The organism is Streptomyces sp. NPDC104096 (genome assembly GCF_055584385.1).
The window spans coordinates 57,672-114,017 of record NZ_JBVJMD010000023.1 but is presented as its reverse complement, the minus strand read 5'-3'; the positions used below and the strand labels follow the sequence as shown (position 1 = coordinate 114,017).

General features: G+C 71.6%; 50 protein-coding genes (1 of these 50 cut by a window edge). 12 read left to right on the top strand and 38 right to left on the bottom strand.

Annotated features, from left to right (window positions below; translation table 11 throughout):
• Positions 1-2 precede the first annotated feature (2 nt).
• Positions 3-1,253 (top strand): PucR family transcriptional regulator, encoded by a 1,251-nt coding sequence (locus ACZ60B_RS23470; RefSeq protein WP_469389957.1) that lies wholly within the window; start codon positions 3-5, stop codon positions 1,251-1,253.
• A 31-nt stretch (positions 1,254-1,284) separates the two neighbouring features.
• On the opposite strand, the gene ACZ60B_RS23465 is transcribed toward ACZ60B_RS23470, so the two are convergent.
• Positions 1,285-1,857, bottom strand: coding sequence for a TetR/AcrR family transcriptional regulator (locus ACZ60B_RS23465; RefSeq protein ID WP_469389955.1), 573 nt, complete (start codon positions 1,855-1,857; stop codon positions 1,285-1,287).
• 97 nt (positions 1,858-1,954) lie between these two features.
• Between ACZ60B_RS23465 and ACZ60B_RS23460 the strand changes: the two genes are divergently transcribed.
• A complete protein-coding gene (locus ACZ60B_RS23460; RefSeq protein WP_469389953.1) occupies positions 1,955-3,517 on the top strand; it encodes an MFS transporter in 1,563 nt (520 codons plus the stop codon).
• Positions 3,518-3,658: 141 nt separating this feature from the next.
• On the opposite strand, the gene serA is transcribed toward ACZ60B_RS23460, so the two are convergent.
• From serA to ACZ60B_RS23430, 6 genes are all read right to left on the bottom strand, one after another.
• Positions 3,659-5,248 carry a phosphoglycerate dehydrogenase gene (gene serA, locus ACZ60B_RS23455; RefSeq protein WP_469389951.1) on the bottom strand — a complete coding sequence of 530 codons (1,590 nt, stop codon included), beginning with the start codon at positions 5,246-5,248 and terminating at the stop codon, positions 3,659-3,661.
• A 301-nt stretch (positions 5,249-5,549) separates the two neighbouring features.
• Positions 5,550-6,548, bottom strand: a complete 999-nt coding sequence (gene ilvC, locus ACZ60B_RS23450) for a ketol-acid reductoisomerase (protein WP_450661820.1) — start codon at positions 6,546-6,548, stop codon at positions 5,550-5,552.
• 119 nt (positions 6,549-6,667) lie between these two features.
• Positions 6,668-7,192 (bottom strand): acetolactate synthase small subunit, encoded by a 525-nt coding sequence (gene ilvN, locus ACZ60B_RS23445; RefSeq protein ID WP_450661819.1) that lies wholly within the window; start codon positions 7,190-7,192, stop codon positions 6,668-6,670.
• 20 nt (positions 7,193-7,212) lie between these two features.
• Positions 7,213-9,069, bottom strand: a complete 1,857-nt coding sequence (locus tag ACZ60B_RS23440; protein ID WP_469389948.1) for an acetolactate synthase large subunit — start codon at positions 9,067-9,069, stop codon at positions 7,213-7,215.
• A 235-nt stretch (positions 9,070-9,304) separates the two neighbouring features.
• Complete coding sequence (locus ACZ60B_RS23435) at positions 9,305-12,574, bottom strand: putative bifunctional diguanylate cyclase/phosphodiesterase (RefSeq protein ID WP_469389946.1); 3,270 nt, start codon at positions 12,572-12,574, stop codon at positions 9,305-9,307.
• A gap of 198 nt (positions 12,575-12,772) precedes the next feature.
• Positions 12,773-13,723: a 2-hydroxyacid dehydrogenase gene (locus ACZ60B_RS23430; protein WP_469389944.1), complete on the bottom strand. Its 951-nt coding sequence runs from the start codon at positions 13,721-13,723 to the stop codon at positions 12,773-12,775.
• A gap of 74 nt (positions 13,724-13,797) precedes the next feature.
• On the opposite strand from ACZ60B_RS23430, the gene ACZ60B_RS23425 reads away from it, so the two are divergent.
• Both ACZ60B_RS23425 and ACZ60B_RS23420 read left to right on the top strand, forming a co-directional pair.
• A complete protein-coding gene (locus ACZ60B_RS23425) occupies positions 13,798-14,796 on the top strand; it encodes an aldo/keto reductase (protein ID WP_469389942.1) in 999 nt (332 codons plus the stop codon).
• A gap of 154 nt (positions 14,797-14,950) precedes the next feature.
• The gene (locus ACZ60B_RS23420; RefSeq protein WP_469389940.1) at positions 14,951-16,120 is read left to right on the top strand and encodes a PQQ-dependent sugar dehydrogenase; all 1,170 of its coding nucleotides are present in this window, start codon (positions 14,951-14,953) and stop codon (positions 16,118-16,120) included.
• 49 nt (positions 16,121-16,169) lie between these two features.
• Here the strand turns inward: ACZ60B_RS23420 and ACZ60B_RS23415 are convergent, their stop codons facing one another.
• The 6 genes from ACZ60B_RS23415 to ACZ60B_RS23390 form a co-directional block, all read right to left on the bottom strand.
• Positions 16,170-16,376 (bottom strand): DUF6191 domain-containing protein, encoded by a 207-nt coding sequence (locus tag ACZ60B_RS23415; protein ID WP_469389938.1) that lies wholly within the window; start codon positions 16,374-16,376, stop codon positions 16,170-16,172.
• Between the two features lie 36 nt (positions 16,377-16,412).
• Positions 16,413-19,484, bottom strand: coding sequence for a helix-turn-helix transcriptional regulator (locus tag ACZ60B_RS23410; protein WP_469389984.1), 3,072 nt, complete (start codon positions 19,482-19,484; stop codon positions 16,413-16,415).
• 86 nt (positions 19,485-19,570) lie between these two features.
• On the bottom strand, positions 19,571-19,756 hold the full coding sequence (locus tag ACZ60B_RS23405) for a hypothetical protein (RefSeq protein WP_469389936.1): 186 nt from the start codon (positions 19,754-19,756) through the stop codon (positions 19,571-19,573).
• Positions 19,757-19,973: 217 nt separating this feature from the next.
• Positions 19,974-20,558 carry a hypothetical protein gene (locus ACZ60B_RS23400; RefSeq protein WP_469389934.1) on the bottom strand — a complete coding sequence of 195 codons (585 nt, stop codon included), beginning with the start codon at positions 20,556-20,558 and terminating at the stop codon, positions 19,974-19,976.
• Positions 20,559-20,629: 71 nt separating this feature from the next.
• Positions 20,630-22,876 carry an MMPL family transporter gene (locus ACZ60B_RS23395; RefSeq protein WP_469389932.1) on the bottom strand — a complete coding sequence of 749 codons (2,247 nt, stop codon included), beginning with the start codon at positions 22,874-22,876 and terminating at the stop codon, positions 20,630-20,632.
• Positions 22,877-23,067: 191 nt separating this feature from the next.
• The gene (locus ACZ60B_RS23390) at positions 23,068-23,682 is read right to left on the bottom strand and encodes a hypothetical protein (protein WP_469389930.1); all 615 of its coding nucleotides are present in this window, start codon (positions 23,680-23,682) and stop codon (positions 23,068-23,070) included.
• A 186-nt stretch (positions 23,683-23,868) separates the two neighbouring features.
• Between ACZ60B_RS23390 and ACZ60B_RS23385 the strand changes: the two genes are divergently transcribed.
• On the top strand, positions 23,869-24,696 hold the full coding sequence (locus ACZ60B_RS23385) for an SAM-dependent methyltransferase (RefSeq protein WP_469389928.1): 828 nt from the start codon (positions 23,869-23,871) through the stop codon (positions 24,694-24,696).
• 58 nt (positions 24,697-24,754) lie between these two features.
• Here the strand turns inward: ACZ60B_RS23385 and gatB are convergent, their stop codons facing one another.
• The 6 genes from gatB to ACZ60B_RS23355 form a co-directional block, all read right to left on the bottom strand.
• Positions 24,755-26,269: an Asp-tRNA(Asn)/Glu-tRNA(Gln) amidotransferase subunit GatB gene (gatB, locus tag ACZ60B_RS23380; RefSeq protein WP_469389926.1), complete on the bottom strand. Its 1,515-nt coding sequence runs from the start codon at positions 26,267-26,269 to the stop codon at positions 24,755-24,757.
• Between the two features lie 15 nt (positions 26,270-26,284).
• Entirely contained in the window at positions 26,285-26,527 is a 243-nt protein-coding gene (locus ACZ60B_RS23375; RefSeq protein ID WP_162468499.1) for a hypothetical protein, read from the bottom strand.
• The gene (gatA, locus tag ACZ60B_RS23370) at positions 26,524-28,017 is read right to left on the bottom strand and encodes an Asp-tRNA(Asn)/Glu-tRNA(Gln) amidotransferase subunit GatA (protein WP_469389924.1); all 1,494 of its coding nucleotides are present in this window, start codon (positions 28,015-28,017) and stop codon (positions 26,524-26,526) included. Before gatA ends, ACZ60B_RS23375 begins: the two co-directional genes overlap by 4 nt.
• A gap of 7 nt (positions 28,018-28,024) precedes the next feature.
• The gene (gatC, locus tag ACZ60B_RS23365; protein WP_015036350.1) at positions 28,025-28,321 is read right to left on the bottom strand and encodes an Asp-tRNA(Asn)/Glu-tRNA(Gln) amidotransferase subunit GatC; all 297 of its coding nucleotides are present in this window, start codon (positions 28,319-28,321) and stop codon (positions 28,025-28,027) included.
• Between the two features lie 102 nt (positions 28,322-28,423).
• Positions 28,424-28,915, bottom strand: coding sequence for a cupin domain-containing protein (locus ACZ60B_RS23360; protein WP_469389921.1), 492 nt, complete (start codon positions 28,913-28,915; stop codon positions 28,424-28,426).
• Between the two features lie 53 nt (positions 28,916-28,968).
• Positions 28,969-29,340: a DUF4267 domain-containing protein gene (locus ACZ60B_RS23355; RefSeq protein WP_469389919.1), complete on the bottom strand. Its 372-nt coding sequence runs from the start codon at positions 29,338-29,340 to the stop codon at positions 28,969-28,971.
• Positions 29,341-29,427: 87 nt separating this feature from the next.
• Between ACZ60B_RS23355 and ACZ60B_RS23350 the strand changes: the two genes are divergently transcribed.
• Positions 29,428-30,009: a TetR/AcrR family transcriptional regulator gene (locus tag ACZ60B_RS23350; protein WP_469389917.1), complete on the top strand. Its 582-nt coding sequence runs from the start codon at positions 29,428-29,430 to the stop codon at positions 30,007-30,009.
• Positions 30,010-30,358: 349 nt separating this feature from the next.
• Here the strand turns inward: ACZ60B_RS23350 and ACZ60B_RS23345 are convergent, their stop codons facing one another.
• The 5 genes from ACZ60B_RS23345 to ACZ60B_RS23325 form a co-directional block, all read right to left on the bottom strand.
• A complete protein-coding gene (locus tag ACZ60B_RS23345) occupies positions 30,359-32,641 on the bottom strand; it encodes a putative bifunctional diguanylate cyclase/phosphodiesterase (protein WP_469389915.1) in 2,283 nt (760 codons plus the stop codon).
• Between the two features lie 259 nt (positions 32,642-32,900).
• Positions 32,901-35,096 carry an NAD-dependent DNA ligase LigA gene (gene ligA, locus ACZ60B_RS23340; protein WP_469389913.1) on the bottom strand — a complete coding sequence of 732 codons (2,196 nt, stop codon included), beginning with the start codon at positions 35,094-35,096 and terminating at the stop codon, positions 32,901-32,903.
• Between the two features lie 15 nt (positions 35,097-35,111).
• Entirely contained in the window at positions 35,112-36,068 is a 957-nt protein-coding gene (locus tag ACZ60B_RS23335) for a methionine synthase (RefSeq protein WP_469389982.1), read from the bottom strand.
• A 154-nt stretch (positions 36,069-36,222) separates the two neighbouring features.
• Positions 36,223-36,912, bottom strand: coding sequence for an SDR family oxidoreductase (locus tag ACZ60B_RS23330; protein WP_469389911.1), 690 nt, complete (start codon positions 36,910-36,912; stop codon positions 36,223-36,225).
• Positions 36,913-36,927: 15 nt separating this feature from the next.
• Positions 36,928-37,491 carry an LOG family protein gene (locus tag ACZ60B_RS23325; protein ID WP_469389980.1) on the bottom strand — a complete coding sequence of 188 codons (564 nt, stop codon included), beginning with the start codon at positions 37,489-37,491 and terminating at the stop codon, positions 36,928-36,930.
• A gap of 52 nt (positions 37,492-37,543) precedes the next feature.
• Between ACZ60B_RS23325 and ACZ60B_RS23320 the strand changes: the two genes are divergently transcribed.
• The gene (locus ACZ60B_RS23320) at positions 37,544-37,867 is read left to right on the top strand and encodes a DUF427 domain-containing protein (protein ID WP_469389909.1); all 324 of its coding nucleotides are present in this window, start codon (positions 37,544-37,546) and stop codon (positions 37,865-37,867) included.
• A 37-nt stretch (positions 37,868-37,904) separates the two neighbouring features.
• Positions 37,905-38,687 (top strand): alpha/beta fold hydrolase, encoded by a 783-nt coding sequence (locus ACZ60B_RS23315; RefSeq protein WP_469389907.1) that lies wholly within the window; start codon positions 37,905-37,907, stop codon positions 38,685-38,687.
• 106 nt (positions 38,688-38,793) lie between these two features.
• Here the strand turns inward: ACZ60B_RS23315 and mnmA are convergent, their stop codons facing one another.
• Entirely contained in the window at positions 38,794-39,921 is a 1,128-nt protein-coding gene (mnmA, locus tag ACZ60B_RS23310; protein WP_469389905.1) for a tRNA 2-thiouridine(34) synthase MnmA, read from the bottom strand.
• A gap of 60 nt (positions 39,922-39,981) precedes the next feature.
• Between mnmA and ACZ60B_RS23305 the strand changes: the two genes are divergently transcribed.
• Complete coding sequence (locus ACZ60B_RS23305) at positions 39,982-40,674, top strand: N-acetylmuramoyl-L-alanine amidase (RefSeq protein ID WP_469389903.1); 693 nt, start codon at positions 39,982-39,984, stop codon at positions 40,672-40,674.
• 113 nt (positions 40,675-40,787) lie between these two features.
• Here the strand turns inward: ACZ60B_RS23305 and ACZ60B_RS23300 are convergent, their stop codons facing one another.
• The 3 genes from ACZ60B_RS23300 to ACZ60B_RS23290 all read right to left on the bottom strand — a co-directional run bounded on the left by ACZ60B_RS23300 (position 40,788) and on the right by ACZ60B_RS23290 (position 42,516).
• Positions 40,788-41,957, bottom strand: coding sequence for a cysteine desulfurase family protein (locus ACZ60B_RS23300; protein ID WP_469389901.1), 1,170 nt, complete (start codon positions 41,955-41,957; stop codon positions 40,788-40,790).
• Positions 41,958-42,046: 89 nt separating this feature from the next.
• Positions 42,047-42,313, bottom strand: coding sequence for a DUF4190 domain-containing protein (locus ACZ60B_RS23295; RefSeq protein ID WP_469389899.1), 267 nt, complete (start codon positions 42,311-42,313; stop codon positions 42,047-42,049).
• A 5-nt stretch (positions 42,314-42,318) separates the two neighbouring features.
• Entirely contained in the window at positions 42,319-42,516 is a 198-nt protein-coding gene (locus tag ACZ60B_RS23290) for a hypothetical protein (RefSeq protein ID WP_469389897.1), read from the bottom strand.
• Between the two features lie 167 nt (positions 42,517-42,683).
• Between ACZ60B_RS23290 and ACZ60B_RS23285 the strand changes: the two genes are divergently transcribed.
• Positions 42,684-43,310 carry a TetR family transcriptional regulator gene (locus ACZ60B_RS23285; RefSeq protein WP_469389895.1) on the top strand — a complete coding sequence of 209 codons (627 nt, stop codon included), beginning with the start codon at positions 42,684-42,686 and terminating at the stop codon, positions 43,308-43,310.
• Between the two features lie 82 nt (positions 43,311-43,392).
• On the opposite strand, the gene ACZ60B_RS23280 is transcribed toward ACZ60B_RS23285, so the two are convergent.
• Both ACZ60B_RS23280 and ACZ60B_RS23275 read right to left on the bottom strand, forming a co-directional pair.
• Entirely contained in the window at positions 43,393-43,734 is a 342-nt protein-coding gene (locus tag ACZ60B_RS23280) for a hypothetical protein (protein ID WP_469389893.1), read from the bottom strand.
• 198 nt (positions 43,735-43,932) lie between these two features.
• Positions 43,933-44,829 carry a thioesterase family protein gene (locus ACZ60B_RS23275; RefSeq protein ID WP_469389891.1) on the bottom strand — a complete coding sequence of 299 codons (897 nt, stop codon included), beginning with the start codon at positions 44,827-44,829 and terminating at the stop codon, positions 43,933-43,935.
• 154 nt (positions 44,830-44,983) lie between these two features.
• Here ACZ60B_RS23275 and ACZ60B_RS23270 point away from each other — a divergent pair, with 154 nt between their 5' ends.
• The gene (locus tag ACZ60B_RS23270) at positions 44,984-46,216 is read left to right on the top strand and encodes an alpha/beta hydrolase (RefSeq protein ID WP_469389889.1); all 1,233 of its coding nucleotides are present in this window, start codon (positions 44,984-44,986) and stop codon (positions 46,214-46,216) included.
• Here ACZ60B_RS23270 and ACZ60B_RS23265 read toward each other — a convergent pair.
• On the bottom strand, positions 46,125-46,781 hold the full coding sequence (locus ACZ60B_RS23265; protein ID WP_469389887.1) for a trimeric intracellular cation channel family protein: 657 nt from the start codon (positions 46,779-46,781) through the stop codon (positions 46,125-46,127). The genes ACZ60B_RS23270 and ACZ60B_RS23265 overlap by 92 nt on opposite strands.
• 56 nt (positions 46,782-46,837) lie before the next feature.
• Positions 46,838-48,229 carry a M1 family metallopeptidase gene (locus ACZ60B_RS23260; RefSeq protein WP_469389885.1) on the bottom strand — a complete coding sequence of 464 codons (1,392 nt, stop codon included), beginning with the start codon at positions 48,227-48,229 and terminating at the stop codon, positions 46,838-46,840.
• 394 nt (positions 48,230-48,623) lie between these two features.
• Between ACZ60B_RS23260 and ACZ60B_RS23255 the strand changes: the two genes are divergently transcribed.
• Positions 48,624-49,175 carry a hypothetical protein gene (locus ACZ60B_RS23255; protein WP_469389883.1) on the top strand — a complete coding sequence of 184 codons (552 nt, stop codon included), beginning with the start codon at positions 48,624-48,626 and terminating at the stop codon, positions 49,173-49,175.
• Between the two features lie 176 nt (positions 49,176-49,351).
• Here ACZ60B_RS23255 and ACZ60B_RS23250 read toward each other — a convergent pair whose 3' ends face one another.
• The 6 genes from ACZ60B_RS23250 to ACZ60B_RS23225 all read right to left on the bottom strand — a co-directional run.
• On the bottom strand, positions 49,352-50,599 hold the full coding sequence (locus tag ACZ60B_RS23250; RefSeq protein WP_469389881.1) for an ABC transporter ATP-binding protein: 1,248 nt from the start codon (positions 50,597-50,599) through the stop codon (positions 49,352-49,354).
• A gap of 23 nt (positions 50,600-50,622) precedes the next feature.
• Positions 50,623-51,720, bottom strand: coding sequence for an ABC transporter ATP-binding protein (locus tag ACZ60B_RS23245; RefSeq protein ID WP_469389879.1), 1,098 nt, complete (start codon positions 51,718-51,720; stop codon positions 50,623-50,625).
• Positions 51,717-52,715, bottom strand: coding sequence for an ABC transporter permease subunit (locus ACZ60B_RS23240; RefSeq protein WP_162469498.1), 999 nt, complete (start codon positions 52,713-52,715; stop codon positions 51,717-51,719). Before ACZ60B_RS23240 ends, ACZ60B_RS23245 begins: the two co-directional genes overlap by 4 nt.
• 142 nt (positions 52,716-52,857) lie before the next feature.
• Positions 52,858-54,657 carry an ABC transporter substrate-binding protein gene (locus tag ACZ60B_RS23235; RefSeq protein WP_469389877.1) on the bottom strand — a complete coding sequence of 600 codons (1,800 nt, stop codon included), beginning with the start codon at positions 54,655-54,657 and terminating at the stop codon, positions 52,858-52,860.
• Between the two features lie 68 nt (positions 54,658-54,725).
• Complete coding sequence (locus ACZ60B_RS23230; RefSeq protein WP_469389875.1) at positions 54,726-55,733, bottom strand: ABC transporter permease; 1,008 nt, start codon at positions 55,731-55,733, stop codon at positions 54,726-54,728.
• Positions 55,734-56,054: 321 nt separating this feature from the next.
• On the bottom strand, positions 56,055-56,346 hold the end of the coding sequence (locus tag ACZ60B_RS23225; protein ID WP_469389873.1) for an enhanced serine sensitivity protein SseB C-terminal domain-containing protein. 497 nt of this gene lie beyond the right edge of the window; the window shows 292 of its 789 coding nt (coding positions 498-789); the start codon falls outside the window, past its right edge; the stop codon is at positions 56,055-56,057.

Genomic DNA, 56,346 nt, shown 5'->3' with positions numbered 1-56,346 from the left:
ACATGCGGGAGAATGCCGGAGTGACGTCGGACGCCGCGCCCTTCCACCACCGGGCTGACTACCAGGAGCTCGTCGACGAGCTCTCGGAACTGCTGGGCGCCCCGGCGACGCTGGAGAACCGCGACTTCGAGCTGATCGCCTTCGGCGCGTACGACAGCGAGGACGAGCTGGACGCCGCGGCCCTGGACCCGGTGCGCACCCGCTCGATCCTGACCCGCCGTTCCACGACGGCGGTGCGCACCTGGTTCGAGGGCTTCGGCATCACCCGGGCGGCAGGACCGGTGCGGATCCCGCCCACCCCGGAGGCGGGCGTGTACCGGGGCCGCATCTGTCTGCCGGCCCGTCATCGGGGTGTCGTCCTCGGCTACGTGTGGCTGCTGGACGACGACCCGGGCCCCTCCGAGGCGCAGCTGGCCGCCGCCATGCGGGTCGCGGGCCGGATCGGGGAGCTGCTGGCCGACGAGGCGCAGCACGGCGCCGACCTGTCCCGGGAGCTGCGGGCGGTGCTGACGGCCGAGCACGGCTGGCAGCAGGAGATGGCGGTGGCGGAGCTGCGCACGGCACTGGGCGCCCGCGCGGACGGCCTGCACACGATCGTCTGCGTGACCCCCTGGCGGTCGGCCGATCCACAGGGCGCGCCGTCGGCGCGGGCGGTGCCGCACGCCACCGCCCTGTGCACGGTCCCCCGGGGCGCCACCGGGCAGAGCCTCGCGGTGCTGGTGCGGCTGCGGTCCGCGGACGTGCGCGCGCCCGCGCTGACCACGGCCGCCCGGCTGCTGAGGGAAGGGGCCGCGGGCGCGGCAGGGGTGAAGGAAGGGGCCGCCGCGGCCGGGGTCGGCGAGGCGCGCACCGGACTCGCGGAGCTGGCCGCCGCCTGGCACGAGGCCTCGGCGGCGGCGCGGGCGGCACGGGCGGAGCCCCGGCTCGGGCCGGTCGCCGAGTGGTCGGCCATCGGGCCGTACCGGCTGCTGACCGCGCTGCCCCCGACGGCCGCCCGCGACAGCGCCGTGCAGGCGCTGCTGTCCCCGGCACAGCGGGATCTCGCGCGTACGGCGGAGGCCTACCTCGACTGCGCGGGCCAGGCCGGGCGTACGGCGGCGGAGCTGGGCATCCACCGCCAGACGCTGTACTACCGGCTGTCCCGGGTCGAGCAGCTCACGGGGCTGGACCTGGACGACGGGGAGGACCGGCTGCTGCTGCACATGGCACTGAAGGGCGCGCGGCTGCGCGACGACGGGGCCGACGCGCGCTGAGCGCCGCCGGTCCCGGCGGGCCGCCGTCGCGTCAGGTCCGGTTGGCGGCCTCGATGATCTGCCGCAGCCCCTCCGTCAGCACGTCCCCGTCGGGCGCGGTCTTCGGATCGAAGGTCCACTGCGCGATGAGGCCCGTCATCAGCGTCATGTAGAAGCGGCCCAGCGTGTCCGCGGTCTCGTCGGACACCTCCTCCTCCGGCACGCCCATGAGGAGGGCGACGAGGCCCCGCCCGCCCTCCCGCTGGGCACGGGCCAGATGGTCGCGCACCTCGGGCAGTTCGATGGTGAGGACCTCCATGCCGAGCCGCCACATCGAGCCGGGCTGCCGCATCGACTCGGCGATGTTCGACCACACCTCGCGGAAGCGCTCCAGCGAGCCGGGCGGGGCGCTGATCCCGGCTCCCCCGTCCCCCTCGAAGGACATCTCCTCCACCAGCGAGAGGTACGCCTGCGCGAGGAGCGCGTCCTTGGACCCGTAGTGGTAGCCGATGGACGCGAGATTCGTCCCCGACTCCTTCACGATGTCGCGCGCCGTGGTGCGCGCGAAGCCCTTCGCCAGCAGGCAGCGCCTGGCGCCTTCGAGCAGATCCTCACGATGTCCCATGCACGGCAGCCTACCGCCGATCCATACAACCGTCCTAGACGCCTGACTTATACAAGCGTTCTAGACAACCGTTTAAGACGCGCGTACATTCCTCGGCATGACGAACTCGCCGAGCACCAACCCACCCGGCACCGACCCGACCGACACCACCGCGGCAGGCGCCACCACGCCCCCGGCCGCCCGCGCCGGGCGCCGCGAATGGACCGCCCTGGCCGTGCTGATGCTTCCGCTGCTGCTGGTCTCCATGGACGTCTCCGTCCTCTACTTCGCGATCCCGGCGATCAGCGCGGACCTCGCACCCAGCGGCACCCAGCAACTGTGGATCTTCGACATCTACGCGTTCGTCCTGGCCGGCCTGCTGATGACCATGGGCTCGCTCGGCGACCGCATCGGCCGCCGCAGGCTGCTGCTGATCGGCGCCGCCGCCTTCGGCACCGCCTCGGCGGTGGCCGCCTACGCCGACAGCCCCGAGACCCTGATAGCGGCCCGCGCGATCCTCGGCATCGGCGGCGCGACCCTGATGCCCTCGACCATGGCGCTGGTCCGCACGATGTTCACCGACCCCGGCCAGCGCGCCAAGGCGATCGGCCTGTGGTCCGGCGTGATGACGGCCGGGATCGCGCTGGGCTCGGTGCTCAGCGGGGTACTGGTGCAGTTCTTCTGGTGGGGCTCGGTGTTCCTGGTCAACCTGCCCGCGATGGCACTGCTGCTGGTCCTCGGCCCGGTCCTGCTCCCCGAGTCCAGGGACCCCCGGCCCGGCCGCTTCGACTGGCCGAGCGTCCCGCTGTCCATGGCCGCGGTGCTCCCCGTCGTCTACGGCCTGAAGGGCATCCCCTCCGACGGCTGGAACGTGCGGTACGTCGTCGCGATCACCGTAGGCCTGCTCTTCGCGGCCCTCTTCGTCCACCGCCAGCGCACGGTCGCGCACCCGATGATCTCCCCGGCCCTGTTCCGCGGCACCGGCTTCGCCCCGGCCGTCGTCCTCAACCTCGTCTCGTCCTTCGCGATACTGGGCTCGGCATTCTTCACCACCCAGTACCTCCAGTCGGTGCTGGACAAGAGCGCGATGGAAGCGGCCCTGTGGTCGCTGCTGCCGTCCGTGCCGATCGGCATGGCCGCCCCGGCGGCGACCGCCCTGGTCCAGAAGGGCGTCAACCGCGCCTACGTCGTCACCGCGGGCCTGCTGATCGGCGCGGCCGGCTACGGTCTGCTCGCCCTGGCCGGCACCGACTCGCTCTGGCTGGTCCTGAGCGCGTGCGGGGTGCTCGCCTCCGGCATCGTCATGGTCATCTCCCAGATGACGGACCTGGCGCTGAGCGCGGCCCCGGCCGAGAGCGCGGGCTCGGCCGCCTCCCTCCTGGAGACCGGCGGGGAGTTCGGCGGTGCCCTGGGCATGGCGGTCCTCGGCTCCATCGGCACCGCGGTCTACCGCCACGCGATGCCCTCCTCGGCACCGGCCGGGGCCCGCGACACGCTGGGCGGCGCGCTCGCCCTCGCCGGCCGGCTCCCGGGGCGCACGGGTGACGCCCTGGCAGCGGCGGCGCGGGCGTCCTTCACCGACGGGATGCAGGCGGCCGGCATCGCGGGGGCGGTGCTGCTGGTCGCGGCGGCGGTGCTGGCGGCGCTGACCCTGCGGAAGATCCACGTCAAGGCCGGATGACGGCAGACGAGGCGGCGACACACGAGGCGACGGCAGACGAAAAGGCGCCGGGCGGGCTGAGGATCCTCAGCCCGCCCGGCGCCTTGCGCACGCGGTCCGCGGGAGCCCGGGGACGGCAGCCCCCGGGCACGACAGGCGGACTCAGACGAGGTTGACCGACCGGGCGGACGTCGCGCCGATCTCCGCCGCGACCTCGGCCAGCACCGTCGGCGGCACCGTGTCGTCCACGGTCAGCACGGCCAGCGCCTCGCCACCGACCGCCGCGCGGGCGACCTGCATACCGCCGATGTTGATACCGGCCTCACCGAGGATGCGGCCCACCGTGCCCACGACACCCGGACGGTCCTCGTAGCGCAGCACCACCATGTGGTCGGCGAGCGCCAGGTCGACGTCGTAGTCACCGACGGCGACGACCTTCTGGAGGTGCTTGGGGCCGGCCAGCGTGCCGGACACGGAGACCTCCTCGCCGTTGCCGAGGGTGCCGCGCACGGTGACCACGTTGCGGTGGTCGGGCGACTCGGAGCTGGTGGTCAGCCGCACCTCGACGCCACGCTCCTGCGCGAACAGCGGGGCGTTGACGTAGGAGACCGTCTCGGCGACGACGTCCTCGAAGACACCCTTGAGCGCCGACAGCTCCAGCACCTTCACATCGTGCTGGGTGATCTCGCCGTACACCTCGACGTCGAGGCGGACCGCGACCTCACCGGCGAGCGCGGTGAAGATCCGGCCGAGGCGCTCGGCGAGCGGCAGACCCGGCTTGACGTCCTCGGCGATGACACCGCCCTGGACGTTCACCGCGTCCGGCACGAGCTCACCGGCGAGGGCGAGGCGCACGGACCGGGCGACCGCGATGCCCGCCTTCTCCTGCGCCTCGTCGGTCGACGCGCCGAGGTGCGGGGTGGCCACGACCTGGTCGAACTCGAACAGCGGGGAGTCCGTGCAGGGCTCCTTGGTGTACACGTCGAGACCGGCGCCGGCGACCCGGCCCTCCTTGAGGGCGGAGTACAGCGCCTCCTCGTCGACGATGCCGCCGCGCGCGGCGTTGACGATGCGCACGCTCGGCTTGACCTTGCGCAGCGCCTCGTCGCCGATCAGGCCGACCGTCTCGGGGGTCTTGGGCAGGTGGACGGTGATGAAGTCGGAGACCTCGAGCAGCTCGTCCAGGGACAGCACCTTCACGCCCATCTGGGCGGCGCGCGCGGGCTGCACATAGGGGTCGTAGGCGACGACCTTCATGCCGAACGCGGACATGCGCTGCGCGACGAGGGCGCCGATGCGGCCCAGGCCGACCACGCCGAGGGTCTTCTCGGCCAGCTCGACACCGGTGTACTTGCTCCGCTTCCACTCACCGTTCTTCAGAGCGGTGTTGGCCTGCGGGATGTGACGCGCGGTGGCCAGGAGCAGACCGCAGGCGAGCTCGGCGGCGGTCACGATGTTCGAGGTGGGGGCGTTGACGACCATCACGCCGGCCTTGGTGGCCGAGGAGACGTCCACGTTGTCCAGGCCGACACCGGCCCGGGCGACGACCTTCAGCTTCTTGGCGGCGGCCACCGCCTCGGCGTCGACCTTGGTGGCCGAGCGGATCAGAATCGCGTCGACGTCGGCGATGGCCGGGAGCAGCTCGGCTCGGTCGGCTCCGTTGCAGTGCCGGATCTCGAAGTCCGGGCCCAGCGCCTCCACGGTCGCGGGCGACAGCTCTTCAGCGATCAGTACGACAGGTTTCGAGCTCACGTGAGTCCTCACAAGTCTGGGGCACCTCCCATGCCCGCCAGGCCATGGGGGCGCGTGCGGACGGCCGTCCCGACGGCCGCAGGCGGAGGAGGGGGCTAGCCGCGTGGAAGACGCACGACGCTGTGGGCCTGACGCGTATGTAGTGGAGCAGTGTAGTAGCGCGGCAAAGGCTGTCTTGCGCCTCTGCGTAAGGATCACCCGTCCGTGGCTGGACGGGTTGGACAACACACTGGTTCCCGGTGTTACCCAGGGTCTGCCGAAAGGGCCGGAGCGCGCCGCCCCGGCCCTTCGGTCACAAGGCTTACGCCTCCTCGTCGACCCAGCTCATCAGCTTGCGCAGCTGCTTGCCGGTGGTCTCCAGCAGGTGCTCGGAGTCCTGCTGCTTGTACTCGTTGTACTTCTTCAGACCGCCGTGGTACTCGTCCATCCAGTTCTTGGCGAACGTGCCGTCCTGGATCTCGGCGAGGACCTTCTTCATCTCGGCCTTGGTGGCGTCGGTGATGATGCGCGGGCCGGTGACGTAGTCGCCCCACTCGGCGGTCTCGGAGATCGACCAGCGCATCTTCTCCAGGCCGCCCTCGTACATGAGGTCGACGATCAGCTTCAGCTCGTGCAGGCACTCGAAGTACGCGATCTCCGGCTGGTAGCCGGCCTCGGTCAGCGTCTCGAAGCCCGCCTTGACCAGCGCGGCCGTACCGCCGCACAGGACGGCCTGCTCACCGAACAGGTCGGTCTCGGTCTCCTCGGTGAAGGTCGTCTTGATGACGCCGGCCCGCGTGCCGCCGATGCCCTTGGCGTACGACAGCGCCAGCGCGAAGGCGCCACCGGTGGCGTCCTGCTCGACGGCGGCGATGCACGGAACGCCGCGGCCCTCCTCGTACTGACGGCGCACCAGGTGGCCCGGGCCCTTCGGGGCGACCATGCAGACGTCCACGCCGGCCGGGGGCTTGATGAAGCCGTAGCGGATGTTCAGGCCGTGACCGAAGAACAGGGCGTCGCCGTCCTTCAGGTTCGGGGCGATGGACTCCTCGTAGACCTGGGCCTGGATCGGGTCCGGCACCAGGATCATGATGACGTCGGCCTCGGCGGCGGCCTCGGCGGGCGTCACCACACGCAGGCCCTGCTCCTCGGCCTTCGCCTTGGACTTGGAGCCCTCGTGCAGGCCCACCCGCACGTCGACACCCGAGTCACGCAGCGACAGGGCGTGCGCGTGACCCTGGCTGCCGTAGCCGATGACCGCGACCTTGCGGCCCTGGATGATGGACAGGTCGGCGTCGGCGTCGTAGAACAGCTCGGCCACTTTGGGTTCTCTCCTTGGTGTGCAGGTGTTGCTCTCACCGTATGACGATGAGGGGAAGGGTAGGTTTCGGGTCTCGGTATACGGGCGGCCCGCCGACGGCCGGCCGCCCCTACCCAGACTTACGCAGATCGGTCCAGCGCGCGCAGCGACCGGTCCGTGATCGAGCGGGCGCCGCGGCCGATGGCGATCGTTCCGGACTGGACGAGCTCCTTGATGCCGTACGGCTCCAGCATCTTGAGCATGGCCGTCAGCTTGTCGCCGCTGCCGGTGGCCTCGATGGTCACGGCCTCGGGGGAGACGTCGACGGTCTTGGCGCGGAAGAGCTGGACGATCTCGACGATCTGGGAGCGCGTCTCGTTGTCGGCGCGCACCTTCACCAGAACGAGTTCGCGCTGAACGGCCGAACCCGGCTCCAGTTCGACGATCTTGAGCACGTTGACGAGCTTGTTGAGCTGCTTGGTGACCTGCTCGAGCGGCAGGTCCTCCACCTGCACCACGATGGTGATGCGGGAGATGTCGGGGTGCTCGGTGACCCCGACCGCGAGCGAGTCGATGTTGAAGCCGCGGCGGGAGAACAGGGCGGCGATCCGGGCGAGGATGCCGGGCGTGTTCTCGACCAGGACGGAGAGCGTGTGCTTGGACATTGCTGTGTGGTCTCTCTCGCTCAGTCGTCTTCGTTGTCGCCGAAGTCGGGGCGGACGTCCCGGGCGGCCATGATCTCGTCGTTGGACGTGCCGGCGGCGACCATCGGCCACACCATCGCGTCCTCGTGGACGATGAAGTCCACGACGACCGGACGGTCGTTGATGGAGTTCGCCTCCTCGATGACCTTGTCGAGGTCGTCCGGCGACTCGCACCGGATGGCGTGACAGCCCATCGCCTCCGACAGCTTCACGAAGTCCGGGATGCGGGTGCCGGCGCTCGGCTCCTTGCCGGTCGCCCCCGGACCGGAGTGCAGCACGGTGTTGGAGTAGCGCTGGTTGTAGAACAGGGTCTGCCACTGGCGGACCATGCCCAGGGCACCGTTGTTGATGATCGCGACCTTGATCGGGATGTTGTTCAGGGCGCAGGTCGTCAGTTCCTGATTGGTCATCTGGAAGCAGCCGTCGCCGTCGATCGCCCAGACGGTCCGGTCCGGCACGCCCGCCTTGGCGCCCATGGCGGCGGGGACCGCGTACCCCATGGTCCCGGCGCCGCCGGAGTTCAGCCAGGTCGAGGGCTTCTCGTACTGGATGTAGTGCGCGGACCACATCTGGTGCTGGCCCACGCCCGCCGCGAAGACCGTGCCCTCGGGGGCGAGCCGGCCGATGCGCTGGATGACCTGCTGCGGGGAGAGCGAGCCGTTGTCGGGCTGCTCGTAACCCAGCGGGTAGGTCTGCCGCCAGCGTTCGAGGTCCTTCCACCAGGCGGTGTAGTCGCCCTTGTGGCCCTCGCTGTGCTCCTTCTGCACCGCCTGGACCAGGTCCGCGATCACCTCACGGGCGTCACCGACGATCGGCACGTCCGCCTCGCGGTTCTTGCCGATCTCCGCGGGGTCGATGTCCGCGTGGACGATCTTGGCGTGCGGGGCGAAGCTGTCCAGCTTGCCGGTGACACGGTCGTCGAACCGGGCGCCGAGGGCGACGATCAGGTCGGCCTTCTGCAGCGCGGTGACGGCGGTGACCGCACCGTGCATGCCCGGCATCCCCACGTGCAGCGGGTGGCTGTCGGGGAACGCGCCCAGCGCCATGAGGGTGGTGGTGACGGGCGCTCCGGTGAGCTCGGCGAGGACCCTCAGCTCGGCGGTGGCCCGGGCCTTGAGCACCCCGCCGCCGACGTAGAGGACGGGCCGCTTGGCGGAGGTGATCAGCTTGGCGGCCTCGCGGATCTGCTTGGCGTGCGGCTTGGTCACCGGGCGGTAGCCCGGCAGGTCCATGACCGGCGGCCAGGAGAACGTGGTCTGCGCCTGGAGGGCGTCCTTGGCGATGTCGACCAGGACCGGTCCGGGGCGGCCGGTGGAGGCGATGTGGAACGCCTGCGCGATCACCCGCGGGATGTCCTCGGCCTTCGTCACCAGGAAGTTGTGCTTGGTGATCGGCATCGTGATGCCGACGATGTCCGCCTCCTGGAACGCGTCGGTCCCGATCGCCTTCGAGGCGACCTGGCCCGTGATCGCGACCAGCGGCACGGAGTCCATGTGGGCGTCCGCGATCGGCGTGACCAGGTTGGTCGCACCCGGACCCGAGGTCGCCATGCACACGCCGACGCGACCGGTGGCCTGCGCGTACCCGGTGGCCGCGTGGCCGGCGCCCTGCTCGTGGCGGACCAGGACGTGGCGCACCCGGGTCGAGTCCATCAACGGGTCGTAGGCGGGGAGGATCGCACCGCCGGGAATGCCGAATACCGTGTCGGCCCCGACCTCCTCGAGGGAGCGGATGAGGGACTTCGCGCCCGTGACGTGCTCGACGGACGCGGACTGTCCTCCGGATCGGGGCCGCGGCTGCGGATGGTGGGCCCCGGTGGCCTGCTCGGTCATCGTCATTCTCTTCTCGATGCTGAGGGTTTTTGCGAAGTTCGTGCGGTGTGCGGCTGTTGCACGCCAGGCTCTGTGCAACAAAAAACCCCTCGTGCCGAAAGGCAAGCGAGGGGAGCGCGCCGGTGAGGTCGCTGGGGATTCCGGATCCTCTCCGGTCGTTCCCAGCTCAGCCGACGCGCTGTCCAAGTACGAGAATTCGGGTGCGCATGGAACTGACCCTCCCCCCGGCGCACATCCACTGTCAAGTGGGTGGGACGGGAGTCTCATTATGTGAGCGGAGAGCCGTTCCGCCCCCGAGGACGGCGGCCACCCCGCCCGGGTACACCCCGCCGCCGCCCACGAACGCGGGCTCGGCCGGTCCGTGCGGCACCGGATAGTGGCCGGAGGCGAGCGCCCGGCGCAGCCGGTACTCGTCCAGCGGGCCGGAGAACGCCATGCCCTGGCCATGGGTGCAGCCCATCGCGCGCAGGGCGACGACCTGCTCCGGAAGGTCCACGCCGTCGGCCACGGACTGGAGCCCCAGATCGCTCGCGATCCGCAGCAGCCCGCTGGTGATCTTGTGCAAGCGGGCGGACTCCACGACCCCCTCGACGAGCGAGCGGTCGAGCTTCAGCACGTCGACGGGGAGTCTCCGGAGCGCCGTGATGGCCGCGTAGCCGCTGCCGAAGCCGTCCAGGGCGATACGGACACCCAGACGCCGCAAGGCACTCAGGCGGCGCTCCAGCTCGTCCAGCGGCACCCTGGGCTCGGTGTCGGAGAGCTCTATGACCAGGGACCCCGACGGCAGGCCGTGCCGGGTCAGCAGGGCCTCGACGGAGCCGAGCGGCATCGAGCGGTCGAGCAGCCGACGGGCGCTGACCCGCACGACCACCGGCACGCCCAGGCCGGTCCCGATCCGTTCGGCGGCCTGTTCGACGGCCTCCTCCAGGACCCAGCGGCCCAGCTCGGCGGTCTTGTCGCTGTCCTCCGCGACCCGCAGGAACTCGGCGGGCGTGAAGAGCACCCCCTGGGAGGAGCGCCAGCGGGCCTGGGCGGTGACCGACGTGATCCGGCCGTCCTCCAGACCCACCACGGGCTGGTGCAGCAGCGCGAACTCGCCGTCGTGCAGCGCGGCACGCAGCCGCGTGGCCAGTTCGGCCTTGCGTACGACGTCCTGCTGCATCTGCGGCTTGTACAGCTCGACCCGGCCCTTGCCGGCCGCCTTGGCGCGGTACATGGCGAGGTCGGCGTTGCGCAGCAGCTCGCCCGCGCCGAGGCCGGGCTCGGCGAAGGCGACGCCGATGGACGCGGCGACGCGGACCTCGTTGCCGTCGATCACGTACGGCTGGGAGAGCGTGATCCTGAGGCGGTCGGCGAGCTCCAGGATGTGGCGTTCCCGGGCGGTACGGTCCCGGGTCCCGTCGCCGGCGATCAGGGCCGCGAACTCGTCGCCTCCCAGCCGGGACGCGGTGTCCCCGTGCCGGACGGCGTCCTGGAGTCTGCGGGCGGCCTGGACGAGCAGCTCGTCCCCCGCCTGGTGCCCGATCGTGTCGTTGACGGCCTTGAAGCCGTCGAGGTCGATGAAGAGCACGGCGGTGCCGCGCAGTGCGGTGCGGTCGGCGGCGCGGCGGCCCGACAGCGCCTGCTGCACCCGCCTGGTGAACAGCGCGCGGTTGGGCAGGTCGGTGAGCGGGTCGTGCTCCGCGTTGTGCTGGAGCTGCGCCTGCAACCGCACCCGCTCGGTCACGTCCCGGCTGTTGAAGATCAGACCGCCGTGGTGGCGGTTGACGGTGGACTCGACGTTCAGCCAGCCGCCGTCGCCCGACCTGAATCGGCACTCGATACGGGTGGTGGCTTCCTCCAGGGGGCTGGCGGCGAGGAAGCGGCGCACCTCGTGCACCACGCAGCCCAGGTCCTCCGGATGGATGAGGGCGGCCAGTTCGGTGCCGACCAGGTCCTCCGCCGGACGTCCGTAGACCCCGGCGGCGGCCGGGGAGACATAGCGGAGGATGCCGTTGGGCGCGGCGATCATGATGACGTCGCTGGAGCCCTGCACCAGGGAGCGGAAGTGGTTCTCCTGCTGCGCCAGTTCCTGGGTGAGGGTGATGTTGTCGAGGAGCATGATGCCCTGGCGCACCACGAGGGCGAGGACGACCGTGCCGCCGGTGAAGAGCACCACCCGGTCGACGCTGTGTCCGTCGAGCACGTTGTAGAGGATGCCCAGGGTGCAGACGGCGGCGGCGAGGTAGGGCGTGAGGGCGGCGAGGGAGCCGGTGATGGGTCGGGTGACCGGATACCGGCTGTGATCACCGCCCTGCGGCGCTCCGGGGGTCGCCCCCTCGGGTGTCCCGCGGGACGCGCCCTGCGGTGCGCCCCGGGGCGTGTCGCGCGGTGTCTCCTGCGGTGGCTCGGCGGGGTGGCCGCCGGGACGCTGTCCGGGCCGGTGCTCGCGCACCACGCGCGTGTGCCCTTCGTCGCCCGTCGGCTCCTTCGGCCGGGGCGCGGCCCAGGGGGCGTACGCGAGCAGCAGGGAACCGGCGAACCAGCCCGCGTCGAGCAGTTGGCCGGAGCGGTAGTTGTCGTGCAGCAGCGGCGAGGTGAACAGGGCGTCGCACATCACGGTCAGGGCGAGCGCGCCGATCGCGGTGTTGACCGCGGTGCGGTTGACCGCCGAGCGCCGGAAGTGCAGCGCGAGCACCATGCTGACCAGGGCGATGTCGAGCAGCGGGTAGGCCAGCGACAGCGCGGTGTGCGCCACGCTCGGCCCGTCGAACTTCGCCGCCTGGGCGAGCGCCAGGCTCCAGGACAGGGTGATCAGCGAACCGCCGATCAGCCACGCGTCCAGGACCAGGCAGACCCAACCGGCCTTGGTAACCGGCCGCTTGGCCAGCACCAGCAGCCCCACGATCGCGGGCGGGGCGAAGCACAGGAAGAACAGGTCGGCGTAGCTGGGGCTGGGCACGGGCCGCTCCAGGACGACCTCGTACCACCCCCATACGCCGTTGCCCAGGGCGGCCATCGCCGAGGACAGGGCGAACAGCAGCCAGGCCGACCGGAAGCGGACGCGCCGGGTGCGCGCGTAGAGGAAGCACGACACGGCGGCGCTGCCCGCCGCGGCGCTCAGCCCGAAGTCACCCATGATCAGCGCGACTTCGTCGGAGCCCCAGCCGAGCGCGGAACCGACGGCGTAGACCGCGCACGCCAGGGCCAGGGCGAGCTGGTGGACCAGGTTCGATCCGCAGCCGGGGGCCGAGGGGCCGAACAGCGGCGCCCGCACGGCAGGCTGCGCGCGCAGCGTCCCGTCGAGGGTGGTCACGGAAGGCCGGAGCGAACTCACCGGTCCCTCCCGCTCCGCGCGGCTCCCGGGTCCCGGGGGTCCCGGTGCGCTGGATGCGCTCTCCTGCGACAACTGTGCCTGCGGTGGTGATGGTTGTGGTGACCACTGTGATCGGCATGGTGACCGCGTCGTCTGCGCGCGGCCGTGCGCCAGGGCCGCCGTCGGCGGTCCCGACGCGTCGGGTCGGTCGTCCATAGGCCGTGCATCGCCCGTCGCCCCCCTCACAAGTCTGAAATATCCATCCCCGGCGCCGAACGGTGCGCGGCGCAGCCCCTGTCGGGACGATACACCAGTCCCGTCACTCAGGGACATAGTTCCTCTACGCTCCGTAACGACGCAGGACAGGCGGGCACGCACCGCGCCCGCGGGACTGCGGAGGGTGCTCGCCGTGGGTCACATGTCGGTCGTGCCTGTCGTACGGATCACGTGGCGCAGCGGCCGCCGGTTCACGAAACGCCCCAACTGGTCGACCAGCAGCCGCTTGGCGCGGGGCAGGAACGCGGACGTCGGGCCGCCGACGTGCGGGCTGATCAGCACGCCCGGCGCGTGCCACAGCGGGTGGCCCGGGGGCAGCGGTTCGGGGTCCACGACGTCCAGGGCGGCGGTGATGCGGCCGCTCTCCAGCTCCCTGAGCAGCGCCTCGGTGTCGACGACCGGCCCGCGGGCGACGTTGACCAGCAGCGCGCCGTCCTTCATCCGGGCCAGGAAGGCCTCGTCGACCAGACCGCGGGTGCTCTCCGTGAGCGGGGTGGCGAGGACGACGACGTCCGCCTCCGGGAGCAGGGCGGGCAGTTCGGTGAGCGGATGCACCCGCCCGCGCGCCGTGGTGCGCTCGGAGCGCGCGACTCGCGCCACCCGCGCCACCTCGAACGGGACGAGCCGGTCCTCGACGGCCTCGCCGATGGCTCCGTACCCGACGACGAGGACGTTCTTGTCGGCGAGCGCCGGCCGGAAGCCGCCGGCCCACCGGCCCTGGTCCTGGGCCCGCACGAAGTCGGGGATGCCCCGCAGCGAGGCGAGGATCAGCGCCAGCGCGAGTTCGGCCGTGCTCGCGTCGTGCACTCCGCGCGCGTTGCACAACTGCACACCGGGGCGCAGGTACTTGAGGCCGGGCTCCACCTGGTCGGTGCCGGCGGACAGCGTCTGGACCACCTGGACGGAGGTCATCGCCGGCAGGGGGCGGAGGCCGACGTCGGCGGGTTTCATGTAGGGCACGACGTAGAAGGCGCAGTCGGCCGGGTCCGCGGGGAAGTCCGCCTCGCCGTTCCAGAACAGGTACGCGGGCCCTTGCGGAAGGCCCTCGATGTCGTCCGGCGGAATGGGAAGCCATACGTCAGCACTCATGGTCAGGAGGCTATGTCAGGCCAACCGGAGGCAGAGGTTAGGTTGGGGGCCGGGCGAGGGAGGTTCACGAGCAGGTGGAGCGCAGGACGATCGGTGCGGGGGCGCTCGCGACGGGGGCCGTCGGACTCGGGTGCATGCCGATGAGCTGGGCCTACAGCGGGTCGCGGCAGCGTGGCGACGAGTCGATGAGAGCGGTGCACCGGGCCCTGGACCTGGGCTCGACGCTTCTCGACACGGCGGACATGTACGGCCCGTTCACCAACGAGCTGCTGGTGGGGCGGGTGTTGAAGGAACGGCGCGCGGACGCGTTCGTTTCCACCAAGGTCGGCCTGCTGGTCGGCGAGCAGCACATCGTGGCCAACGGGCGTCCCGAGTACGTGAGAAGAGCCTGCGACGCCTCGCTGCGCCGGCTCCAGACGGACGTGATCGACCTCTACCAGCTGCACCGGGCCGACCCCGAGGTCCCCGTCGAGGAGACCTGGGGCGCGATGGCGGAGCTGGTGCGGGCCGGGAAGGTGCGGGCGCTCGGGCTGTGCGCGGTGGGCGCGCGCGGCGGACGCCGGACCGGCGCGCGGCTGCACGACGCGACGATCCGTCAGTTGCAGCGTGTGCAGCAGGTGTTCCCGGTGAGCGCGGTGGAGGCCGAGCTGTCCGTGTGGTCGCCGGAGGCGCTGGACGCGCTGGTGCCGTGGTGCGCGGCGCGCGGGGTCGGCTTCCTGGCGGCGATGCCGCTCGGCAACGGCTTCCTGACCGGCACGCTGACCCCCGGCGAGGGCTTCGAACCGGACGACATGCGCGCCCGCCACCCCCGCTTCACCGCCGAGATGATGGCCGAGAACCAGCCGATCGTCGTCGGCCTGCGCCGGGTGGCCCGGCGGCACGGCGAGCACGTCACGGCGGCCCAGGTGGCGCTGGCCTGGGTGCTGGCCCAGGGGCGGCACGTGCTGCCGGTGCCGGGCGCGAAGCGGGAACGGTGGGTGACGGAGAACGCGGCGGCCGCGGCGCTGCGGCTGACGGCCGACGACCTGGCGGAGGTGGCCGGGCTGCCGGGGGCGATGGGGTCCTGGGACTGAGCGGATGCGTCGGCGGAGCCCGTGCGGGAATCTGTTCGCACAACAGTTCCCACCGAGTACGTACGGGGACCCGTTCGGGCATCGGGGTCCCTGTCCGGGAACCCTTCGGGCGGGAGCGGCGTAGACAAGGAGAACCCTCCGCGTCGAAGGGACCATGATCGTGCAACGTCGAGCTGTGACGTCCGTGTTGGCCGCGGGCACCCTCCTGTTGACGGCCGGCTGCTCCTCCGGCGCGGAAGGATCCGGCCGGCAGCCGCCGGGCACCGCGCCGGAGCGCACGAGCGCGGCGGCCTCCCCCACCGGTCCGGCGGCCGAGGAGACGCCGCCCGCGAAGGGCTCGGTGAAGGTGCTGCGCACGGTCGCCGAGGGCCTCAAGACCCCCTGGGGGCTGGCCCCGGTCCCCGGCGGCGGCCTGCTCGTCTCCTCCCGGGACGAGGGGACGATCACCCTCGTCGACGAGGAGACCGGCAGGAAGACGGAGCTGGGCGAGGTGCCGGGGGTGTCCCCCGCCGGCGAGGGCGGCCTGCTGGGCATCGCGCTCTCCCCGGACTTCGCCTCGGACCACATGGTCTACGCGTACTTCACCTCCGTCTCGGACAACCGCATCGTCCGGATGCTCTACGACCCCGGGAAGCCCGCGGGCGAGCAGCTGGGCGCGCCCGACACGATCTTCAAGGGCATCCCCAAGGGGGTGATCCACAACGGCGGCCGGATCGCCTTCGGCCCCGACCGCATGCTCTACGCCGGCACGGGCGAGAGCGGCGACCGGGGCCTGTCACAGGACCGGAAGTCCCTGGGCGGCAAGATCCTGCGGCTCACCCCGGAGGGCGAGCCCGCCCCGGGCGACCCGTTCCCGGACTCCCCCGTGTACTCGTACGGGCACCGCAACGTCCAGGGGCTGGCCTGGGACGCGAAACAGCGGCTGTTCGCCTCGGAGTTCGGCCAGGACACCTGGGACGAGCTCAACGCGATCGAGCCGGGCGCCGACTACGGCTGGCCGGACGCCGAGGGCAGGTCGTCCGATCCGAAGTACCGGAACCCGGTGGCCCAGTGGCACACGGACGACGCCTCCCCCAGCGGGATCGCCTACGCGCAGGGCTCCGTCTGGATGGCGGGGCTGAAGGGACAACGCCTGTGGCGCGTCCCGCTGAAGGGGACCGGGACCTCGGCGGCCCCGCAGGCCTTCCTCACCGGCGAGTACGGCCGGCTGCGCACGGTGGTGCCGGCGGGCGGCGACAGGCTGTGGCTGGTCACCAGCAACACGGACGGCCGGGGGGACCCGAAGCCGGGGGACGACCGGATCCTGGAGCTGGAGGTGAGCTGAACCACCCGCTTCCGCCGGTCCCCTGCTCGCTCCCGCCCGCCCCGGCCGCTCATCCGTCGCCGGGACCGGGCGCGTCCGGCTCCGGCTCCGGTTCCGGCGGGGGCAGGCGTACGACGACCTTCCCCGACGTGAGGTCTATGGGCCCGCGTCCGGGATCGCTGTCCCCGGTGTCCTCACGGGTCAGCTCCAGCCGGTTCTGTTCGTCACGGATGTGCTTGCGGCCCGGGGCGAAGAGTTCCGCGAAGGCGTCGAACACAGGTCCTCCTCCTGGCGGTTTCCTCCACCCTACGACTCAGGCCGGCGGACCCGAGGGCAGTGGGCCGGCCGGGAACAGCCCGGCCCGGTGCGCCAGCGCCGCCGCCTCTCCCCGGCCCGAGACCCCGAGCTTGCCCAGGATGTTGGAGACGTGGACGCTGGCCGTCTTCGGGGAGATGAAGAGCTCCTCGGCTATCTGGCGGTTGGTGCGCCCGGCGGCGACCAGTCGCAGGACGTCGCGCTCCCGGCCGGTCAGCCCCAGGGCTTCGGCGGGGTCGGCCGGCCGCCGCGGGGCGCGGGCCGCCGGGAAGAGGCGGGCCCCCCGGGCGAGCCGGGTGACGGCGTCGGTCAGCGGGCGGGCGCCGAGCTCCTCGGCGACGGCGTGGGCGAGGCGGAGCAGCTCGGCGGCACGGGCCCGTTCGTCGCCGTCGCCGGCCGGGAGGCCGCCCGGGTGCTCGGCACCGGTGGCGAGCAGCACCTCGGCGAGCCGGCACCGGATGCGGGCGAGGTCGTAGGGGCGCTCCAGCCGTTCGAAGGCGGTGACCACCTCCGACCAGGTCTCGGCGGTGGCCCGGCCCTCGCTCGTGCGCACCTCGGCGCGGACCCACCGCTCGTGGGCGATCCAGACGGGCGCGTCCGTGGTGAGGGTCTTCGCGGACTCCAGGATGCGCTCCAGGGCCCGTCCGCGCCCCTGCCGCGCGACGGGCAGGGCGCGGGCGTCGGCCTCGGCGGCGGCCGCGGCCAGCAGCAGGGGCCAGGCGTAGCGCTGGGTGCCGGTGGGGAAGCCGGTGTCGAGGGCGTGGCCGAGGGCGACGCGGGCGTCGAGGAGGCGGCCCTCGGCGGCGGCCAGGCCGACGGCGACCAGCGCCAGCGGGATCGACTGCGGGAGCGCGGCCTCGAAGGAGCCGAAGTACGCTGCCGCCTGCTTCAGTTGACCGGCGGCCTCGGTGAGGTCGCCGCGGGACAGGGCGAGTTGGGCCAGCGCGAGGGAGCTGTCGGCCTGCGGCCGGCCGTTGCGCCCGAGGCGTACGGCGTTGCGTGCCGCGTCGGCGGCCTCGTCCCAGCGGCCGAGCGAGTAGAGGGACTCGGCGAGGTTGCCCCACACCCAGCCCTCGGACTCCACGAGGCCGAACTTCCTCACGTGGAAGACCCCTTCCTCCAGGATCGGGACGGCCTCCCGGGAGCGTCCGACGGCTTCCAGTTCGGTGGGCAGGTTCACGTAGGCGCGGCCCGCGACGTTGACGAGACCGAGGCGGAGCGCCCGCTCCTTGACGTCCCGCATCTCGGCGAGTCCGGCCTCGATGTCCCCGGCGTCGACCATGAGGCCGCCGAGGGTGAGGCGGCCGTTCAGCTCGATCTCGTCGGCCCCGACCATGCGCGCGTACTCCACGGCGCGCTCGGCGGCCGCGAGGGCCCCCGGACCGGGCGCGTGCGACATCAGCCAGCCGGCCACGCTGCCCAGCACCTCGGCGTGCACCCGCGAGGGCGGCAGACCGCGCACCAGCTCCTGGGCGGTGGCCAGTTCCGTCCAGCCGTCGCCGCGGGCCTGCGCCTGCAACAGCCGGGAGCGCTGGACCCAGAACCAGGCGGCGCGCAGCGGGTCCTTCTCCTCGTCCAGCAGGCGCAGCGCCCGCTTGGTGATCTTCAGGGCGCGTTCGCGCTCGCCGCAGAACCGGCCCGCGACGGCCGCCTCGGCCAGCAGGTCGAGGAAGCGCAGGGAGGCGCCGTCGTGCCCCTCGGTGCCGTCGGACGGGTAGGCCTGCACGTAGTCGAGCGGGCGGAGCCGGGACCGTACGGTCCCGGGGGCGGAGTCCCACAGTTCCATGGCGCGCTCCAGCAGCCGGAGCTGCTCGCTGTAGGCGTGCCGGCAGCGGGCCGTGGCGGAGGCTTCGAGGACGGCGGGCAGGGCCTTGGCCGGATCGTGGGCGTGGTACCAGTAGCTCGCCAGGCGCATGACATGTTCGTCGGCCGGGACGAGTGCGGGGTCGGCTTCCAGGGCCTCGGCGTAGCGGCGGTTGAGGCGGGAGCGCTCGCCGGGCAGCAGGTCGTCGCCGACCGCCTCGCGGACCAGGGAGTGGCGGAAGCGGTAACCGTCGCCGGACGGGGTGACGAGCAGGATGTGGGCGTTCACGGCGGCGCGCAGCGCCTCGATGAGGTCGTCCTCGGTGAGCCCGGCGACGGCGGCGAGCAGCCGGTACTCGACGGTGGAACCGCCCTCGGCGACGATCCGGGCGACGTTCTGGGCGCACTCGGGCAGGCTCTCGACCCGGACCAGGAGCAGGTCGCGCAGCGAGTCGGTGAGCCCGGTGGGGCAGCCCGCGCCTGCGGCCACGGCGAGTTCCTCGACGAAGAAGGCGTTGCCGTCGGAGCGCTCGAAGATGTCGTCGACCCGGGCGGGGTCCGGTTCGGTGGCGAGGATGCCGGCGATCTGGCGGCTCACCTCCGCCCGGTCGAAGCGGGCGAGCTCGATCCGGCGGACCGTGCGCTGCCGGTCCAGCTCGGCGAGCAGGGGCCGCAGCGGATGCCGGCGGTGGATGTCGTCGGCGCGGTAGGTGGCGAGGACGACGAGCCGGCCGGTGCGCAGGGTGCGGAAGAGGTAGGCGAGGAGGTGGCGGGTCGAGGCGTCGGCCCAGTGCAGGTCCTCAAGGGCCAGCACCACGGTGCGGTCGGCCGCGAGCCGCTCCAGCAGCCGGGCGGTGAGTTCGAAGAGGCGGGCCATGCCCTCCTCGTCGTAGCGGCCGAGGACGCCCTCGGCCAGCTCCGGCAGGAGCCCGGCCAGCTCCTCCTGCCGTCCGGCGGCCGCGTCGGCCAGCGCGTCGGGCAGTTCCCGGCGCAGCGCGCGCAGGGCCGCGGAGAACGGTGCGAAGGGCAGTCCGTCGGCGCCGATCTCGACACAGCCGCCGACGGCGACGACGGCGCCCCGGCCGCGGGCGGCGGTCGCGAACTCCTCGACGAGCCGGGTCTTGCCCACCCCGGCCTCACCACCGATCAGCAGCGCCTGCGGCTCGCCCGCGGCCGCACGGGCCAGCGCGTCGTCCAGGAGCGCCGATTCCGCGGCACGGCCGACGAACACGGGACTGACGGAACTGTTCTGCACGGGCCCGAGCATCGCACAGGGCTCGGACCGGGCCCGGCCGGACGGCGGGAAGGAGAGGGCCGGTACGGCCCCGCCCGCGGTCCCGCCGCCGACCGCGTTCACGCGGCGCGGGTCAGCCGCAGCCGCCGGAGGCGGTGGGTATGCGACTCGGCGCGCGGGAGCCGTTGCGCGGCCTCCCGGCGGGCGGCGCGGCGGCCGCGGACGGCCGCGCGGGCCAGCCGCTCCTCGTCGGCGCGGCGGATCAGCTCGGCGGAACGGATCTGCTGGAGCTCGTACTCGTACATGCCGTGTCCCCTGTGCGGTGAGTGTCGGTGTCGTGTCATCGCTCGCTGCGATGTCTCCACCTTCGTCCGCCAGGGGGGTCCGCCACATCGGGAGAGTTCCGCATCTTCCGGGGGCGGCGGGGCCTTAGACGCGCCTCAGGGGCCCTGCGGCGCGCGTAAGGCACTTACACCTACGCCATGGGGCCCGTGAGGACCTGCGGGGCCGTGGCCCGGGGTGTCAGCTCGCGGAGGGCAGCCCGAGCAGGATGTCCGTGTACTTGAGGACGGCCAGCAGGAGGCCTACGACGCCCAGCGAGACACCGGCCCAGGCGACCGACTTGATCCAGGGTGCCTGCGGCCTGCCGGGGGCGCCGAACGCGGGCCGGACGAGCACCACGACACCGACGATCAGGGCGGCCAGCGCGAACACGCCGCCCCACAGGGCGGTGGTCTGCCAGGCGTCGCCGTAGATCTCCTTGATCTGCGTGGCGACGCTCGCGGACGACGAGGTCTTGAGCTGGCCGATGAGGGTCTCGCGCGCGGCGGCCACCGTGGAGATCCAGCTTCCGGTGAGGGAGACCAGGCCGAGGGCCGCGGAGACCACGGCGGCCGCGCCCTGGCCGACCCCGGAGGGCCCGTCCTCCCGCGGCACGTCGACGCCCTCGGCGTCCTCGGCGTCCTCGGCGTCCTCGGCGGCCGGGTCCTCGGCCCCGGTCACGCCGTCCGCGGTGTCGTCGGTCCCGGTGACGTCGAGCTTCTCCTCGTCGTTCGTCGCCTCGGCGCCCGTCTCGGCACCGGTCTCGTCAAGTGTCTTCGTTCCCATGGCCCGCACCGTACGGACGCAGTCTGAGAGCTCTCTTAACGATCGTTGTGAGCGGTACGCGCGCACTGCCGCTACTTGGCGGGTACGTCCGTCCGCGGTACGACGCCCGTCTCCGCCGCGACGTCGGCCTCCGGTACGCCCGTGAGGTCCGTGAGCCTCTCGTGCGCGGCGCGGCACTCGGGGGGTTCGATGCTGATGCGCGGCAGCCTGCGGTCGAGCCAGCCGGGCAGCCACCAGTTGGCGCCGCCGAGCATGTGCATCAGGGCCGGTACGAGCAGGGTGCGCAGGACGAAGGCGTCGATGGCGACGGCGGCGGCGAGGGCGATGCCGAACATGGCGATCACCCGGTCACCGCTGAGCACGAAGGCGAGGAAGACCGAGATCATGATGACCGCGGCGGAGTTGATCACCCGGCTGGTCTCGGCGAGGCCGACCCGGACGGCACGGCGGTTGTCGCCGGTCTCCAGCCACTCCTCGTACATCCGGCTGACCAGGAAGACCTGGTAGTCCATCGAGAGGCCGAAGAGCACCGACACCATGATCACGGGCAGGAAGGGCTCGATCGGGCCGGCGCGGCCCAGGCCGAGCAGTTCGCTGCCCCAGCCCCACTGGAAGACGGCGACGACGACACCGAAGGCTGCGGCGACGGCGGCCACGTTCATCGCGGCGGCCTTGAGCGGGATGCCGATCGAGCGGAAGGCGAGCAGCAGCAGGGCGCAGCCGAGCCCGATGACGACCCCGACGAACAGCGGCAGCTTGCCGACGATCACGCCCGCGAAGTCGTCGTACGCCGCCGTCACCCCGCCGACGCCCACGTCCAGGGTGGTGCCCTTCTCGGCGCGCGGCAGCACCTCGGTGCGCAGCCGGTCGACGAGGTCGCTGGTGCTGCGGGACTGCGGCGCGGAGTCGGGGACGACGGTGAGGTAGGCGGTGCGGCCCTGGGCGTCGTAGGTGACCGGCGTCACGGCCGCGACGCCCTCGGTGGTGCGCAGCGTGGCGTCGAGGTTGTCGAGGGCGACCCTGTCCTCGGCCCCGCCGACGCCGGTGACGAGGGTGAGAGGACCGTTGACGCCGGGGCCGAAGCCCTCCGCGAGCAGGTCGTAGGCCTGGCGGGTGGTGGCGGTCTTCGGGTTGTTGCCCTGGTCGGAGCTGCCCAGGTGCAGGGAGAAGGTGGGCAGCGCGAGGACGGCGACGACGGCGACGGCGAGGGTGCCGAGCAGCTTGGGGTGGCGCTCGACGAACGCCGACCAGCGGGCGGCGAACCCGGTCGGCAGCTCCGGCTGGGGTCCGTGCTCCAGGAGCCGGCGGCGCTCACGGCGGCTGAGGGAGCGCGGGCCGATGAAGGACAGCAGGGCGGGCAGCAGGGTCACGGAGGCCGCGACCGTCAGCACCACCGTGACGGCGGCGGCTATCGCGACGCCGTTGAGGAAGCTCAGCCGCAGGATCAGCATGCCCAGCAGGGCGATGCAGACGGTGGCCCCGGCGAAGACGACGGCGCGTCCGGTGGTGGCGACGGCGTTGGTGACGGCCTCGTCGACCGGGAGGCCGCGTTTCAGGCCGCGCCGGTGCCGGGTGACGATGAACAGGGCGTAGTCGATGCCGACGCCCAGCCCGACGAGCATGCCGAGCATGGGGGCGAAGTCGGCGACGGTCATGGCGTGCCCGAGCAGCTCGATGCCGGCGTAGGCGGTGCCCACGCTCACCAGGGCGGTGGCGATGGGCAGCAGCGAGGCGGCCAGCGAACCGAAGGCCAGGAACAGCACCACACCGGCGACGACCACGCCGACGATCTCGGAGACGTGCCCGGCGGACGACTCGGTGAGCGCGATCGCGCTGCCGCCCAGCTCCACCTGGAGATCGGCGCTCCGGGCCGCCTGGGCGGCGTCGACCACGGGCCGCACGTCGGACTTGGTGATCTGTTCGACGGGGCGGTCGAAGGTGACGGTGGCGTACGCGGTCCGCCCGTCGGCGCTGATCCGGCTCGCGCCCTGGTCGCCGTAGGGGCCGGCCACGGAGGCCACGCCGGGCAGGTCCGCGATCCTGTCCAGGGTGCCGGTCATCGTCTGTTCGACGTCGGCGGCGCGGACGGTGCCGGAGGTGGTGTGCCAGACGACCGTGTCGCTGTCTCCGCCCAGGCCGGGGAAGCCGTCCTGGAGCAGCTGCACGGCGCGGCCCGACTCGGTCCCGGGGACCTCGTAGTCGTTGGTGTAGGCGGAGCCGGCGGCGGACGCGCCCGCGGTCATCCCGGCGAAGGCGAGGAGCCACAGTACGACGACGAGGACGCGGTGTCGGACACACCAACGCGCGAGGGCTGACACAGTCGTGCTCCCGGATTACATCGTTGGATCTTTGACCGGGAACAGCTACGAAGAACTGAAGAGCCAGCAAAGAACGCATGAGCGGTGCGTTGCCACTCTTTCAGGCTTAAGCGATCGTTTGTCGGATTCATTGCCTTCTGGGAGGCAAGTCACAGTGTGCCGCCGGGGTCTCCGCCACCCCTTCGGCCACTTCAGTCGACCTGGTCGCCGACCGCCATCACCATCACTCCGGCGATCAGCAGCCACAGCGCCCGCCGGGTGTGCCCGCGGCGCCCCAGGACCGCGGCGGGCGCGCAGACGACGGCGCCGAGGGCGTAGGCCGCGGGGGCGAGGGCCGGTGCGGGACCGACGCAGCGCAGCAGGGCCGCGGCGACGCCCATCAGGGTCAGCAGCACACCGGTGACGGTCGCCGTCCAGCGCGCCCGCCGCGCGTCCTCGGCGTGGTCCTCCGGGTCGTCGGGGTCGGCGGTGTCGTCCAGGCCCTCCGGGTCGTCCGGGTTCTCCGGGCCCCCGCGGTCGTCCGGCCCCTCCGAACCCCCCTGATCGGCCGAGTCCTCCGAATCCTGCGACCGCTCCGAGTCCTGCGGGGCTGCCGGGACCGTAGGAGCCTCGGCGGCTTCCGAAGCTTCCGAGGCTTCCGGCTCGGCCGGATCGGCCGGATCAGCCGGATCAGCCGGATCAGCCGGATCGGCCGGGTCCTCCGGGTCCTGCGGGCCGTCCGTCCGGTCGCTCCCGTCCCGCACCTCGGCCTCGGCTATGTCCGCGTCCCTCTCGGTGTCCGTCGTGGAATCAGTACGTCCGCTCATGGCGGGCGAGCGTAGTCGCTCCGGCCGGCAAATCCGGCTGCGGGGCGGCTCGGCACCTGTTAGCGTCCCGGCCGTCCGCCGTTCCGGCACATCGCCGCCGACCCGAGCAGGTGCATTTTTTGACGGTTCGACCGAGCTCCTACGCCATCCGTTCCCTTTCCGAGGACCCGAGGAGCCCGTTCGCCCATGTCCGAGATCACATCCGGCACCACCCCGAACACCCCCCCGAACACCACGACCGCCACCCTCGCTGACCGTCTGCCCCAGGTCCGCTATCCGCGCAGCCGCCGCTACGACATCCGCTGGACCGTCGAGAACCAGATGGGCCCGCACGCCCTGTGGCTGCTGGAGTGGCTGGCCCCCGCACTCGGGCTGGAGCGGCTTCGGCCCGGCGCCCGGGTGCTCGACCTCGGCTGCGGCCGCGCGATGACCTCTGTCTTCCTGGCCAGGGAGTACGGCGTCCAGGTCACCGCCGCCGACCTGTGGGTGAAGCCCGACGACAACGCCGTACGCATCGCCGAGGCGGGCGTCGCCGACCGCGTGCTGCCCGTGCACGCCGAGGCGCACGCCCTGCCGTTCGGGGAGGGCGGCTTCGACGCGATCGTGTCCGTCGACGCCTACCAGTACTTCGGCACCGACGATCTGTACCTGCCCACGCTGACCCGGCTGCTGAAGCCGGGCGGGCGGATCGGCGTCGTCGTACCGGCGCTGAAGGAGGAGGTCACGGGCACCGAGCCGCCGGAGCACCTGAAGCCCTGGTGGGAGCCCGACTTCTGGTGCTTCCACTCCCCCGGCTGGTGGCGCCGCCACTGGACCCGCAGCGGGGCCGTCGAGGTCGAGGCGGCCGACTGGCAGCCGGACGGCTGGCGGGACTGGCTGCTGTGGTGCGAGGTGGTCGCCGAGGAGAGCACGGACGACTTCCACGTCCGGATGGCCGGCCGGTGCGCGGAGATGCTCCGCGCGGACCGGGGGCGCGCCCTCGGATTCGTGCGGGTCGTCGGGCGCCGTCCGTAGGCACATGCCCGGGGGGACACACCGGAACCGGTGTGTCCCCCCGGGGAGCGAACGAACGTCAGCCCTCGCTGACGCCCAGCTTCTCCAGGATCAGCTCCTTGACGCGGGCCGCGTCGGCCTGGCCGCGCGTGGCCTTCATGACCGCGCCGACCAGGGCGCCGGCCGCGGCCACCTTGCCGCCGCGGATCTTGTCCGCGACGCCCGGGTTGCCCGCGATGGCCTCCTCGACGGCGGTCGTGAGCGCGCCCTCGTCGGAGACGACCTTCAGACCGCGCTTGTCGACGACCTCGTCCGGGGTGCCCTCGCCCGCGAGGACGCCCTCGATGACCTGGCGCGCCAGCTTGTCGTTCAGGTCGCCCTTCGAGACCAGCTCGGTGACCCGGGCGACCTGCTCCGGCGTGATGGCCAGCTCGTCCAGCGCCTTGCCGGACTCGTTGGCGCTGCGCGCCAGCTCACCCATCCACCACTTGCGGGCGGACGCGGCGTCGGCCCCGGCGTCGATCGTCGCGACGATCAGGTCCAGGGCACCGGCGTTGAGGATCGACTGCATGTCGGTCCCCGAGATCGCCCACTCCTCGCGGAGCCGGTTGCGGCGTACCAGCGGCAGCTCGGGCAGCCCGGCGCGGATCTCCTCGACCCACTCGCGGGACGGCGCCACCGGCACCAGGTCCGGCTCGGGGAAGTACCGGTAGTCCTCGGCCTCCTCCTTCACGCGGCCCGAGGTCGTCGACCCGGTGTCCTCGTGGAAGTGCCGGGTCTCCTGGATGATCGTGCCGCCGCCGCTCAGCACGGCCGCGTGCCGCATGATCTCGAAGCGGGCCGCACGCTCGACGGACCGCAGCGAGTTCACGTTCTTCGTCTCGGAGCGGGTACCGAACTTCTCGGTGCCGTTCGGGCGCAGCGACAGGTTCACGTCGCAGCGCATCTGGCCCATCTCCATGCGGGCCTCGGAGACGCCGAGCGCCTTGATGACCTCGCGCAGCTCACGGACGTACGCCCGCGCGACCTCGGGAGCCCGCTCGCCCGCGCCCTCGATCGGCTTGGTGACGATCTCGATGAGCGGGATGCCCGCGCGGTTGTAGTCGAGCAGGGAGTGCGAGGCGCCGTGGATACGGCCGGTGGCACCGCCCACGTGGGTGGACTTGCCGGTGTCCTCCTCCATGTGGGCGCGCTCGATCTGCACCCGGAAGGTCTCCCCGTCCTCCAGCTGCACGTCGAGGTAGCCGTCGAAGGCGATCGGCTCGTCGTACTGGGAGGTCTGGAAGTTCTTCGGCATGTCCGGATAGAAGTAGTTCTTCCGGGCGAAGCGGCACCACTCGGCGATCTCGCAGTTGAGCGCGAGACCGATCTTGATGGCCGACTCGATGCCGATCGCGTTGACGACCGGGAGCGCGCCGGGCATGCCGAGGCAGGTCGGGCAGGTCTGCGAGTTGGGCTCGGCGCCCAGCTCGGTCGAGCACCCGCAGAACATCTTGGTCTTGGTGCCGAGTTCGACATGGACCTCGAGGCCCATGACGGGGTCGTACGACGCCAGCGCGTCCTCGTACGACACCAGGTCGGTCGTGGTGGTCACGGTGAAACTTCCCTCTCAGCCCAGCAGGACGTCGTCGTCGCCCAGCCGCTTCAGCTCGCGGTAAAGGATGGCGAGGCCGGTGACGATCGCGACGGCGGACACCGTGGCGTCGACCAGGCGCAGCGTGTCGTGCTCGGCGCGGGCCTTCTTGATCTGCTTGGCGACACCCAGTGCGCCGAAGGCGGTGGTGGCCATGGACAGGTACGTGCCGGACTTCGACTTCTTGAAGCCCTTGGCCTTGGACAGTGCCTTGCTCACAGCGACGGAGCCTCCTCGATCAGCGGGTGCCCCCACCTTTCCACGAAGGCGGCCTCGACGGCGGCGCCGACCTTGTACAGCCGGTCGTCCTTCAGCGCCGGGGCGATGATCTGGAGCCCGACCGGGAGGTTGTCCTCCGGGGCGAGGCCGCACGGCAGCGACATGGCCGCGTTGCCCGCCAGGTTGGTCGGGATCGTGCACAGGTCCGCGAGGTACATCGCCATCGGGTCGTCGGCGCGCTCGCCGATCGCGAAGGCGGTGGTGGGCGTGGTCGGCGAGACGATCACGTCGACCTGCTCGAACGCCTTCTCGAAGTCCCGCGTGATGAGCGTGCGGACCTTCTGCGCGGAGCCGTAGTACGCGTCGTAGTAGCCGGAGCTCAGGGCGTACGTGCCGAGCATGATGCGGCGCTTGACCTCGGGGCCGAAGCCCGCCTCACGGGTGAGGGAGGTGACGTCCTCGGCCGAGCGGGTGCCGTCGTCGCCGGTGCGCAGGCCGTAGCGCAGGCCGTCGAAGCGGGCCAGGTTGGACGAGCACTCCGAGGGCGCGATCAGGTAGTACGCCGACAGGGCCAGGTCGAAGGACGGGCAGTCCAGCTCGACGATCTCGGCGCCCAGCTCCTTGAGCAGCTCGACGGACTCGTCGAAGCGCTGGATGACACCGGCCTGGTAGCCCTCGCCGCGGAACTGCTTGACGACGCCGACCCGCATACCCGCCACGCTGCCGTTGCGGGCGGCCTCGACGACCGGCGGGACCGGGGCGTCGATGGAGGTGGAGTCGAGCGGGTCGTGCCCGGCGATCACCTCGTGCAGCAGCGCCGCGTCCAGGACCGTACGGGCGCAGGGGCCGCCCTGGTCGAGGGAGGACGAGAAGGCGACCATGCCGTAGCGGGAGACCGCGCCGTAGGTCGGCTTGACGCCGACCGTGCCGGTGACGGCGGCCGGCTGGCGGATGGAACCGCCGGTGTCGGTGCCGATGGCCAGCGGGGCCTGGAAGGAGGCCAGGGCGGCGCTGGAGCCGCCGCCGGAACCGCCGGGGATCTTGGTCAGGTCCCAGGGGTTGCCGGTCGGACCGTAGGCGCTGTTCTCGGTCGAGGACCCCATGGCGAACTCGTCCATGTTGGTCTTGCCGAGGATGACCACGTCGGCGGCCTTCAGCCGCTTGGTGAGGGTCGCGTCGTACGGCGGGATCCAGCCCTCGAGGATCTTCGAACCGACGGTCGTCGGGATGCCCTCGGTGGTGAAGATGTCCTTCAGCGCGAGGGGGACGCCGGCCAGCGGGCCGAGCTTCTCGCCGCGCTCGCGCTTGGCGTCGACGGCGCGGGCCTGCGCGAGGGCGCCCTCGCGGTCGACGTGCAGGAAGGCGTGCACCTTCTCGTCGACGGCCTCGATCCGGGCCAGGTGGGCCTCGGTGACCTCGACGGCCGTGAGCTCGCCGGAGGCGATCTTCTCGGCGGTCTCGGCGGCGGTGAGCTTGATGATGTCCGTCATGATGGTCTTAGTCCTCCCCCAGGATCTGCGGCACCTTGAAACGCTGCTGTTCCTGGGCCGGGGCGCCGGAGAGCGCCTGCTCGGGGGTGAGCGACGGACGGACCTCGTCCGCCCGCATGACGTTCGTCAGCGGGAGCGGGTGCGAGGTCGGCGGTACGTCTTGGTCGGCGACCTCGCTGACGCGGGCCACCGCGCCGATGATGTCGTCCAGCTGTCCGGCGAAGTGGTCGAGCTCTTCGCCCTTCAGCTCCAGACGCGCCAGCCGAGCGAGGTGGGCGACCTCCTCGCGCGTGATGCCAGGCATGCAGCGTTCCTCTGGGGTGAGTGAGTGGTTTGGCCCCAATCCTAGGGGGCCGGGCGCGGTGCACGCGCAACGGTTTACCCCGGACCGGCCCCCGGACCCTCGTCAGCGGCGGCCGTCCCAGGCCTCGCTGCGCAGGAAGTGGTTGTCGTAGAGCTCCTGCACCTCCAGCAGACTCTCCGGGCCGACCTCACCCAGGCGGATGCGCTGGAGGTGGCGGAAGTAGCCGAAGCGTTCGACGCCCGGGGTGATCACGACGAGGATGTCGGCCGCGCTGTCGGGGGCGGCGGCGAAGGCGTGCGGCCTGCCCGGTGGGACGATCACCAGGTCGCCGCGTTCGGCGGTGACGACGTCGTCGCCGGAGAGCAGTTCGGCGGCGCCGTCCAGCATGAAGAACATCTCGGCGGAGTCGCGGTGCAGGTGCGGGCGGGCGCCGTCGGCGCCCTCCGCGAGGGTGATCCGTACGGTGGACAGCGCCCCGCCGCAGGCGCTGCTGTCGGCCAGCAGCCGGACGGCGACGGGATCGTCGCCGAGCTTCTCGGCCTCCGCCTCACGGACGATCACGGACGAGTCGAACTTCGGCACGAACATCGACATGGTCGAACCCCCTGTTGGCCGTAACGGTGCGCATGTGGACGTAACGGATGAGATCAGACCGCGAAGAGCAGTCCGGCGCTGATCAGCACCACCACCGCGGTGGCGAAGTGGACCCCGAAGGCGGTCGCCTTCGGGCCTCCGTGGCGCAGCACTATCAGCGTGTCGCCGAGCGGCAGGATCGCCACGACGAGCATGAACCACGCCTCGGCACGGGCGCCGACGAACGCGAGAAGAGCCAGCCCCATCAGGCCGAGGACACCGTCCCGCGCCCCCTTGATCGTGAGGTAGGCAGCGGCGTCCCCGGCGGGGTCGGCGGGGACGCCGTAGCCGGCGGCGGCGGGGCCGGGCCGGAACAGGAACCGGTATCCGATGAACACGACGAACAGGTCGAGCACGACAGCCAGGGTGTACGCGGTGACGGTCACGTCGGATCTCCTTGCTAGCAGCGCTAGGGACAAGAGCGAAGCTAGCAGAGCGGCGACAGAATGGCTAGCGATGCTAGAATCGCGGTCATGTCGATCCAGACGCGCCGGGAGCGCGAACGAGCGGAACGCGAGCGGCTGATCGTCACGGTCGCGCGGGAACTGGCCGAGGCCGAGGGCTGGGACGCGGTCACCACACGGCGGCTGGCCGCCGAGATCGAGTACAGCCAGCCCGTCCTCTACAGCCACTTCAAGGACAAGGGCGCCATCATGGCGGCGGTCGCGGTGCAGGGGTGCGCGGAACTGGCCGTCGAGCTGCGTGCGGCCCGTACGGCGGTCGGCGCGCGGGATGCGCTGGCGGCCGTGGGTGAGGCGTACACCGCCTTCGGGCGGCGGCGGCCCGCGCTGTACGACGCGATGTTCACGCACCTGGTGGACCTGCCCTTCGCCACGCCGCAGGCTCCGCCGGAACTCCAGGAGGCGTTCGGGGAGCTGTACACCGCCGTGCTGCCGATCGCGGCCGAAGGCGACGACCCGGGCCTGCTCACGGAGACGTTCTGGGCGGGGCTGCACGGACTGGTGACCCTCATGCGCAGCGGGCGCCTGCCCGCGGACGCCCACGACCGGCGCCTGGCCCTCCTGGTCGGTCACTTCACGGCGGGAACGCCCTGAACCGAACGGGTCGTACGGGCCCCGCGGGCGGCAGGTGGACCGGCGGGGTGTCCTGAGCGGGGTGAGCGGATCCCGCTCACGGCCGGTGGATCGGCAGGGTGCCCTGAACAGGGTGAGCGGACCCTGCGTGCGCCGACGGGCGGACTGGCGGGGACGGCCGGCGCCGGGCGGTCCGGGCGGTCCGGGCGGTCCGGGCGGTCCGGGCGGTCCGGGCAGGAACAGTCCGGGCGGCCGGGCAGGCACGGCGAGCGCGGGCCGGTCCGGGCAAGGACGGTCCAGGCGGCCGGGCGGGGATCGGTCGCGGCCGACGGGCCGCGGATCGGTGGGAGCGGGGTCGGCGGGCCGACGGTCAGTCGTCCGACGCCGCCGCGGGCAGGGCCGCCGCCGGGCGCTGCCAGCCGCGCGACCCGCGCGCCCGCAGCCATGCGGTGGTCTCCTCGGGCGGCATCGCGGCCGCGACCAGCCAGCCCTGCACGGCGTCGCAGCCGAGGTCGCGCAGCCGTTCCCAGGTCTCGTCGTCCTCGACGCCCTCGGCGACGACCAGCAGGCCCAGGGAGTGGGCCAGGTCGACCGTGCAGCGGACGATCTCCGCGTCCTGCGGGTCCACGGCCAGCCGGGCCACGAACGAGCGGTCGATCTTCAGCTCGCTGACCGGCAGCCGGCGCAGATGCACCAGCGAGGAGTAGCCGGTGCCGAAGTCGTCCAGCGACATCTTCACGCCGTGCCCGGTCAGCGCGGCGAGGGTGTCGGCGGCCCGCTGCGGGTCCTCCAGCAGGACGTGTTCCGTTATCTCCAGCTGGAGCGCCCCGGCGGGCACCCCGTGCCGGGCGAGCCGGGCGGCGACGGAGCCCGCGAAGCCGGGCGTGTGGACGTCGCGCGGGGAGACGTTGACCGCGACCGGCACGTACAGGCCCTCGGCGCGCCACCGGGCGACCTGGGCCAGCGCCGTCTCCAGGACGTACTCCGTCAGATGGGGCATCAGCCCGGAGGACTCGGCGATCGCTATGAACTCGTCCGGCGGGACCTTGCCGCGCTCGGGGTGCACCCAGCGGACCAGCGCCTCCAGACCGGCCACCTGTCCGTCGAAGCGGACCTTGGGCTGGTAGTGCAGCTGGACCTCGTGGGCGTCGAGGGCGCGGCGCAGATCACCCAGCAGGCCGAGCCGGTCCGGGGTGTTCGAGTCGCGCTTGGACTCGTAGACCTCCACCCCCGTGCGGTCCCGCTTCGCCTGGTACATGGCGACGTCCGCCCGGCGCAGCATCCCCTCGGCGTCGAGGGCGTGGTCGGGGAAGACGGCGACGCCCGCACTGGCCTCCAGGACGAGGGTGAGTCCGTCGAGGTCGAGCGGGGAGCTGAGGGCGGCGACCAGGCCGCGGGCGATGCGGGTGGCGGACGTGGTGGAGTCGGCGACCGGCAGTAACACGGCGAACTCGTCGCCGCCGAGCCGCGCGGCCTCCGCCCCGCGCGGCAGGGCCACCCGCAGCCGGTCGGCTATCTGGAGCAGCAGCCGGTCGCCGGCCAGGTGGCCCAGGGTGTCGTTGACCGAACGGAAGCGGTCCAGGTCGATCAGCATGAGGGCGGAGCGGGCGCCGATGCGCTCGGCGTCGTCCAGGGCCGTCCAGATACGTTCCAGCAGCCACTGACGGTTGGGCAGGCCGGTGAGCGGGTCGCGCAGTTGCTCCTCGGCGCGGGCCCGCGCGATCCACAGGGTGGAGTCGAGGGCGACCAGCGGGATGGAGAACAGCGGCAGCAGGACGGGCTCGGCGGCGGCGACCACACAGACCAGGGGGGCGATGCCGAGCAGCGCGACCGCGACCAGGCCCTGTCTGACCAGGGCGGTGCGGGCGACGGTGGGCAGTCCGCCGTTGCGCGGGGCGTTCAGGTACCACAGCAGGGTGCGGGTCACCGCGAGGTAGGCGGCCGCGACCAGCACCACCTGGGGGGCGGTGTAGAGGGTCCAGCTGTCCGGGTTCCAGGGGGCCTCGACGGACGGCACCCGCCCGAAGGCCGCGAGCACCAGGGCCCCGGCGCCGATGCCGAGGATGTCCACCGCGCCGTGCAGGACGCCCTGCCGCCAGCGGTGGCGTCTGGCTATGCCGACCAGCACGACGACGGTGAGGCTGACCATGCCGGCGGCCACCCAGCCGTAGAGCAGCAGCACGGCGAGGGTGAGGGCGGCGCCCGATCCGGTGCCGCCCCACCAGCGGGAGCGGCCCAGCATGACCAGGTGGCCGACGATGATGCCGGTCAGGATCGCCAGCGACCAGCCGACGGCACCGCACGGGAAGAGCGCGTGGCTGCCGGTGAACGCCCGGTAGAAACCGGCGCCCAGGACGAGCCCGGCCGCCGCGACGACGGTCGCGGGCAGCGCGGGCCAGGACAGGTGACGTTCGGATCCGGCACCGGGCAGGCCGGGGGTGGGCGGGACGTCGAGACGGGTGCCGTCGAGGCTGTCGGCCACGAGGTCGCGGGCGGGGCCGTGACCGTCCACGGGGGTGCGCAGGACGATCGCGCGCCCCTCCGCGCCCTCGTGCGCCGAAGGCCGCGTCCCCCACCGGCTGTCCCGCCAGGCGCCGGTGACCCGACGCAGGCGCAGCCGCGCGTCCGGAGCGGCGCTCTCGGTCGGTTCCATTCCCGTCCCTCTCACAGCCGGCGGTGCCCACACCACACGGCCCGATGCCCGACAACCTGCGACGGCGCCGGGCTGGAAAGCCCTTCCCCGTACCCACCAGGAGCAGGGGGATGCCCCGGCCGCAGCCGGGCACGGCAGGCGCACATCCCAACAGTAGGCCGCAGAAGGCTTCCACGGGCAGCGGTCGTCGACGGTTGCCCGATTGAGACCCCACCACCCCTATGCGTCTGGTATGCGCCGATCGGGTGGCCTTCCACCGCTACTCCGCGACCGGAAAGGCGACTTCGGCCGCCGCCTCCGGCCCCTGTTGCAGCAGCACACCGAAGCCGTCCTCGTCCAGGACGGGGACCTTGAGCTGCATCGCCTTGTCGTACTTCGATCCAGGGCTTTCACCCACAACGACGAACGACGTCTTCTTCGAGACCGAACCGGTCACTTTCGCACCGCGGCTCTGCAACGCGTCCTTGGCGCCGTCGCGGGTGAAGTTCTCCAGGGTGCCGGTCACGACGACGGTGAGACCCTCCAGCGGGCGCGGCCCCTGGTCCTCGCCGGACGACTCGTCCTCCAGCGGGACTCCGGCCGCCTTCCACTTGCGGACGATCTCGCGGTGCCAGTCCTCGGCGAACCACTCCTTGAGGGCGGCGGCGATGACGGGACCGACGCCGTCGGTGGTGGCCAACTCCTCCTCGGTGGCCTGTTCGATGCGCTCGACGGAGCGGAACTCGCGCGCGAGGGCCTGCGCCGCCACCGGACCGACGTGCCGGATGGACAGGCCGTTCAGGAAGCGGGCCAGGGGGCGGGTCTTGGCCGCCTCGATGTTCTCCAGCAGCGCAAGCGTGTTCTTTTTCGGCTCGCCCTTCTGGTTGGCGAAGACCGTGACGACCTTCTCCTCGCCCGTCCTGGGATCCCGCTTGGGAAGGCCGCTGTCCTGGTCGAGGACATAGGCCTTGATGGGCAGCAGCTTCTCCACCGTCAGGTCGAACAGGTCACCCTCGTCCACCAGGGGCGGCTCGGCCGGCTCCAGCGGGCGGGTCAGCGCCGCGGCGGCCACCGCGCCGAAGTTCTCGATGTCCAGGCACTCACGGCCCGCGAGGTAGGAGACGCGCTCGCGCAACTGGGCAGGGCAGGTCCGCGCGTTGGGGCAGCGGAGGTCGATGTCGCCCTCCTTCATGGGCCGCAGCGGCGTCCCGCACTCGGGGCACTCGGCCGGCATCACGAACTCCCGCTCGGTGCCGTCCCGCAGGTCGACCACCGGGCCGAGGATCTCCGGGATGACGTCACCGGCCTTGCGGATCACCACGGTGTCGCCGATGAGCACACCCTTGGCCTTGACGACCTCCTGGTTGTGCAGGGTGGCGAACTCGACCTCGCTGCCCGCGACCGTGACCGGCTCGACCTGCGCGTACGGCGTGACGCGGCCGGTGCGGCCGACGCCCACCTTGATGTCGACGAGCTTGGTGTTGACCTCTTCCGGCGCGTACTTGTAGGCGATCGCCCAGCGCGGGGCCCGAGCGGTGGACCCGAGTCTGCCCTGGAGCCGGATCTCGTCCAGCTTGACGACGGCGCCGTCGATCTCGTGCTCCACGGAATGACGGTTCTCGCCGTCGTAGTGGGCGATGAACGCGCGTACGCCGTCCAGGTCGTCGACCACCCGGTTGTGCGTGGAGGTGGGCAGGCCCCAGGTCTTCAGCAGGTCGTAGGCCTGGGAGAGACGGGTCATGCCCGTGAAGCCCTCCAGTGCGCCGATGCCGTGGACGACCATGTGCAGCGGGCGGGCGGCGGTGACCCGCGGATCCTTCTGGCGCAGCGAACCGGCGGCGGCGTTGCGGGGGTTGGCGAAGGGCTTGTCGCCGACCGCGACCAGCCGGGCGTTCAGCTCCTCGAACTTCTCCATCGGGAAGTAGACCTCGCCGCGGATCTCCACCAGGTCGGGGACCTCGTCGCCCCGGAGGCGGTCGGGGATCTCCGCGATCGTGCGCACGTTCGGGGTGATGTCCTCGCCGGTGCGGCCGTCGCCGCGAGTGGCGGCGCGGGTGAGACGGCCGCGTTCGTAGGTGAGGTTGACGGCGAGGCCGTCCACCTTCAACTCGCACAGGAAGTGGTACTCCTGGTCTCCCAGTTCCCTGGCGACGCGGTCCGTCCAGGCCGCCAGCTCCTCGTCGTCGAAGGCGTTGTCCAGGGAGAGCATCCGCGAGCGGTGCTCGACAGCCGTGAACTCCGTCTCGTAAGCCCCCGCGACCTTCTGGGTCGGCGAGTCGGGCGTGCGCAGCCCGGAATGCTCCTCCTCCAGCGCCTCCAGCTCACGCAGGAGTCTGTCGAACTCCGCGTCGCTGACGACGGGAGCGTCCTTCACGTAGTACCGGAAGCGGTGCTCCTCGATCTGCTCGGCGAGCTGCGCGTGCTGCTCCCGTGCCTCGGCGGGCACCGTCGTCTCCGCCTGCTGGTCGCCGGCCACCGTGTCGTCCTCCCGTTACTCTGGGTTGTCCGCGAGGGATCTCGCCGCCGAAACGCAGTGGGCGAGCGCCTTGCGCGCGTACGCGGGGGACGCCCCCGCGAGGCCGCAGGACGGAGTGACCGTCACCGCCTCCGCGAGCAGCCCCGGTTGGAGTCCCAGCCTGCGCCACAGCGTTCTGACACCCATGACGCTACCGGCAGGGTCCGACAATGCGGAGTCCGTGCCGGGCACGACACCGGTGAACAGCCGGGTGCCCGCCTCCACCGCCTCACCGATCGCGTCGTCGTCACGCTCGGTGAGCAGCGAGAAGTCGAAGGACACGGCCGCCGCCCCGGCCCGGCGCAGCAGCGCGAACGGGACGTCCGGCGCGCAGGAGTGGACCACGACCGGGCCCTCGCCGTGCACGCCGACGACGTCGCGCAGGGTGGCCTCCACCAGCTGCCGGTCGACGGCGCGGTGGGTGCGGTAGCCGCTGGCCGACTTCACCTGACCGCGCAGCACGGCGGTGAGGGAGGGTTCGTCGAGCTGGAGGACGAGCCGGGCGCCGGGGACGCGGCGGCGCACCTCGGCGAGGTGCAGCCGCAGCCCCTCGGCGAGCGAGCCGGCCAGGTCGCGGCAGGCGCCGGGATCGGAGAGCGCGACCTCACCGTTCCTCAGCTCCAGCGCGGCCGCCAGCGTCCAGGGGCCCACCGCCTGCACCTTCAGCGGGCCCGTGTACTCCTGGGTGAACTCCTCCAGCGCGTCCAGGTCCTCCCCCAGCCACGACCTGGCCCGCTTGGTGTCGCGCCCGGGCCGGTCCCCGAGCCGCCATCCGCTGGGCTCCACGCGCGCGTACAGCTCGACGAGCATCCCGGCGGTCCGCCCGACCATGTCCGCGCCGGGGCCGCGGGCCGGCAGCTCGGGCAGGAACGGGAAGTCCTCGAAGGACCCGGCGACGGTCTTGGCGGCCTCCCGGGCGTCGCCGCCGGGCATCGAGCCGATCCCGGTCGCGGGGCCGAAGCCGGCCTGGCTGTTTTCGCTCACCCCGGAAGCCTACGTAACCCGCGGGGAGCCCACGTCACCCGCGGGTGCGAGCGGACGGCGTCCGGAGAGCGGTCCGCCGGCGTCCCCGCCGGTCATCGCGGGCTCACCGGCCAGGCCGCACCGTCAGGTCGTTGACCTCCGCGTCCCGGGGCAGGTCGAGGGCCATCAGGATCGTCGTCGCGACGGACTCGGGGTCGATCCACCGCGCCGGGTCGTACTCCTTGCCCTCCTGCTGGTGGACCTTGGCCTGCATCGGGCTGGCGGTGCGGCCGGGGTAGACGGAGGTGACGCGGACGCCGTTCGCGTGCTCCTCGTGGCGCAGCGAGTCGGCGAGGGCCTTCAGACCGTGCTTGGAGGCCGCGTACGCCGACCAGTCGGCGTGGGCGTTGAGACCGGCACCGGAGTTGACGAAGAGCACGTGCCCCTGGGCGACCCGCAGCTGGGGCAGGAAGTGACGGGTCAGCTCCGCGGGGGCGATCAGGTTGACGTTCAGCTGGTGACGCCAGGTCTTGGGCGTCAGGTCGCCGACCGGTCCCAGGTCGACGACGCCCGCGACGTGCAGCAGGGAGTCCACCCGGTCCGGCAGGCTCTGGTGGGAGAACGCCCAGCTCAGCTTGTCGGGATCCGCCAGGTCACCGACCAGCGTGCGCGCCCCGTCGAACTCGGCCGCCAGTTCCTTCGCACGGCCGGCGTCGCGCGCGTGCAGCACGAGTTCGTCCCCGCGCGCGTGCAGACGGCGGGCGACGGCCGCGCCGATGCCCGACCCCGCCCCGGTGATCACATGAGTAGCCATGCCGCCATGCTCGCATCACTCCGGGCCGGCGCCCGCGGCGGGAGCCGCCGGTGTCGCGGCCTCCAGGTAGGCCAGCGCGGCGAGCGGCTCCTGCGCGAAGAACACCAGTTCGGCGAGGGGACGGGGCAGGAAGCCCTCGGCGTCCATGCGCCGGAACTGCGTCTCCAGGCCGTCGTAGAAGCCCGCGGTGTTCAGCAGCACGACCGGCTTGGTGGTGTGCCCGTGCTTCTTCAGCTCCAGGATCTCGGTCGCCTCGTCCAGCGTGCCGGTCCCGCCGACCATCACCACCACCGCGTCGGCCTTCTCCAGGAGCAGCCGCTTGCGCTCGGCGAGGTCGGCCGCGATCACCATCTCGTCGGCACCCGGGCGGGCCGTGGCCGCCAGGAAGCCCACGGAGACCCCGCAGAGCCGCCCGCCGGCCTCCTGCACGCCGTCGGCGACCACCTTCATCAGCCCGACGTCGGAGCCGCCCCACACGAGCGTGTGCCCGCCCTTGCCGAGCAGTTGCGCGAACTCGCGCGCGGGCAGGGTGTAGCGGTCGTCGAGGTCGGCGGCGGAGAGGAAGACACAGATACGCATACGGGACACGGTACGCGGGAAGAACCGGCGCCCGGTGGGCGCTGTCTCCGTCATGGCTGAAGGACACACGATCACCATCGAGCAGGGCACGCAGCGCGTCCGGGTCGTCCACGACGGCCGGACCCTGGCGGAGAGCGACCGTCCCCTCGTGCTGCGCGAGACGGGCTGTCCCGCGCGGTACTACATTCCGGCCGAGGACGTCCGCCTCGACCTGCTGACCGCCTCCGACACGCACACGTACTGCCCCTTCAAGGGCACGGCCTCCTACTGGTCGCTGCCGGACGCGGCGGACGCCGTCTGGTTCTACCCCGACCCGAAGCCGGACGTCGCCGAGATCAAGGACCACCTCTGCTTCTACGAAGTGGAGGTGTTGTAGGCGACTAATCCGGTGCCGGATGGCAGTCTCGTGAGACATGGACAACAAGACCATCTCTCGCGACGGGACCTCCCTCGCCTACGAACGCACCGGACAGGGCCCGGCGGTCGTCCTGGTGAGCGGTGCCATGTCCACGGGCGGCACGATGGCGCCCCTGGCCGCGGCCCTCTCGGACCGCTTCAGCGTCGTCGTGTACGACCGCCGGGGCCGCGGCGGCAGCGGTGACACCGCTCCGTACGCGGTGGACCGTGAGGTCGAGGACATCGCGGCGCTGATCGAGGCGGTGGGCGGCGAGGCGCGGCTGTGCGGTGTCTCGTCGGGTGGCGCGCTGGTCCTGGCGGCGGCCGCCGCCGGGGTGCCGGCGCGTCAGGCCGCGGTGTACGAGACGCCGTTCGCCGACTTCGGGGGCGGCGGCGCGCGGGAACGCGCCGAGTACACCGAGAACCTGGACCGGGCTCTGGCCGAGGGACGGCGCGGCGACGCGGTCGCGCTGTTCCTGCGGCTGACCGGCCTGGCCGAGGGCATGATCGAGAGCGCCCGGCAGTCCCCCATGTGGCCCGCCATGGAGGCGGCCGCCCCGACCCTGGCCTACGACAACACCGTCATGGGCGACGGCCTGGTCCCCCGCGAGCGGCTGGCCTCGATCGGCGTCCCGGTCCTCGCGGTCGCGGGCGGGGCGAGCCCGGCGTGGCTGCGCGAGGCGACCAAGGCGGTCGCCGAGTCCGTGCCCGAGGGCACCTACCGCGTCCTGGAGGGCCAGACCCACATGGTGGACCCGACCGCGCTCGCGCCGGCGCTGACGGAGTTCTTCGGGAAGTAGCGAGTGCCGGAAGGGCCCGGGCCGCCCTCGCGGGTGCCGGAAGGGCCCGGGCCGCCCTCGCGGCTGCCGGGAGGGCTCGGGCCACCCCGGCCGCCGCCGGGAGGGCTCAGGCCACCCCGGCCGCCGCCCGTACCGTGGAGGCGATCGTCGCCGAGCCCACCACGCGCGTGCCGTCGTACAGGACGATCGCCTGGCCGGGGGCGACGCCGCGGACCGGCTCGGTGAAGGTGACCCGCAGCTCGCCGTCGACGAGGTGGGCGCTCACCTCCGTCTCGCCGCCGTGGGCGCGCAGCTGGGCGGTGTAGGTGCCGGGGCCGGCCGGGGCGGCGCCGCACCAGCGGGGCTTGATCGCGGTCAGGGCGGACACGTCGAGGGAGTCCGCCGGGCCGACCGTGACCGTGTTGTCCACCGGCGAGATGTCGAGGACGTAGCGGGGCTTGCCGTCCGCGGCCGGGACGCCGATGCGCAGTCCCTTGCGCTGGCCGATGGTGAAGCCGTACGCGCCCTCGTGGGTGCCCAGCTTGGCGCCGGACTCGTCGACGATGTCGCCCTCGGCCCTGCCCAGCCGCCGGGCGAGGAAGCCCTGGGTGTCGCCGTCGGCGATGAAGCAGATGTCGTGCGAGTCGGGCTTCTTGGCCACGGCCAGGCCCCGGCGCTCGGCCTCGGCGCGGATCTCGTCCTTCGTGGTGAGCGTGTCGCCGAGCGGGAAGAGGGCGTGCGCGAGCTGCCGGTCGTCCAGGACACCGAGGACGTACGACTGGTCCTTGGCCATGTCGGAGGCGCGGTGCAGTTCACGGGTGCCGTCCTCGCGGACCAGCACCTTGGCGTAGTGGCCCGTGCACACCGCGTCGAAGCCCAGCGCCAGCGCCTTGTCCAGCAGGGCGGCGAACTTGATCTTCTCGTTGCAGCGCAGGCACGGGTTCGGGGTACGTCCCGCCTCGTACTCGGCGACGAAGTCCTCGACCACGTCCTCGCGGAAGCGGTCGGCGAGGTCCCAGACGTAGAACGGGATACCGATGACGTCCGCCGCGCGCCGGGCGTCGCGGGAGTCCTCGATGGTGCAGCAGCCACGCGCGCCGGTACGGAAGGACTGCGGGTTGGCGGAGAGCGCGAGGTGGACTCCGGTCACGTCGTGACCCGCTTCGGCCGCGCGGGCGGCGGCGACTGCGGAGTCGACTCCGCCCGACATGGCGGCGAGGACGCGGAGGGGGCGGGAGCGCGGGGTGTCAGTCATAGCGCTTCAAGGGTAAGGGGGCGCGGGAACCGGAGCTCGCGGGTTTGCGTTGACGATCACATGGGGGAGAAGCGGGCGGGAGCGAAGAGCGGCGACGCGGACCAGCGGATCGGGCGGCGGGGGCTGCTGATCGGCGGGCTCGCGGCCGCCGTGGGCACCGCCGCGCTCGCGCGCGAGGAGCTGGGGCACCTGTGGTGGCGGCTGCCGGGCGTGGAGAAGCCGCGGGTGGCGGGGGCGGTCGACTTCCGGGGTGCGCGGTGGGTGGCGGCCTCGCCGGCGAACTACCGCCGGGCTGACCGGCCGGACGACTACGCGATCGACCGGGTGGTCGTCCATGTCACCCAGGGCGGCTTCGACAGCGCGGTGAGGGCCTTCCAGGATTCGCGGCACGGGGCCGCGGCCCACTACATCGTGCGCAAGGACGGGCACGTCACGCAGATGATCCGCGAGCTGGACGTGGCGTTCCACGCGGGAAACCGGTCGTACAACGAGCGCAGTGTCGGGATCGAGCACGAGGGCTTCGTGGAGCGGGCCTCGTCGTTCACCGACGCGATGTACGCGGGCTCCGCGCGGCTGACGGCGGCGATATGCGCGCGGTACGGGATACCCGTCGACCGTACGCACGTCGTCGGGCACGTGGAGGTGCCGGGGACGGACCACACGGATCCCGGGCCGCACTGGGACTGGCAGCGGTACCTGCGGCTGGTGCGGGCGGCGGGCGCCGCCTCGGCACGGCCGCACGCGACGCCGTGAGCGTCCCCGCGCCCGGCCGCGACGACGCGACCTCCGGAGACGTGACACACATCACGTCCTGACGCCCGCCCGGCGTCCGTGCGACGGCCCCCTGGCGCCGGAGAGTCAGGTCCCTAGGTGAGCCCCGCCGCCCGCGCGCGTTCGACCGCCGGGCCGATGACCTTGGCGACCGCGTCGACGTCCGCCTGGGTGGAGGTGTGGCCGAAGGAGAAGCGCAGGGTGCCGCGGGCCAGGTCCGGGTCGGCGCCGGTGGCGAGGAGGACATGGCTGGGCTGGGCCACGCCCGCGGTGCAGGCGGAGCCCGTGGAGCACTCGACGCCCTGCGCGTCCAGCAGCAGGAGCAGGGAGTCGCCCTCGCAGCCCGGGAAGGTGAAGTGCGCGTTGGCCGGGAGGCGGCCGGCCGGGTCGGGGTCGCCGCCCAGGATCGCGTCGGGCACCGCGGCGCGGACCCGGGCGACCAGGTCGTCGCGCAGGGCGCCGATCTCGCGGGCGAACCGCTCGCGCCCCTCGGCGGCCAGCCGGCCGGCCACGCCGAAGGAGGCGATCGCCGGGACGTCGAGGGTGCCGGAGCGGACATGGCGCTCCTGGCCGCCGCCGTGCAGCACGGGTACGGGGGTGTGCTCGCGGCCCAGGAGCAGGGCGCCGATGCCGTACGGGCCGCCGATCTTGTGGCCCGAGACCGTCATCGCGGCGAGGCCGGAGGCGGCGAAGTCGACCGGGACCTGCCCGAAGGCCTGGACCGCGTCGGCGTGCAACGGGACGCCGAACTCCGCGGCCGCTTCGGCGAGTTCGCGGACCGGAAGGACCGTGCCGATCTCGTTGTTGGCCCACATCACGGTGGCCAGGGCGACGTCGTCCGGGTCACGGGCGACGGCCTCGCGCAGGGCCTCGGGGTGGACCCGGCCGTGGGAGTCGACCGGGAGGTACTCGACGGTGGCGCCCTCGTGCTCGGCCAGCCAGTGCACGGCGTCGAGGACCGCGTGGTGTTCGACGGGGCTGGCCAGGACGCGGGTCCGGCGCGGATCGGCGGCCCGCCTGGACCAGTACAGGCCCTTGACCGCGAGGTTGTCCGCCTCGGTGCCGCCGGAGGTGAAGACGACCTCGCTGGGGCGGGCGCCGAGCGCCTCCGCGAGGGTCTCGCGGGACTCCTCGACCGTACGGCGGGCTCTGCGGCCGGATGCGTGGAGGGAGGAGGCGTTGCCGGTGACGCCCAGTTGGGCGGTCAGGGCCTCTGCCGCCTCCGGGAGCATCGGGGTGGTCGCGGCGTGGTCGAGGTATGCCATGGTGAGCCCGATTCTACGGGCCCTGTCGACCGGTCCTCGGCTGCGGGCACCCCCTCCGTGGCGGCGTCGGCGTCAGCCGGTCCCCGGGCTCAGAAGCCCCAGGACACCGTGCTGTCCGCCTGCATGAACGCCACCAGGAGCAGCAGGTCGGAGACGCCCAGGGCCAGCCCCAGCCAGGCGCGGCCGCGACGGGCGGTGCCGCGCCACAGGGCCACCGCCGCCAGGGTGATGGCGACCGGGCCGAGGAAGAGGTTGAGGGCGAGGAGGCCGAGCAGGCCGAGGATGAAGGACGCGACGGCCATGCCGTCGGCGTCGCGGGTGCCGGTACGGCGCGCGGCCGGTGCGGTGAGGTGCATGGCGGTCAGCTCCCGACGGTCGGACGGGCGGAGGTGGGCCGGTGCGCCGAGGCGCGGCGGCGGCCGTGCAGTTCGCGCAGGGCGAAGATGCCGAGCCAGACCGCGACGACGACGGCGACGGCGGCGGTGAAGGGCAGCGGCGCGTGGGCGACGGTGCCCATGACCACGCCGAGCAGCAGGAGTGCGGCGACGAGGAACAGCATGTGTTCGGATCCCCCTCCGAGATACCTCTCGCAGATTCGCCCTGCGGCTCGTGGATACGCCTCAAGGCGGTTTGGTGAACGGTTGTGGTTACAGTTGTTCACTGACTCTTGAGTCTAACGCGCACGACGGCTTTTCAATTCCAGAGAACAGTTGTTAACTGGGTGTCATGAGTCACACTCTCGGGATCCGGCAGGCGCAGAAGCGGAAGACCCGGCAGGCGCTGCTGGAAGCGGCGCTGGGGCTGCTGGAGGAGCAGAGCCTGAGCAGTCTCGGCCTGCGCGAGGTGACCCGCGCCGTCGGCGTCGCGCCGACCGCCTTCTACCGGCACTTCCGCTCCACCGCCGACCTGGGCGTGGCTCTGGTCGAGGAGGCGCTCGGCAGCCTGCACCCGATGATCCGCACGACGGTCACCGCCGCCGACACCGGGGACGAACGCATCGCCCGCGCCGTGCAGTTGATCGCCGGCCATGTGCAGGCGCATCCGGCCCACGTCCGCTTCATCGCCCGTGAGCGGCACGGCGGGGTGCAGCCGGTGCGGGAGGCGATCCGGGACCAGCTGGTCCGGTTCGCCGAGGAGGTGCGGGACGAACTGGCCAAGGACCGCGTGGCCGAGGGGTGGAGCGACGCGGACCTGCTGATGCTCGCGCACCTCTATGTCGACCAGATGCTCATCACCGCCTCGCTCTTCCTGGAGAGCCTGGACGCGCCTCAGGAGGAGCGGGAGCGCATCAGACAGGTCGCCACCCGGCAGCTGCGGCTCATCGGCATCGGCCGCCGGCACTGGCTCGACTGACCGGCGGCGCAAGGAGCTCCGAAGCGGGAGGCGCCGCGCCCGGTGACCGGGTGCGGCGCCTCCTGTCGTACGGCGTGCCGGTTCAGCCCTGCTGGGCCTGCTGCTGCCCCTGGCCGCCGCCCGGACCGCCGCAGCCGCCGCCGGGGCCGCCCTGACCGCCGCCCTGCGCACCGCCGGGCATCCCGCTGGGCATCCCGCTCGGCACCCCCGACGGGGCACCGCTCGGCATCCCGCTGGGCATCCCCGAGGGTGCGCCGCTCGGCCTGCCGGAGGCGTTCCGGCTCGGCATGCCGGTCGGCGCCTGGCACGACTGCTGCCCGGAGTCACCACTGTTCGACGACGAGTCGCCCGAGCCGCAGGCCGCCAGGGCCAGAGGCGAGATCGCCAGCAGGACCACGGCGGGGACGAGACGCGCACGCTTCATGAGAGACAACTCCAGGGAAGATGAGGGAGCGTTGAGAGGGGCACTCAACCAACGGCCCTTGAGGCTTCCTTGGGTCCGTGCTGTGTCTGGCCTGTCGATCGGGCAAAGCGCCCCTCAAGCCACCGCTCCGGCCTGCGCGTTCGCGGATCCCCTCGGCCTGCTCACCGGTACCGGGCCGTGACAGGACCCGGCCGGGGCTCAGCCGAGCCTGACCCGGGCGAGCTGCCGGGACTGTGCCACCAGCCGGTCGGCGCTGTCCCAGACCTCGGCGTCCTCCTCCAGGAAGCCGCCGGCGAGGTTGCGGGTGGTGATGGCGACGCGCAGCGGGCCCGGCGCGGGGCGGCAGCGGACATGGACCGTGAGCTCGACCGTGGGGACCCAGCCGGACAGGCCGATCTCGAAGGCGGTGGGCGGCAGCGCGTCCACCGCGAGCAGGAGGGAGAGCGGGTCGGCGTCCCGGCCGTCGGCCAGGCCGAACCAGGCCCGCATCTCCCCCTTGCCGGACGGCTTGCCGAGCGCCCAGCCCAGGGTCGACGGGTCCAGCTTGAGGAACAGGCGGTCGGTGATGGCCGAGCTGCCCGGAACCGGGCTCGGCGCGTCCTGGGGGCCGAAGCACCGCTCCGGCGGCGGCATCTCGGGCGGCCGGGCCGCCGTACGGACGTCGTCGGGGAGGGCGCCGAGGTCGCCGTAGGAGGCGAGGACGCGGATCCGCTCGACCTCGTCGCCCCGGTCGTCGAGCTGGAAGAGCGAGGCCTGGCCGGTGGAGAGGGTGCGGCCGGTGCGGACGGTCTCGGTGCGCACGACCGCCGGGCCGGGCTGCGACGCCGTCAGATAGTGCGCCGAGATCGTGAACGGGTCCGGGTGCGGCAGGGCGTCGGCGAGCGCGCGGCCGAGGACGGCCAGCAGATAGCCGCCGTTGACGGCGCTGATGATGGTCCAGCCGGCCGAGAGCTCGATGTCGTAGACGCCGGGTTCGCGGCGGGTGAGCGCGGTGTCCCGGTCGAACTCGCTGTCGCCGATCGCGGCCCGCGACGAGGGTGCCCCGGTGCGGGCGGAGCCGAGAGTGGCGGACGGTGCGGTAGCTGCTTCTGACATACTTGAACCGTACAAGAAGAAATTACTAAGCGGTAGCTTTGATGCGGTCACCGTAAGGTGTTCAGGCACGCACTCGGGTGAGGTTCCGGCAATTTCTTGGTAAGTGTCCGTACTCGTCCGTAACCCCGGGCCCTTCATCGCCCTCTATGAGGACATGAGCCTCACCGGGACTGCGTTCCTCATCACCTTGATCGTGCTCTCCGCCGTCGCCGTCGCCCTGCCGCTGCTGCTGTGGTCACGGACGCCGGGACCGCGGGCCGCGCGCGCGACCGCCCGGATACTGATGCTGCTGTTCGCCCAGGGCACCGCCGTCGCCCTGGTCTTCACCCTGGTCAACAACGCCAACAACCTCTACGACAACTGGGCCGACCTGCTGGGCACCGGCAGCCACGTGGAGCAGGCCGCCGACCTCGGCGCGGACGGCACCGGCGGGATAGCGCTGGACAAGCTGCCCAGAGTCGAGCAGCACTTCACCCTCGCCGACGGGCCGGCCATGCACGCGGCCGGGGGCGTCCGGGTCACCCAGCTCAAGGGCCGGGTCTCCGGCGTCGACGCCGAGGTCTACGTCTGGCTGCCGCCGCAGTACGACGACCCCGCCTACCGGCACCACAGATTCCCCGTCGTCGAGGTGCTGCCGGGCTACCCCGGCTCCGCCAAGGCGTGGTTCGGCGCGCTGCACGCGCACGAGCAGCTGCTGCCGCTGATGCGCTCCGGCCGGATCGCGCCGTTCATCCTGGTCGCCCCGCGCACCACCCTGCTGGCCGGGATCGACACCGGATGCGCCAACATCCCGGGCACGGTCAACGCCGACACCTGGCTGAGCATCGACGTGCCGAAGATGGTCATGGACAACTTCCGGGCCGAGCCCGCGCCGGCCGGCTGGGCGGTGGCCGGCTACTCGGCCGGCGCGCACTGCGCCCTCAAGCTCGCCGTCGCGCACCCGGACCGCTACCGGGCCGCGGTGAGCCTGTCGGGCTACAACGACCCGATCGGCGAGCGCGACTCGCTCACCGCCCAGAGCCGGACTCTGCGCGCCCGGAACAACCCGTTGCTGCTGCTGCGCCGGGCGGCCGCCCCGCCGCCGCTCTCGCTCTACGTCTCCGGGCAGCCGCACGACGGCTACGAGGCCGGCGTCGCGCTGCGCCAGGCCGCGCACGCGCCGACGAACGTGCAGGTGGTGCTCATCCCGAGAAGCGCGGGCGGGCACACCATGGCGCTGTGGCGGCCGCAGGTGGTGCCGGCGTTCCGCTGGCTGTCCGCGCGGGTGGGGCGCCACCCCGGCACCGTCGGCGGCACTACTCCTCGCGCACGGTCGACCGCCGGTTCCACGCACGCGGCGCTCGCCAGTGGTACTTCATCGCGAGCAGGCGCAGCACGAAGGCAGTGAGCGCGGCGAAGCCGCTGGCGGTCGGTGTGAGGGCGTCGTAGCGGATGCAGACCGCGACCATCGTGGCGCCGACCATGGCCGGCACCGCGTACAGGTCGCGGTCCCAGCGCAGCAGCGAGGGGACCTCGTTGGCCAGCACGTCGCGCAGCACACCGCCGCCGACGGCGGTGGCCAGGCCCAGTGCGGCGGACTGGGGAAGGCCGAGCCCGTAGGTGTACGCCTTCGTCGTACCGGTGACGCAGAACAGGCCCAGGCCGGCCGCGTCGAAGACGTTCACCCCGGTCTGGATGCGCTCCACGTGGGGGTGCAGGAAGACGACCAGGAGGGCGGCGAGCAGCGGGGTGACGAAATAGCCCAGGTCGGTGAAGGCGGCGGGCGGCACCGCGCCGATGATCAGGTCCCGGAACAGCCCTCCGCCCAGCGCGGTCACCTCGGCGAGGACGGCGATGCCGAAGACGTCGAAGTTCTTGCGGACGGCCAGCAGCGCACCCGAGATGGCGAAGACGAAGATGCCGATCAGGTCGAGGCGATGCTGGACGGAGGGGCTGAACAGTTCTTGGAGCACCCTGCCATTCTCACCCAGCGGCGACCGTAAACCTTACAAAGCGAGGCTCACAGGGCTCAAAGAGTTGGTTTCCCTGCCGTGAACAGCCAGGTCTGGAACAGATCATCGAGCTGCCGTCCGGAGATCCGCTCCGCCAGCCGGATGAAGTCGGCCGTGTCGGCGTTGCCGTAGCGGTGCAGTTTCGTCCAGGCCGGAAGCAGCCGGAAGAAGGCGTCGTCCCCGATGCGCTCGCGCAGCACCTGGAGCGTCATCGCGCCGCGCTGGTAGACGGCCGAGGCGAACATGGTGTCGCGCTGCGGGTCGGCGACGACCGTCTGCCAGAAGGCGGAGTCGGCGGGGCGGGCGTCGTAGCCGGCCAGGAAGGAGTCGTGCGCCGAGCGGGTCCCGCGGTGCTCCGCCCACAGCCACTGGGCGTACGTGGCGAAGCCCTCGTTGAGCCAGATGTCCTTCCAGCGCTCGACCGAGACCGAGTCGCCGAACCACTGGTGGGCCAGTTCGTGCACGATCGTCGACTCGCTGCGCACGGCCGAGTAGACCGGCTTCGACTGCACCTCCAGGGAGAAGCCCGCCTCGGGCATGTCGTCGACGATCGCGCCGGTCTCCTCGAAGGGGTACGGCCCGAAGACCTGCGACCAGTAGTCGGTGGCCTCGGCGGTCAGGGCGTACACGTCGACGTTGTTGCCGTTCGCCAGGACCGGGTCGATCGCCACGTAGATCGGGATGCCGCCGGGGGTCTTCCCGGTGCGCACGTCGAACTTCCCGACCGTCGCGGTCGCGAGGTAGGTCGCCATGGGCTTCGTCTCGCGCCAGTGGGTGTACGTCGAGCCGCCCTTGTCGTACGTGGAGACGAGCCGGCCGTTGGAGACCGCGGTCAGGCCCTTGGGGGCCCGGATCCGGATGTCGTAGGTCGCCTTGTCGGCGGGGTGGTCGCTGGAGGGGAACCAGGTGGACGCGGCGTTGGGTTCGCAGGCGACGAACACGCCGTCGGTGGTCTTCATCCAGCCGTAGTTCGAGCCGAACACGATGGGCCCGCCCAGGGGTTCGGGAACGCCTCCGTAGGTGACGGTGACCGTGAAGGTCCGCCCCTTGCGCAGGGCGTCGCGCGGGGTGATCCGGATCTCGTCGGCCTCGCGCGCGAACCGGGCGCGTCTGCCGTTCACCTCGACCTTCGTGACCGCCAGCTTCTGGAGGTCCAGGTCCAGGGACGAGAGGTTCTGCGTCGCGCGGGCGGTGAGGGTCGTACGGCCGTCCAGGCGGCCGGTGGCCGGGTCGTACGCCACGTCGAGGTCGTAGTGGCGGGCGTCGAAGCCGCCGTTGCCGAGCTGCGGGAAGTAGGTGTCGCCGATGCCGTCCGCGCCGGGGGTGGGGGCGGGAGAGGCGGCGATGACGAGGAAGGAGGCCGCCGCGGTCGCGAGGGCCCCCAGTCGTGCCGAACGGGAGAGCGCCATAAGTCATCCCTTCGGGTCATGTTCCGATCAGACGGACATGACCGACTCTGCGGGCTCCCGATTGAACATGTGCATGACTTTGCCAACTCGTCACGTGTCACCGCGAGTTGAGGCCTGACGGTCCTTCACGGCGTGGCGCAGGTCACACGGCGTCAGAAGTTTGACCGTTTCGGGGCGAAGGGGGCCCTTTCTCCCGCTCCACAGGGCGGAGAAATCCGGCATACCGGGAGTGCCGCCGGGAGTCCCGAATAACAGAATTGAGGATTCCTTGAGACTGATTCCCCGGCATTCACGAGAAGCGCTTGTGGCCACCATCCCCGCTGAGTAATTTCTGCTTCGCCAGCGCGAAGCGCAATGGAGCGCCACAGCGCACAAGAAAACACGGGGTAAAAGAATGAACAAGTTCGGAACAGCCGGCCGGGTCGTCGCGACCACGGCACTCCTGGTCGGCGCGTCCGTGGCGATTCCGACGGCCGCCTCCGCCGCACCGGCGAGCTGCGGAACCGAATCCTTCATCACCGTCGAGAAGTACGGCACGCCGTACTACAAGGCGATCGGCTCCACTGCCGGCAAGTACAACGCCGGTCCGACCTCGACCCTGAAGTACTCGTTCAAGACCACCACGAGCCGCTCGACCAGCTGGACCGTGGGCGGTGGCACCAGCGTGAACTGGGGGATCGCCAAGGTCGAGGCGAAGGTCGACCGCAACGTGACCAAGAAGACCACCAAGGGCGTCACCGTCACGGACACCCTGAAGGTCACGAAGAAGCACTACGGCTACGTCACGCCCAAGGTCGAGTACCGCCGGTTCAACATCCGCAAGGAACACTACGGCGCGAACTGCCGGGTCGTCGTCAACAAGGACTACGGCGTCATCGACGTCATCTGGACCAACCCGTTCTTCTCGGAGTGCGTGGCCAAGCACGCCTGCACCCCGAAGCCGTAATTCACCGATAAACAAACGGGAATTTGACGGCTGAACCATCGCACCGCAATTCCACGGGGGACGGGGAAAACGGGGGACGGGGGAAACGGGGGGAACGGGGGAACGGGGGAACGGGGGAAAACCGAAAGGGGCCCTTCCCGCTGCGCGCGCAGCGGGAAGGGCCCCTTGAGGATGTGTCAGTCCTGGGCGCCCTTGGGCGCCTCGGACTCGCCGGTCTCGGCCGCCGGGGCCTCGGGCTCCGGGGCGGCCGTCTCGGCCACCTCGGCCACCTCGGCCACCTCGGCCGCCACCGCCGCCGACGTCGCCGCCGACTCGGCGAGGACCTCGTCGGCCACCAGCTCGGCCGCCGCCTTGGCGACGGTCAGCAGCACGGTGTCCTGCGGTGCCTGGTCCTCGAAGTTCTCCGGGTGGTGGCAGGCGACCCGCTGGCCGGGCTTCAGCTCGACGAGCACCGGCTCGGTGGTCTTGCAGACCTGCGTCGCCTTCCAGCACCGGGTGTGGAACCGGCAGCCGGTCGGCGGCGAGATCGGCGAGGGCACGTCGCCCTGGAGCAGGATGCGCTCGCTCTTCGCCGACTTGCGCGCCGGGTCCGGGATCGGCACGGCCGACATGAGCGCCTTGGTGTACGGGTGCATCGGCGCCTTGTACAGCGCGTCGCGTTCCGCGAGCTCGACGATCTTGCCGAGGTACATCACCGCGATGCGGTCCGAGACGTGCCGGACGACCGAGAGGTCGTGCGCGATGATCACGTACGTCAGGCCCAGTTCCTGCTGGAGGTCGTCCAGCAGGTTGACGACCTGCGCCTGGATCGACACGTCGAGCGCGGAGACCGGCTCGTCGGCCACGACCAGCTTCGGCTTGAGCGCGAGCGCGCGGGCGATGCCGATGCGCTGGCGCTGGCCGCCGGAGAACTCGTGCGGGTAGCGGTTGTAGTGCTCGGGGTTGAGACCCACGACCGACAGCAGCCGCTGCACTTCCTTCTTGATGCCGCCCTCGGGCTCGACGCCCTGGAGCTTGAAGGGAGCGCCGATGATCGTGCCGATGGTGTGGCGCGGGTTCAGCGACGAGTACGGGTCCTGGAAGATCATCTGCACATCGCGGCGCAGCGGACGCATCCCGCCGACACCGAGGTGCGTGATGTCCTTGCCCTCGAACTCGATCTTGCCGCCGGTCGGCTCGAGCAGCCGGGTGATCAGCCGGCCCATCGTCGACTTGCCGCAGCCGGACTCGCCGACCACGCCGAGCGTCTCACCGGCGCGGACCTCGAAGTCGAGGCCGTCGACGGCGTGCACCGCACCGACCTGCCGCTGGAGCAGGCCCTTCTTGATCGGGAAGTGCTTCTGGAGCCCGGTCACCTTCAGCAGGATCTCGCGGTCGCCGGTGTTCCCGGCGCCGCTTCCTGTGCTCTGCGCGGGAATCGTCACCGCTGCGTCCTTCGGTTTCTCGCTCACAGCTTCGGCGCAATCTCTTCGGTCCAGATACGCTCCCGCTGCTCCTGCGACATGTGGCAGGCGGCCCAGTGCTGGCCGCCGACCTCGGTCAGCTCGGGGCGGACCGTGCGGGTGACGTTGTCCTTGGGGACGTCCGCGTACGGGCAGCGCGGGTTGAAGGCGCAGCCGGACGGGATGTTGATCAGGGAGGGCGGGGAGCCCTTGACCGGGATGAGGCGCTCCTGCTGGTCACGGTCGAGACGCGGCATCGAGCCGAGCAGACCCCAGGTGTAGGGGTGGCGGGGCTCGTAGAACACCTTCTCGGCCGGACCGCGCTCGACGCAGCGGCCGCCGTACATCACCAGGATGTCGTCGGCCAGTTCGGCGACGACGCCCAGGTCGTGGGTGATGACGATGATCGCGGAGCCGAACTCCTTCTGCAGATCCCGGAGGAGGTCGAGGATCTGCGCCTGGACGGTCACGTCCAGGGCGGTCGTCGGCTCGTCCGCGATGAGCAGCTCGGGGTTGTTGACCAGCGACATCGCGATCATCGCACGCTGGCGCATACCGCCGGAGAACTCGTGCGGGTAGCTGTCGACCCGCTTGTCCGGCTGGGGGATGCCCACCCGGTCGAGCATCTCGACGGCCCGGCGCTTGGCGGTCTTCTTGTCCACCTTGTGGTGGATGCGGTACGCCTCCACGATCTGCTGACCGATCGTGTAGTACGGGTGCAGCGCGGACAGCGGGTCCTGGAAGATCATCGCCATCTGCCGGCCGCGCAGCTTGCGCACGTGGTCGGGGTCGGCGGACAGCAGCTCGGTGCCGTCCAGCCAGATCTCGCCGGAGATCTGCGCCTTGCGCTTGCCGTACTGGCCCGCGGTGTGCAGACCCATGATGCCGAGCGAGGTGACCGACTTGCCGGAACCCGACTCGCCCACGATGCCGAGCGTCTTGCCCTTCTCCAGCTTGAAGCTGAGCCCGTCGACGGACTTGACCAGACCGTCGTCGGTCGGGAAGTGCACCTTCAGGTCGCGCACTTCGAGGAAGGAACTCGGGGCGGGCGAGGCGGGCGTGGGCTCGCCCACGGCCGCTCCGCTCTTGCTGAGTTCGGTCATGACAGCCTCACTCGAGGGTCGATCACGGCATACAGGACGTCCACCAGCAGGTTGGCGATCAGCACAGCCAGCGAGGTGACCAGGGTGACGCCCAGGATGATGGGCAGGTCCTGGTTCTTGATGCCGTTGAGCACCGCCTGGCCGAGGCCGGGCAGGCTGAACGTGGTCTCGGTCAGGATCGCGCCGCCGATGAGGGCGCCGAGGTCCATGCCGAGCATGGTCAGGATGGGGGTCATCGTGGAGCGCATGGCGTGCTTGCCGATGACGGTGCCCTCACGCAGGCCCTTGGCGCGGGCGGTGCGGATGTAGTCCTCGCCGAGGATCTCCAGCATGGTGGCGCGGGTGATCCGGGCGTACATCGCCGCGTAGAGGAAGGCGAGGGTGATCCAGGGCAGGATCATGCCGCCGAACCAGCCGGTGAAGCTCTGGTCGAGCGGTACGTACTCGCCGTCGAACCACTTCAGTCCGAAGACGAAGACGGCCAGGGCGAGCATGCCCGTGAAGTAGATGGGGAGGGAGACACCCGCGAGGGCGACGACCATCGCACCGCGGTCCCACAGGGTGCCCCGCTTGAGCGCGGAGAGGACACCCGCCGAGACACCGAGGACCAGCCACAGGACGGCGGCACCGAGCGCGAGACCCAGGGTCACCGGGAAGCGGTCGGTGAGCACCGGCCAGACGGCCTGCTCGCTGCGGAAGGAGTAGCCGAAGCACGGCGCGGCGCAGTGGGTGACATCGCCGCCGGCCGCGTAGGTGCGACCGGTGAAGATGCCCTTGAAGAACTCCCAGACCTGAAGGTAGATCGGGTCGTCCAGGCCCAGCTTCACCCGCACGGCTTCGACGGCCGCGGGGTCCGCCTGCTTGCCCACGAAGCTCGTGGCGACGTCGACGCCCGCCCACTTGGGGACAAGGAAGAAGATGCCGAAGACCACCATGATGATGACCACGAGCATCACTGCGGCGGCGAAGAGCCGCCTGATGAGGTAAGCGAGCACAGCTCTCGGCCCGCAGCGGACCACGGGCCACCGGAGGTCTCCCCCACTGTCTTATGGACGTGGGAGGTGTCCCCAGGTGGCCCGCGATCACGCCGCGCCGGCCTTCACCTGCCTTTCGTGCCGTTCGGCGGGTGTGCCGGGTTTACTTCGCGGACTTCAGGCCGAGGTTGACGAAGTCGTACATACCGCTGTAGCCATCGGTGGTGTACACGTTCGCCAGGTTGCTACCCCGCCAGTTGATGAACTTCTCGAACACGAAGGGCAGGTAGTACGCGCCCTCCATGACCTTGTGGTTGATCTCGGTCGAGATCTTGGTCTTGCCGGCGTCGTCCAGCGTCGTGACGTACTGGTCGAACAGGCCGTCGATGGCCTTGTCCTTGATCAGCGCGTAGTTCGAGTTACCGCTGTCGAGGATGTACTTGCTGTCCCACAGCGGCAGACCGAAGCCCTGGACGGACGGGAAGTCGGGACCCCAGCCCATGATGATGATGCCGTAGCCCTTCTTGGCCACGTTGGCGGGGCTACCGATGATACCGGTGGTCTGCGAGCCGTCGTACTGGTCGATCTCGGCGGTGATGCCGATCTTCTTCAGCGACGCCTGGAGCGACTGGGCGGTGGCCACCTCGACCGGCTTGTTGTTGCGGACCGCGATGGTGGTGGAGAAGCCGTTCGGCTTGCCGCAGGCCTTCAGGGCCTCCTTGGCCTTGGCCTCGTTGCCGTTCTTGTTGGCACCGTTGAGCTCGTACGGGTCGTAGCTCTGGCCCTCGGCGCCCGCGACGGACGGCGGGAGCATGTTGGTGCCGATGTCGCCACCGGCGACCGGGCCGCCACGAGCGGTCTGCAGCGAGACGTGGTCGGCGCCGTAGATGACGGCCTTGCGGCACTCGGCGTTGTCGAACGGCTTCACGCTCTGCGGGAAGACCGCGTAACGGACGTAGCCGGAGACCGGGTTGTCCAGGTTGTCCTTGTGCTGCTTCAGGGCGGTGGTGCGGCCCTGCGGCGACATGCCGGTCTGGTTCAGGTCCAGGTCCAGGTCACCGCTGATCAGGCGCTGGTCCAGGTCGTTGGCGTTCGAGAAGAACTTGACCGTGATCTTGTCCGGGTAGGCCTTGCGGACCGGGTCCGAGGCCTGGTCCCAGGAGGTGTTGCGGACCAGGGTCAGGTCCTTGCCCGGGGCGTAGGACTCGAACTTGTACGGGCCCGAGGAGAACGGGTGCAGGCCGTACTTGGACTTGGTGTCCATGTCCTGGCGGACCGGGGACGCCGACGTCAGGGCCAGCATCTCCTCGAAGTCCGAGTTCGCCACCGGCAGGTGGAAGACGATGGTCTTGTCGTCCGGCGTGTCGATCGCCTTCAGACCGAGCTTGTCCTTGGACGTGTCCTTGTAGGGGCCCTGGTAGGCGCCCTTCGGGTCCAGGACGTCCTTCAGGTACACCGGACCGCCGGACAGCACGTCCTGCGCCCACACGCGCTCGATGCCGTACTTGACGTCCTTGGACGTGATCGGCTTGCCGTCTTCCCACTTCACGCCGTCGCGCAGCGTGTAGGTGTAGGTCTTGCCGTTGTCGGTGACCTTGGCGACGTCCGTGGCGAGGTCCGCGGTCACCTCGGCACCGGTCTTACCGGCCTCCGCCTTGTTCGTGACCAGCTGGCGGCTGTAGTAGCGGGAGAAGTTCCACATGAAGCCGTAGTAGCCACGCGTGGTGTCCCACGAGTCGGCGTCCTGGGCCGCGCCGAACTTCAGCGTGCCGCCCTTCTTGGCCAGCGAGGCCTGGGCGACCTTGTTGTTCGCGGCGTCGAAGCCGGCGGCGCCGTTCTTGGAACCACCGTTGTCGTCGGTGCCGCCACCGCCACCGCACGCCGCCGTGGTCAGCAGCGCAGCAACCGCGGCGGCAGCGGCCATGGCCTGCTTACGCCGCCCTGAGGCGCGTTGGGTAGTCACGATCTCGGATCCTCCGGATTTGATGAGAGACCCCGTGTGAGGCCACGGGACGCTTGGGGTACGGCGGTTCAGCGGGAGGCCTTCGGGTCCAGCGCGTCACGCACGCCGTCGCCGAAGAGGTTGAAGGCCAGAACGGTGATGAAGATCGCTACGCCGGGCACCACCATGTACATGGGGTCCGAGTCGTAGTAGTCGATCGCGTTCGAGAGCATCTGGCCCCAGGAGGCCGTGGGCGGCTTCACGCCCACGCCCAGGAAGCTGAGCGCGGCCTCGGTGAGGATGTTCGTGGGGATCATCATCGTCGTGTACACGATGATCGGCGCGACCAGGTTGGGCAGCAGTTCCTTGAACAGGATGTAGAGCTGGCCGGCGCCCAGCGAGCGGGCGGCCTCGACGTACTCGCGCTCACGCAGCGAGAGGGTCTGGCCGCGCACCACGCGGCCGATGTAGGGCCAGCCGAAGAAGCCGATGACCAGGATCATCACGAAGACGCGCACGCCGGTGCCGTGCAGGCCCAGCATGTCGTTCGGCATGACCGAGACCAGGGCGATGATGAAGAGCAGCTGCGGGAAGGCCAGCAGACCGTCCATGACCCGGCTGATGAGCGAGTCGACCCAGCCGCCGAAGAATCCGGCGAGGATGCCCAGGACGGTGCCGAGGACGACGGCCACGACGGCCGACAGGAAGCCCACCAGGAGCGAGATCTGGGCCCCGTAGAGGATCCGGGCGAAGATGTCGCGGCCGTTGACCGGCTCGACGCCCAGCAGGTGGTCGCCGCTCAGGCCACCGAGGGAGCCGGTGGGCGTGCCGAACAGCGGGTCGATCAGGTTCTCGTGGTACGCGTCGGGGTCCTGCCCGACCAGGCTCGTGATCACCGGCGCGAGCAGGGCTATCGCGATGAGCACGAGCACCACGATGCCGCCCGTCAGGGCGAGCTTGTCCCGCTTGAGGCGCTCCCAGGCGATCCGGCCCAGGGAACGACCCTGTACGGCCTTGGCGTCGGCGGTGACAACCGCCGCTTCTTCGGCCGCGCTCGGGGCCGCATCCGCGGTCGGCTCGTGCAATGGTGCCGTCATCTGGCAGGGACCCCTCTCAACCGGCGGTAGCCGGCCCACACTTGCCGCGGTAGCGGCGTGATCAGTCCGTCGTACACAGGGGCGAAACTCCCCTGGTCTGGGAGTCTTCAATGCCTGGGCGATCGGTCGCCAGACTTGGCGGTGAATGGATGCGTAAACGTGATGCCACCAAGAGGGTTCCGTTATCCGGACAGTGGGTAACGGGGGTCGGACGCGGACGAGTTCGGAAAATTGGGACATTCCGCACTTTTTCGTACTGATCTACGCGCGAAGACGTGGCCTTGCCACCGCGCGCCGTCGCGTCCTTGAGATGATGGGCCGTCAGTAGCGGCCGGGCGTGGGCGGGTATCCGTACCCGCCCGCCGGCGCCTGCACGTGGGCCTCGCGGTCGTAGAACGGACGCGCACCCGCCCGCATCCACATCACGACCGGGTCGTGCTCGTCCGACATCGCCACCGTGGACACCGGCAGCCCGTCCGGCACCGCGCCGATGGACTGCTGCATCATCGCGCGCACCGAGTCGACGGCGGCCGGCGAGGTGTCGTACACGTCGAGACCGATGACGAGGTACGGCGCCCCCAGCGTCGGCTGCACCCAGGCGCGGCGCAGCGCG

What these genes read in the sequence shown, in the direction of transcription:
- ACZ60B_RS23290 (WP_469389897.1), bottom strand. Translation starts at nt 42,516, where the DNA reads ATGCTGTTCCTCGTCGCCGCACTCCTGCTGCTCGGCGTGGTCATGGGC.
- ACZ60B_RS23285 (WP_469389895.1), top strand. Translation starts at nt 42,684, where the DNA reads ATGAGTCACACTCTCGGGATCCGGCAGGCGCAGAAGCGGAAGACCCGG.
- ilvN (WP_450661819.1), bottom strand. Translation starts at nt 7,192, where the DNA reads ATGTCCAAGCACACGCTCTCCGTCCTGGTCGAGAACACGCCCGGCATC.
- mnmA (WP_469389905.1), bottom strand. Translation starts at nt 39,921, where the DNA reads ATGACTGACACCCCGCGCTCCCGCCCCCTCCGCGTCCTCGCCGCCATG.
- ACZ60B_RS23410 (WP_469389984.1), bottom strand. Translation starts at nt 19,484, where the DNA reads ATGCTCGGGCCCGTGCAGAACAGTTCCGTCAGTCCCGTGTTCGTCGGC.
- ACZ60B_RS23345 (WP_469389915.1), bottom strand. Translation starts at nt 32,641, where the DNA reads ATGGAACCGACCGAGAGCGCCGCTCCGGACGCGCGGCTGCGCCTGCGT.
- ACZ60B_RS23270 (WP_469389889.1), top strand. Translation starts at nt 44,984, where the DNA reads ATGAGCCTCACCGGGACTGCGTTCCTCATCACCTTGATCGTGCTCTCC.
- ACZ60B_RS23305 (WP_469389903.1), top strand. Translation starts at nt 39,982, where the DNA reads ATGGGGGAGAAGCGGGCGGGAGCGAAGAGCGGCGACGCGGACCAGCGG.
- ACZ60B_RS23405 (WP_469389936.1), bottom strand. Translation starts at nt 19,756, where the DNA reads ATGTACGAGTACGAGCTCCAGCAGATCCGTTCCGCCGAGCTGATCCGC.
- ACZ60B_RS23420 (WP_469389940.1), top strand. Translation starts at nt 14,951, where the DNA reads ATGATCGTGCAACGTCGAGCTGTGACGTCCGTGTTGGCCGCGGGCACC.
- ACZ60B_RS23435 (WP_469389946.1), bottom strand. Translation starts at nt 12,574, where the DNA reads ATGGACGACCGACCCGACGCGTCGGGACCGCCGACGGCGGCCCTGGCG.
- ACZ60B_RS23315 (WP_469389907.1), top strand. Translation starts at nt 37,905, where the DNA reads ATGGACAACAAGACCATCTCTCGCGACGGGACCTCCCTCGCCTACGAA.
- gatC (WP_015036350.1), bottom strand. Translation starts at nt 28,321, where the DNA reads ATGCCTGGCATCACGCGCGAGGAGGTCGCCCACCTCGCTCGGCTGGCG.
- ACZ60B_RS23300 (WP_469389901.1), bottom strand. Translation starts at nt 41,957, where the DNA reads ATGGCATACCTCGACCACGCCGCGACCACCCCGATGCTCCCGGAGGCG.
- ACZ60B_RS23465 (WP_469389955.1), bottom strand. Translation starts at nt 1,857, where the DNA reads ATGGGACATCGTGAGGATCTGCTCGAAGGCGCCAGGCGCTGCCTGCTG.
- ACZ60B_RS23295 (WP_469389899.1), bottom strand. Translation starts at nt 42,313, where the DNA reads ATGCACCTCACCGCACCGGCCGCGCGCCGTACCGGCACCCGCGACGCC.
- ACZ60B_RS23360 (WP_469389921.1), bottom strand. Translation starts at nt 28,915, where the DNA reads ATGTCGATGTTCGTGCCGAAGTTCGACTCGTCCGTGATCGTCCGTGAG.
- ACZ60B_RS23255 (WP_469389883.1), top strand. Translation starts at nt 48,624, where the DNA reads ATGAACAAGTTCGGAACAGCCGGCCGGGTCGTCGCGACCACGGCACTC.
- ACZ60B_RS23460 (WP_469389953.1), top strand. Translation starts at nt 1,955, where the DNA reads ATGACGAACTCGCCGAGCACCAACCCACCCGGCACCGACCCGACCGAC.
- ACZ60B_RS23275 (WP_469389891.1), bottom strand. Translation starts at nt 44,829, where the DNA reads ATGTCAGAAGCAGCTACCGCACCGTCCGCCACTCTCGGCTCCGCCCGC.
- ACZ60B_RS23400 (WP_469389934.1), bottom strand. Translation starts at nt 20,558, where the DNA reads ATGGGAACGAAGACACTTGACGAGACCGGTGCCGAGACGGGCGCCGAG.
- ACZ60B_RS23430 (WP_469389944.1), bottom strand. Translation starts at nt 13,723, where the DNA reads ATGAGTGCTGACGTATGGCTTCCCATTCCGCCGGACGACATCGAGGGC.
- ACZ60B_RS23325 (WP_469389980.1), bottom strand. Translation starts at nt 37,491, where the DNA reads ATGCGTATCTGTGTCTTCCTCTCCGCCGCCGACCTCGACGACCGCTAC.
- ACZ60B_RS23260 (WP_469389885.1), bottom strand. Translation starts at nt 48,229, where the DNA reads ATGGCGCTCTCCCGTTCGGCACGACTGGGGGCCCTCGCGACCGCGGCG.
- ACZ60B_RS23390 (WP_469389930.1), bottom strand. Translation starts at nt 23,682, where the DNA reads ATGAGCGGACGTACTGATTCCACGACGGACACCGAGAGGGACGCGGAC.
- ACZ60B_RS23230 (WP_469389875.1), bottom strand. Translation starts at nt 55,733, where the DNA reads ATGACGGCACCATTGCACGAGCCGACCGCGGATGCGGCCCCGAGCGCG.
- ACZ60B_RS23350 (WP_469389917.1), top strand. Translation starts at nt 29,428, where the DNA reads ATGTCGATCCAGACGCGCCGGGAGCGCGAACGAGCGGAACGCGAGCGG.
- gatA (WP_469389924.1), bottom strand. Translation starts at nt 28,017, where the DNA reads ATGACGGACATCATCAAGCTCACCGCCGCCGAGACCGCCGAGAAGATC.
- ACZ60B_RS23385 (WP_469389928.1), top strand. Translation starts at nt 23,869, where the DNA reads ATGTCCGAGATCACATCCGGCACCACCCCGAACACCCCCCCGAACACC.
- ACZ60B_RS23330 (WP_469389911.1), bottom strand. Translation starts at nt 36,912, where the DNA reads ATGGCTACTCATGTGATCACCGGGGCGGGGTCGGGCATCGGCGCGGCC.
- ACZ60B_RS23335 (WP_469389982.1), bottom strand. Translation starts at nt 36,068, where the DNA reads ATGCCCGGCGGCGACGCCCGGGAGGCCGCCAAGACCGTCGCCGGGTCC.
- ACZ60B_RS23320 (WP_469389909.1), top strand. Translation starts at nt 37,544, where the DNA reads ATGGCTGAAGGACACACGATCACCATCGAGCAGGGCACGCAGCGCGTC.
- ACZ60B_RS23470 (WP_469389957.1), top strand. Translation starts at nt 3, where the DNA reads ATGCGGGAGAATGCCGGAGTGACGTCGGACGCCGCGCCCTTCCACCAC.
- ACZ60B_RS23280 (WP_469389893.1), bottom strand. Translation starts at nt 43,734, where the DNA reads ATGAAGCGTGCGCGTCTCGTCCCCGCCGTGGTCCTGCTGGCGATCTCG.
- ACZ60B_RS23440 (WP_469389948.1), bottom strand. Translation starts at nt 9,069, where the DNA reads ATGACGATGACCGAGCAGGCCACCGGGGCCCACCATCCGCAGCCGCGG.
- ACZ60B_RS23245 (WP_469389879.1), bottom strand. Translation starts at nt 51,720, where the DNA reads ATGACCGAACTCAGCAAGAGCGGAGCGGCCGTGGGCGAGCCCACGCCC.